This window comes from Enterococcus sp. MSG3290 (assembly GCF_050555565.1).
Classification (GTDB): domain Bacteria; phylum Bacillota; class Bacilli; order Lactobacillales; family Enterococcaceae; genus Enterococcus_B; species Enterococcus_B faecium.
Genome location: NZ_CP187862.1, coordinates 2,112,501 through 2,170,171, shown reverse-complemented (window position 1 = coordinate 2,170,171; position 57,671 = coordinate 2,112,501). Strand labels below are relative to the sequence as shown.

Below are 57,671 nucleotides of genomic sequence, written 5' to 3'. Positions count from 1 at the left end.
AACAACTTTATCAAACCAGGATTAGAGGATCTTGCAGTTTCACGAACAACTTTTACTTGGGGAGTACCAGTCAAGAGTGATCCGAAACATGTGGTGTATGTATGGATCGATGCATTATCCAATTATATTACTGCACTAGGATATGGCTCCGAAGATGAAAGTCTATTCGAAAAATACTGGCCTGCAGATGTTCAGATGGTCGGTAAAGAAATCGTTCGCTTTCATACGATCTATTGGCCAATCATGCTGATGGCCCTTGATTTGCCTCTACCTAAAAAAGTATTTGGGCATGGCTGGCTATTGATGAAAGACGGAAAAATGTCTAAATCAAAAGGAAATGTCGTTTATCCTGAAATGCTTGTGGAACGTTATGGTTTAGATGCACTCCGTTATTATTTGCTTCGTGCTGTTCCGTTTGGGTCAGATGGTGTCTTTACGCCAGAAGATTTTGTTTCCCGTGTCAATTATGATCTGGCAAATGATCTAGGGAACTTATTGAATCGAACGATTGCTATGATCAACAAATATTGTGATGGACTCGTTCCTGACTATGCCTCACTTGTCACTCCATTTGACAGTGAACTGTCTACGACGGCTGCTAACGTTGTCGGACGTTACCATGATGCAATGGAAAAAATGGAATTCAATACAGCATTGGCTGAAATCTGGGTGCTGATTTCTCGTGCAAACAAATACATTGATGAAACAGAACCATGGGTATTAGCAAAAGACGAAGAAAAGAAAGCTGAATTGAATAGTGTCATGATCCATTTAGCTGAATCTTTGCGTATCGCAGCGATATTACTTCAGCCAATCATGACAGAAACGCCAGAGAAGATCTTCAATCAACTAGGATTGGACTCTGAAACAATGAATCTTGAAGGATTACACTTTGGCGAATTTCCTTCAGGAACAAAAGTAGTTGCAAAAGGTACACCAATCTTCCCACGTTTAGATATGGAAGAAGAAGTTGCTTTTATTCAAGAAAAAATGTCTGAAGGTACTCAAACAAACGAAGATACAGTCAAATGGGATCCAGAAGAAACAGAACTTGTTTCAACGAAAGAAAAACAAATCAAATTTGATGTATTTGAAAAAGTAGAACTAAAAGTAGCAGAAGTCATCAACTGTCAAAAAGTAGAAGGGGCAGATAAGTTGCTGCAATTCCGACTAGATGCTGGAGACAGCCAAGACCGTCAAATCTTGTCAGGAATCGCTGAATTTTATCCTGATCCAAGCGAATTGATCGGGAAAAAAGTCGTCATTGTAGCAAATCTGAAACCACGAAAGATGCGTGGACAAATCAGTCAAGGAATGATCCTTTCTGCAGAAGCACCAGATGGCTCTTTACAAGTAATCGAAGCACCAAAATCCATGCCAAATGGCTCAGAAATCGCATAGAAATTCAAAGGGGGTATGACACTAGTTGTGTCATACCCCCTTTTTCCGAAATTTGAGAAGCAATTTTCGTAAATTCCTTCTTATTACTTGAAGCCAATCATATAATACAGAAACAGAGAACTATCCAAAATAAATCCTAGAAAAAGAAGTACGAGCTTCGCTGATTTTTGTTAATTTAGAATAATACTAATAGGAATCGTAAAAACAGAAAAAAAGCATAATGATAAAGGGTCGGGCAGATTTTAATTGATTCATCTGGTACTCTTTTTTATTGTCCTTACATTCATAAAGTTTGAATGCAATGACTTTATTACATCTATATTTATATCTAACAGTAGCGTTGATGTGTTAATTATAAGTTCTATCACTTTATGTTCAATTAGTTTGTGCTCTTATATGTGTGATTGAAAATATAGATAAAAAAACAATCATCGGCTTTGACTTCGATGATTGTTTTCTTTATTTTGTAAAAATCCTATCACTTGATTTTATGGTAACCTTTTATTTTTGTCTTCAAACGGCTTGGTAAGAGAGCAGTAAGCAGTGCAAATGGGATCGAAAAGACATACCAGAAAATCGTACGTCCGATACCATAATGTTGATAGAGCTTTGTCAACATCACGTGTAACAAGATCAACCCTAAAAGCAAGGAGCCAGCTATAAACCAATGATTATCCCAATGCATGACTTCACTAAGTGCCATCACTCCAAAAGGATAGAAATAAAAATAGATCCCGACTAAGGTCATCCGCCAGTTCTTTGTAAATGTTCCGATATTCAATAAAAAGAAAATCGCTGAAAGCAAAATACCGATAGGCGGAAAAAGCCCAACCAAAAAGGAATACAACATCCCCCACAAGATCATCACAGGACCTTTGATCAATGCAACGATTGCGATGAACAAAGTCAGCAATATTAGTTTTTGTGATAACGTTGCAACAGTCATTAATCCAAATAAAATTAATGTGAACCAATGCCAATGGGACTGCTGTTGTTCTTTACGGGAAAAATCGACCCGGTTGGATAAATAATCTGCTAATTTCGGATAAGAACGCTTAAAATCCATAAACTGTTCCTCCTTCGTGGAAAAGGTAGGTTTAGTATACGAAAAATAAAAAAGAAATACATCCGTCTTAAGAGGGAGTTTTTCACTGAAAGTGGAGAAAAAAGAATGGTAAATTAAAATATTCTCAGTTATACTGAAAATTATACCAAATTTCAAAGAAGAAAGAGGATGGGAATGAAAGGCAAACTAAAACGAGAAATCAATCTGTTTGGCGCATTAGCTACCGTTATGGGAACCGTGATCGGTGCAGGCGTCTTCTTCAAAACTGCTGCTGTTACTGCTAGTACTCAGTCTACAAGTTTGACATTGCTAGCTTGGCTTTTGGGTGGTTTCTTAACGATCTGTGCTGGATTGACAGTGGCTGAATTAGCTACAGCAATCCCGGAAACTGGTGGAGCTGTAAAATATATTGAAGCTGCGTATGGAAAATTGCCCAGCTTTTTATTAGGATGGGCGCAAAGCTTGATTTACTTTCCTGCTAATATTGCTGCATTATCGATTATCTTTGCGACACAATTGACGAACTTATTACAATTATCTACCGATTATCTTTTGTTGATTGCAGTGATCACCGCTGTTTCTGTGACAGGGTTGAATTTGTTAGGGACAAAAGTCGGTGCTTCTGTACAATCAGTGACGTTGATTGTTAAATTAATACCAATTGCTGTGATTGTCATATGGGGATTATTGACCCCAGGACAAGGAACTGTCCAGTTATTTCCAATCGAAGCTGGAAAAGATGTTACTTTTGTCGAAGGATTGAGCAGTGCGTTGTTAGCAACGTTGTTTGCTTATGACGGCTGGTTAGGTGTCGGTGCAATGGCAGGGGAAATGAAACGGCCGGAAAAAGATTTGCCTAAAGCAATTATTCTTGGTTTGAGTTTTGTAACAGTCGTTTATCTATTGATCAATTTTGTTTTTTTGAAAACTTTGCCGATTGATCATCTTGCCGGTAATTTGAATGCAGCTTCTGAAGCATCAGACGTCATTTTTGGAGGAATCGGTGGAAAGCTGGTCACTATTGGGATCTTGATCTCGGTATACGGTGCATTGAACGGTTATACACTAACTGGGATCCGCGTGCCTTATGCGATGGCTTTAGAAGACGAGCTACCTTTCAGTAAACAGCTGACAAAGCTTTCAAAGAAGTTTACGGTTCCTTATGTTCCTGCGGTTTTCCAGTTAGCAGTAGCTTGTATTATGATGAGCCTTGGTTCTTTCGACTTTTTAACAGACATGTTGATTTTTGTGATGTGGCTATTCAGTTTACTGATTTTTATCGGTGTCTTTATTTTAAGAAAAAAAGCGCCGGAATTGCCACGTCCATATAAAGTACCACTTTATCCAATCGTTCCGATTATTGCGATTCTCGGTGCTATTTTCATTTTAGGTATGACGATGATGACGCAAACGAAATTAGCATTGATCGGTATAGGTGTTACCTTGATAGGTATCCCAGTCTATTATCAAAAAAAGAAAAAACGCTCAGAAGAGTAAAATATTTCAACAACAGACAGAAAAAGTACGAACTAGGTCCTCTAGATCTTCGTGCTTTTTCTATTTCAATAAAACAAGTTCTTCTATTTTGATTTTTGCTACTTCTGCAAGTGGTGCTTATGTGCTAAAGTAAGAATGAAAAGGAGAGATAAACATGATATTTGATTCTCATACCCATTTAAATGCTGAACAGTTCAATGAAGATATTCCAGAAACGATTCAGCGAGCACAAGAAATGGGGGTAACGAAAATGGCGGTCGTGGGCTTCGATACGCCAACGATTGAAAAGTCTTTGCAATTAAGCCATGACTATCCAAATATATACAGTATTATCGGCTGGCATCCGACAGAGGCTGGCAGTTATACGAAAGAAATCGAAAATAAATTACAAGAACAATTGACTTTACCAAAGGTTGTAGCATTAGGGGAAATTGGCTTGGATTATCATTGGATGGAAGACCCGAAAGAAGTCCAAGATAAAGTATTTCGCAGACAGATTGCTATCGCAAAAGAAATGAACCTACCAATCAGTATTCATACTAGAGAAGCACTTGAAGACACGTATCAAATCCTAAAAGAAGAAGATGTTCGAGATATCGGTGGAATCATGCATAGTTTCAGTGGTGATTATGAATGGGCAAAACGATTTCTTGACTTAGGGATGCATATTTCATTTAGCGGTGTCGTCACTTTCAAAAAAGCATTAGACGTCCAAGAGGCTGCAGCAAATGTACCAATCGAACGATTACTTGTGGAAACAGATGCCCCTTATCTGGCACCAGTTCCTTTTAGAGGAAAGCGGAATGAACCAGGCTATACTCGTTATACAGTAGAAAAGATTGCTGAACTTCGGAATCTTCCGACAGAAGAAGTGGCTGCCCAAACATGGACAAATACGCACCGATTATTTGGTCTAAGCGAACATGGATAAGATGAAGATCCAAGAGATTATAGTCGTTGAAGGAAAAGACGATACAAGAAGGCTGCGGGAAGTAGTTGATGCAGATACGATAGAAACAATAGGGTCTGCAATCAATGAAGAGATTCTGATGCAAATTGAACATGCCCAAGAGACTCGTGGAGTGATCGTTTTTACCGATCCTGATTTTTCAGGAGAAAAAATAAGAAAAATCATTATGGAAGCTGTTCCTCAGGCAAAACATGCTTTTTTGCCGCGCACACAAGCTAAACCAAAGAAAAAGGGAAGCCTTGGTGTCGAGCATGCAAGTGATGCTGCTATTTTAGAAGCATTGAAAAAGGTCGTGACGCCAGACATTTCCCAAACGGCTGTTTCTGAAATCACTAGACAAGACCTTTTAGACTATGGTTTAATAGCTGGGGCACAAGCAAAAGAAAAACGAGAAAAACTAGGTGACGAGTTGCGCATCGGTTACACGAACGGCAAACAATTGGAAAAACGTTTGAAGATGTTTCGTATTACGCCGAAAGAACTCGCCCAAGCAATGAAAATAGTGGAGGAACAACATGAGTGAATATCGTGAAATTGCGACACCCTCTAGAACAAAAGAGATTTTATTGAAACATGGTTTTTCATTTAAAAAAAGTTTAGGACAAAATTTTCTGACTGAACCAAATATTTTAAGGAAAATCGTAGAAACTGCGCAAATAGATGAACATACGAACGTGATCGAAGTTGGACCAGGAATCGGTGCATTGACGGAACAATTAGCCAAGCATGCAAAACAAGTCGTAGCATTTGAGATCGATGATCGTTTGATCCCTGTATTGGCTGATACGATGCAACCCTATGACAATGTGACTATTGTACATCAAGATATTTTAAAGACCGATTTGTCAACAGCTGTTAGAGAAACATTTCATGAGGAGCTTCCGTTAAAAGTCGTAGCGAATTTACCTTACTATATTACGACACCGATCATGATGCATTTTCTTGAATCAGATTTGGTTGTGGATGAACTAGTCGTCATGATGCAAAAAGAAGTAGCTGATCGTATCTCTGCTGAACCAGGAACGAAAGCTTATGGTTCATTATCGATTGCTGTTCAATATTATATGGAAGCCAGTTTAGCATTCATCGTACCAAAAACAGTATTTGTCCCTCAGCCAAATGTAGATTCAGCGATTTTGAAACTGACAAGAAGAGATATACCGGCAGTCGAAGTGACAGACGAAAAAGCATTTTTCCGATTGACAAAAGCGGCATTTCAGCAAAGAAGAAAAACGCTTTGGAATAACTTGCAGCATTCGTATGGCAAAGATGACCAGACAAAAGCATGGTTAGCAAAAAGCTTGGAAACAGCTGGAATCGATCCAAAACGTCGTGGGGAGACTTTGTCATTACAAGAATTCGCCGCATTAAGCAATGCGATGTCAGAAAATATGCAGTAAAAAAAGAGGTTGTGACAGAAGTTGTGAAAAAGCTGTCCTGCATCAAGTAATAAGAACAACCAAACAAAAATAGTTCCTCATGTTTTTCGTTTGTTTGGGCTTATTACCGCAGATGCAAGCTTTTGAACACCGTTTAGTGGAAGGTTGTGAAAAAGCTGTCCTGCATCAAGTAATAAGAACAGCCAAACAAAAATAGTTCCTCATGTTTTTCGTTTGTTTGGGCTTATTACCGCAGATGCAAGCTTTTGAACACCGTTTACCAAGAGGTTGTGAAATCAGCGCTTTGACCTGAGTATTAGAGAAACAAACGGCAAAATAGTTCCTCATATTTTGCCGTTTTTTGAGCTAATACCGAGGGTCAGCTGATTGAACACCGTTTAAGAAAGAGGTTGTGGGCCTGCCGTTTAACTCTAAGTCACAAGGAACAATTTCAAAAAACAGCTTCTCATGTTTTTGAGTTAGTTGGTCTTATTACTTGATGCAAGCTCTTGACCACTATTATGCCGAACAAGGAGACGTGACACAAATGTTGTCGCATCTCCTATTTTTGTCTCTTGATCAAAAAATTCTTATACTTGATACTCACACTCATTTTGTATGGATTTAGAAAAGAATATGTGTCTTGACAGTTATTAGTAAGTGAGTTATACTAAGTCGACATTTATGTGTCAAGACATATTAGGAGAGAGAAAAAATGAGAAAAAATTCAGTTCGAAAACTAACGATTTCTGCTTTATTGATTGGGATGGGGGTCATTATCCCAATGGTCATGCCTAAAATCATGATTCCACCAGCTTCCTTTACTTTGGCGTCTCATGTGCCATTATTTATTGCGATGTTTTTTACACCAGGAGTTGCAGTGGCTGTTGCGCTAGGTACGACATTTGGTTTCTTTTTAACAACGCCGGTTATCATCGCATTGCGAGCATTGTCACATCTTGTGTTTGCGTTGATTGGGGCTTGGTACTTGCAAAAGCATCCGAGTATCGTTTTAAAAAATGGACAGTTTACTTTTGCTAATTGGCGTTTCCAAGGGTTCAATTTTGTGATCGGTGTGATTCATTCTTTAGCAGAAATGCTAGTAGTCAGCATCTTTTACTTTATTGGTAATATGCCTGAAACATATTATTCTCAAGGATATTTTTATACAGTATTCATCTTGATGGGGATTGGTGGGCTTATCCACAGTTTAGTTGATTATAATATTGCTTATTTTATAGCAGGAACACTCAGCAAATATTTTGATATCCCCGTATTTACGGCAGCAAAAAAAGAAAATCGGAAAGAGTCGATTCAAGGGTACGCGAAGAAAACGACATATTAGACATGATCTCTCAAAAAAAAACTCTCATCTAGTAATGGATAATAAATCCTCTAAGATGAGAGTTTTTTGTCCTAAAAAGAGCTGCACCAACATCTTCTGGCACAGCTCTAACAGGGGGCAATTTATGGAAGTTTGATGACTTGTTCTGTTTCTTTATCAAAGAAGTGGCCTTTGCTGATGTTGAAGGCAAGGTCGACTATTTCGCCTGGTTTATGGAAATCTCTTGCATCTACTTTTGAGATGAACTCAGTAGAACCAGTTTTTGTGTAAAGCATCGTTTCAGCTCCAAGTAATTCGGAAACGACAACTTCTGATTTCACTACGGCTTCAGGTGAAGCTTCAAGGGCTACTTGTTCACTGTGGATGTCTTCTGGACGAATACCGAAGATAACTTCTTTTCCTTCATAACCTTTTTCAACTAATACTTTGTTTTTTCCTTCAGGAATACGAAGCTTAAGCCCATGTCCATCTGTGATAACACCATTTTTCAATGTCACATTAAAGAAGTTCATGGCAGGAGATCCAATAAAGCCGGCAACGAACATATTGACGGGTGTATCATAAACTTCTTTCGGTGTACCGATTTGTTGGATAAATCCGTCTTTCATGATAACGATTCGGTCAGCCATAGTCATTGCTTCTGTCTGATCGTGAGTAACATAGATGGTCGTTGTTTCAAGACGCTGGTGAAGTTTGGCAATCTCAGCACGCATGGCTACACGTAATTTAGCATCTAAATTTGATAATGGCTCATCCATTAAGAAGACTTTTGCATCCCGAACGATTGCCCGTCCCAATGCCACACGTTGGCGTTGTCCACCAGATAAAGCAGCTGGTTTTCGTTTCAAGTATTCTGTCAGACCTAAGATCTCTGCTGCATTGTCCACACGTTTTTTGATGTCTGCTTTATCATATTTACGTAATTTCAAGCCAAAAGCCATATTATCAAAAACAGTCATATGAGGATACAATGCGTAGTTTTGGAAAACCATGGCAATATCACGGTCTTTAGGTGCCACGTCATTCATGACTTTTCCGCCGATATTTAGTTCTCCTTCAGAGATATCTTCCAGTCCCGCGATCATTCGCAAAGTAGTTGACTTTCCACAACCGGAAGGACCAACAAAAACGATAAATTCACGGTCTTTGATTGATAGATTAAAATCAGTTACAGAATAATTTTCTGCATTGTCATATTTTTTATATACGTTTTTCAGAGCCATTTCTACCATAATACGTTCCACACTTTCTTTTTTAGTTTTATTAACTATTTAAAGTATAAATAAAAGCGTTAACTAACTTCAATGTCATGTTGAACAAGAATTTTTTCTTTTTTTTGTCAATGTGCTAGTTTTAAGCTTTAATAAATATCCATAAGAAATAAAAACTGATACACTGGAGTAAATAAGTATGTTAACAATATCAAAAGGAGTGTCTCTTATGAAAATCGCTTTGATCGCTCATGACCGAAAAAAACCTATGATGGTGAAATTAGCAACAGCGTATAAAACAATATTGGAAAAACATGAACTTTTTGCTACCGGGACGACTGGGCAGAGGATCACGGAAGCAACCGGCTTGCCGATCCATCGGTTTAAATCCGGACCGTTAGGCGGGGATCAGCAAATTGGAGCCATGATTTCGGAGGATCAGTTAGATTTGGTGATTTTTCTTCGAGACCCGCTGGCTGCACAGCCCCATGAACCAGATGTAACAGCACTTATCCGTTTATCTGATGTCTATGAGATTCCGTTAGCTACGAATATCGGAACAGCTGAGGTGCTACTAAGAGGACTGGAAGCCGGCTTCCTAGATTTTCGAAGAATCGTCCATGAAATAGACAAGCATCCACTTTCATTTTGATGGATAAGCGTATGGAAAAATAACGTTTAATGTTCGCCTATATGTAGCTATAAAAGCTAAACAAACTGATAATATGCGATATAATACGAACGTATTGGATAATATAAACAATAATATTAGTTTTTCGTATTTGCAGTAAATGTGAAAATATGCTATAGTTTCTGTGGGAAAAGATCCCAAAAATAATACAGAGTAGAAAATAAAGCGTTAAGTGCTAAGAGGATGGGATGTTGCCTCTTGGACGAAGGACGTAATGTTCGCGGTTTTATTTTCGCATTCGCTGCATGATACGATGTAGCAGCTCTTAAAGGAGATGCTAAAAATGAAGAAACACCGGTTAGACGCACGTATGATTGCTATTATGGGCTTATTGATTGCATTGATGGTCACTTTGTCCCGACTGGTAGCAATCGAGACCCCATTTATTAAAATCAGTGTCACATTTATTCCACAAGTGATCATGGGCATTCTTTTTGGTCCTTTTTGGTCAGGGATAGGCGCAGTTTTAGCTGATTTAGTAGGAATGGCCCTCTTCTCGAAATCTGCATTCTTTATTGGATTTACATTGAATGCATTTATTGAAGGAGCAATCTACGGATTCTTTTTCTATCGAAAAGAGATCACTTGGAAAAATGCCATTCTGGCTACGCTTAGTGTCACGCTGATCATCAACTTATTTTTGACACCATTATGGCTTGCGTTGATGTACCATGTGCCATTGTTCAGCTGGGTCGTTTGGGCGCCCCGCCTGTTAAAAACAGTAATATGGTTACCGGTTCAATCAATTGCCATTTATTACGTAGGACGTAGTATTCCTTACAAAAAAATTTTAAGAAGTTTAGCGATCCACGCTAAATAAAAAACAAGCAGTCTTCCCATCCCAGAAGACTGCTTGTTTTTATTGTGCTGTGAATTGTGCTTGATAGAGCCGTCGGTAATAACCATCTTTTTGAAGCAGCTCATCATGGGTGCCCATTTCGACAATAGCTCCCTGATCCATCACTAATATCTGGTCCGCATTTTTGATTGTGGACAGGCGATGGGCAATCACAAAACTGGTTTTTCCTTCCATCATTGCTAAGAAGGCTTGTTGGATTTTTTTCTCTGTCAATGTATCGACTGAGCTGGTAGCTTCATCTAAGATCAACATAGGGGGATTACTGATCATCGTTCGAGCAATCGTCAACAGTTGGCGTTGTCCATCTGATATCTTTAACCCTTGACCGCCAATCTTAGTATCTAATTTTTCCGGCAAACGTTCTACAAATTCATACATATAAGAGGCTTTTAGGGCATCATTGATTTCTGCGTCACTTGCTTCCGGATTCCCAAAACGAAGATTTTCTCGCAATGTACTGTCAAATAGCCAAGTATCTTGTAACACCATTCCAAAACTTTTACGTAATGTATCACGTTGGATAGAGCGGATGTCATGGTCATCGACTGTAATTGTTCCTTTTGTTGTGTCATAAAAACGCATCAGCAAATTAACAAGTGTGGATTTTCCGGCCCCTGTTTTTCCTACTATAGCAATGGTTTGACCTGGATAAGCAGTAAAATTGAAATCTTCGATCAAACGCTGCTTGGGGTCATAAGAAAAAGAAACATGATCAAAAGAGACTTTTCCTTTGATATTTTTGGGTTCCAAGGCATAGGCATCTGGCAAATCAGGCTTTTCTTCTGGCTGATCGATCAAATCAAATGCTCGTTCTAGACCAGAAAAAGCGGTTTGCAGTTGTGTCGTGATTCCAGAAAGTTCGATAAATGGTTTAGAAAACTGACTTGAGTAGATCGTAAAGCTGGAAATCACACCAACAGTGATTGACGAACCACTCTTCAATGCCAATAGGCCGCCAACTAAACCAATCGATAAATAAGCAAGGTGATCTACAAAACGAGAAGACGGGTTTGTCAAGGAAGAAGAAAATTGTGCCCGTTGTCCTTTTTCATATAGATCAGCATTTAGCAGTTCAAATTGCTGTTGACTAGCTTCTTCTTGCTGAAAAGCTTTCACGATTTTCTGGTTACCGATTCGTTCGGTCACAAAGCCCGAGATATCCCCAATAATCCTTTGCTGTCTATCGAAATTTGTTTGTGAAGCACGAGCAACGATCCAACTCACAAGGAAAATAATTGGTGTAGAACAAAGAACGACCAATGTCAGAAGTGGACTTAGACGCATCATAAAAATAAACGAAAGAATGATGATTGCCACTCCAGAAAATAATTGATTGAAGGCCGCAGAAATTGCAATGGAAATATTGTCCATATCATTTGTAAATCGACTGACGATATTTCCGTGGGAGTTTTGATCATAATAACGAAGTGGCAATCGATTCAGATGAGCAAATGCATCTTTTCTTAATTTTGCAACGGATAAGTAAGCTAACCGATTGCTTAACACTTGGATGAGCCATTGACTGACTACGTTGATTAAAACGATACCACCGAATAGAATAAGTAAATGGAACAGTCGATTGAAGCGGACCTGTCCTTCTCCAATCATTTGATCGATACTTTGACCAATTTGTAACGTCATCACAACTGTTGCAATCCCATTGATGATTCCTAGTATCACAGCTAGCCAAATGTCTTTTGCATAGGCAGTAAGGTAAGGAATGAATCGGCGGAGCGTCTGCAAGGATAATTTTTTTACTTTCATAACTATTCTTCCTCCTGTGATGCGACGATTTCCTGATATTCTGCTGATTGAGCAAGTAATTCTTCATGGGTACCCTGAGCAGCAATCTTACCTTGATCCATCACTAAGATATGATGTGCTTCTTGAATAGAGCGGACACGTTGGGAGATAATAATCACTGTACTGCCAAGATAAGTCTGTAGCGCCTTACGCAAATCCAAGTCTGTTTGATAATCCAACGCACTTAAAGAGTCATCTAAAATCAGTAATGCTGGCTTGGCAATCAAAGCTCTTGCAATCGTCAGTCGCTGTTTTTGTCCGCCAGAGAAATTTTTCCCATTTTCCATGACTTTTGTATCTAAACCATTTGGAAGCTGACGGACAAATTCTTCTGCCTGAGCGATTTTCAGAGCTTCCCAACATTCTTTTTCTGTGGCGTCTTTCTTACCCCATTGAAGGTTTTCACGAATAGTCCCGGTAAATAGTACAGAAGTTTGGGGAACAAGAGCAATTTGCTGACGGAGATGATCCAGCTGCCAAGAACGAACATCCATTCCGTCCATTATAACTGTACCGGAACTGACATCATAGAAACGCGGAATCAATTGTGTCAAAGTCGTTTTCCCGCTTCCGGTTGGACCAATGATTCCAAGGACTGTATTTCGCTTCAGCTGAAATGTAATATTTTGGAGAGAAAGACCAGAATCAGGAGTATAACGGAAGTCAACATGGTCAAAAGCGATAATTGCTTCAGAAGAAAAATCGGGAGTAGTACTGACCTCAGCTTCAAGAATCGAATTTTCTGTGTCTAGCACCTCTTTCACCCGATTTCCTGAAGCTTCGGCACGTGTGAAGATCACGACGAGGTTTGAAACAACGATCAGTGCCAAAAGCATTTGATTCATATAATTGATCAAAGCAAGAACTTGTCCTTGTTGCAAGCTACCAATATTTACTTTGATCCCGCCAACTGTCAGCAAACAGATGATCCCGACATTCATGATCAAGGTTGTAGCAGGTGATAATAGGGCAGAGATATTGGAAACACGTAAATAATTGTTCGCTAGATCATTTGTGCTTTTATCGAACTTCTCTGTTTCTTTTTTTGTCTGCGCAAATGCGCGGATGACACGAACACCGCTAAGATTCTGACTAACGTGTTCATTGAGCTGATCTAGTTTTTCTTGCACTTTTTGGTAGAGAGGAACGGTTTTTTTGATGATAAAAAATAAAATGATTGAGAAAATAGGCAATAATGCTAAGAAAAACAGACCTACTTCCCAGTCGATCACAAAAGCCATGACCACTGACCCGATACTTAAAAACGGTGCTCTGATCAATAAACGAATGACCATTGCTAAAGCTAGCTGAAGCTGATTGATGTCGTTTGTCATTCGGGTGATCAAGGTATCTGTTCCAAAATGATTCAACTCGTTGTGAGAGAAAGTATTGATTTTTTTGATTAGCTGATTACGTAACTCTGTACCAAATCCTTGTGAAGCTACTGAAGCATAGTATTGGCAAATGATAGCACAAATCAGACCAATCACAGACATAGCGACCATCCATAAGCCCATTTCAATGATTTTTCCTCGGTCATTCATTTTTAGTCCATTATCGATCAAGGAAGCCATCATTAAAGGCAGGACAAGTTCGAAGACAGCTTCAAGAAATTTGAAGAACGGGCCCAAAATGATTTGCTTACGATAGTCTTTTGCATAACGTAATAACTGAATCATATGATTCCTCCTATTATTTATTTGTCCACAATTGAAAAAACAAGTACTACCACATTGTAGCTTAGGAAATTTAGAATGAAAAGAGAACAAGCCTTTTCATAAATGAAAGTTTTATTATGAAGAAGCTTTAGAAATTGAATAGACTATTTTTTTTTAAAAAAAAGAAAATGAGAAAACATGCCAGTCTCTTCATTCATAGGAACGTCTATTTTACTTAATTTTTCTATAAATGAATTCTGCATAAAAAATATATCAAGTAAATGTTTATAGATGAAACTCTATTTACTTCTTTTTTAATTTGTTCTTGCAATCTTTTTTGCTACGTAATTTTTGTAAAAAAGTGGGTTGAGAGAAATCTAATTGATTTTCAAAGAAGGAGTATGAAAATGAGAAAAATATTTATTCGTTTATTGTGGGTACTATCTTAGAGGAATAAATAATAGTGGAGAAAACTATGGTTTGGCGCAGATTCTATCAGGTTTGATGGAACGAAGACAACCTCCCGACATCAAGTCAAAAGCTACTTGAGATTTTGATCTGAAAATAAAAAAAGAAAACAAGGTAGGAACATCAATGTTTCTACCTTGTTTTCGTAATCAATGGGAAAAAACTAAGAGTGGTGTACGTAATCAATAAAAAGGATGGTGACAACAGTACCTCTTTACTCTCTGAAAGCATCATAACTCGTTTTTCCTCATTATGCCAATAAATTGTTGTTATACCACATATAAGGATTTGTAATAGCTAAAAACAGACAGGAAAGTTGAAATCTGTGAATCTTATTTTGTATGGAAGGATTTATAGAACGCAAAAATCAAGATAAAGATGAATAAAAATCCTGTTTCGGCTATATATTGCGTATCTACGCCAATAAAACGAGTTTGTTCTGTCATAGCCATATAAAGCAAAGGCAAAAATACAACTACAGCGAGATAAGATCCGATGATTTCTCGAAAAGTTTTCCAGGAAGTATGTTTCCTGTTTTTATATTTATCCGATTTCATTGAATAGTCATAGCCTCCTTATTCTTTCATATGTTGAAATTCCAGTATAAAAACTGGAAGGAACTGTACGTTTTTTAGAATAAAAATTATAAGGGATAAGTAGGCTGCTGTCTATAATAAGATATATTTTTCAATTCTTTATTAAAGATTTTATTGACAAAATGAATCCGTTTTCTATGATGGAGGAGGGGTGAATAAGTTGTTGAAGAAGGAAATTTTATGTTACTTAGAGAACCAGACAGCCTTTTTCGATTTAGAACATATGAACGAGGTCTTTACAGCACAAAGGTTAGCTGATCATTTTGGGGTAAAAAGAAACACAGTCAGTCATTATTTGAACCAGTTAAATGATGAGCAACTACTAGTCAAAATCAATTCTCGACCAGTGATTTATTTCCACAAAGAAGCTTTTGAAAAACAATTTTTTAAGTTACGCACGAATTTTTATTTTTCTATCGATGATCTCAAAGAGGAACAGCCTTTTTTCGCGCAACCAAAAGACTTATTCTCTTTTATGATCGGATACGACGCCAGTTTGAAAGAAAGTATCGAACAAATCAAAACAGCTCTTTACTATCCAGATGGCGGATTACCACTTTTGATTACAGGCGAAAGTGGCACAGGTAAAAGTTATTTAGTTAATTTGGTCTATCAGTATTGTCTGCTTCATGATCTGCTAGAAGATTCTGCACCATTCATCACTTTTAATTGTGCACAATATGCAGATAATCCTGAACTTTTGACTAGCAATTTGTTTGGACATGTTAAGGGAGCGTACACTGGTGCAGAAGAAAATAAAAAAGGGGCTTTTGAAGCAGCAGATGGTGGGATCTTGTTTTTAGACGAGGTACATCGCTTAACACCAGAAGGTCAGGAAAAACTGTTCACCTATCTTGATCAAGGTGTGATTTATCGTATGGGAGAACCTAATTTGTCACGCCGGATCAAAACACGTCTCTTTTTTGCTACGACTGAAGAGATTACTAGTCATTTCTTAACAACTTTCATTCGAAGAATACCTATCCGAATCGAACTACCTGCACTTAATCAGCGTAGTCGTAATGAACGGCTAGAACTGATTTACTCTTTTTTTCTCGAAGAACAAAGAAAAATGGGGAGCCCTTTGTCAGTCAGTGGACCAGCTTTGTCACTTTTAACAAGTCAGAAATTATCCGGAAACATAGGAGAGCTGAAAAATATCGTCAAAGTTTCAGCAGCAAAAGCATATGCTGAACAGCGTGAACAGCCTGAAATCCATGTCACGATCCATCATTTGCAAAAAGAACTACTTGCGCAGCCTATTACTAAAAATACAGCACAGCAAGGAATCTATATTACGCAAGACCAGACCTTAGAGCAATTAATGGAGAAGCAACAGCCCGAACAGCAGCGAATCGTTAAAAGTTTTGAGCAAATCCTAATTGATTTCAAGAAAAATAACTGTCTGCTATATTCTTGCGAAGGAAAATTAAAGCAAGAAATGATTCAATTATTTGATTTTTTGCTGTTTGAGACCAGTAGACAAGAAAAACACGAGCTGCTGGTTTATTGGACACAATCTATCCGAGAGACCTTTCGACAAATGGAAACTGCCTATCAAATCAAATTCGATGGAAACAGTGTCTATGCCTTGAGTTACTATCTCTATCAGCGAAGCACTATCAAATGGTTACCGGAAGAACATGATATTATCCAACTAATCAAAGAATTAGAACAACAAGTTTCTCAGTCTTATCCATCTAGTTATCACTATGTCCAACGAATTCTGGAATTAAGTAAGATCAAATTAGATATTGAAGACACAAGTATGGATCGGATTTTACTGACGATCTATCTAAAAAAAGCGAAATGGTCAAAAGAAAAACGACTGCCAAAAGCGATGATTGCTGCTCACGGTTATGCAACTGCTAGCAGTATGGCAAATGTAGTAAATCGTTTATTACAAGAGGATCTATTTGAATCATTTGATATGCCACTAGATGTCACACCACAGCAGATTGCTTCAGAAATCCTTGATTATTGCGAAAACAGCGATGTTTCAAATGGATTGATCATATTAGTAGACATGGGATCTCTGAAAGAAATCCATCAGTTTTTTAAAAAACAGTTATCCGTACCGCTTTTGATTTTGAATAATGTGACGACACCTTTAGCAATCACAGTAGGGGAATGCCTGCAAAAAAATGTATCATTAGAAGAGATAGCAGAAGAGACTGTTCGACAGATCCAGCCAGAATGGCGACTGCTCTATCCAGAGGAAAACAAACCCAAAGCACTCATTACTACTTGCTTCACTGGAATCGGTACGGCGGTCCACTTAAGTGAACTGCTAGAAAAAAGCTTACCTACGGCTTGTCAGTTGAAAATCATCCCATATGAATATCAGCAATTAAAAGATAAGAAAAACAGTGACCCATTATTTTCCATATACGAAGTCGTAGGAATGATTGGCACCACAGATCCTGATATCACCAATATCGAATATCTTTCATTAGAAGACCTCATCTCGGGGGAAAAGATGTCTGTACTAGCTGAATGGTTGGACACTACTATGAATGCTTCAGAGAAGGAAATATTCAATCAGCGCATCATTCGTAATTTTTCATTGGAAAAAGTACTGGATTCCGTGACTATTCTAGATACAGAGAAGGTGATGGGAGAAATCGATCATTTTATGAGAGAATTAGAGGTGCAGTTGAATCGAAGCATCAGCAATCCCAAAAAATTAGCGTTGTATGTCCATGTGAGCTGTCTCATTGAACGATTGATCCGACAAATGCCAATCGAAACCTATCAAGGATTAGAGAAATGGAAGCAGTGTCAAAAAGAAGGGTTATCTGCTATTAAATCTGCGTTTAGTGTCATTGAAGAGCATTATAGTGTCATGATCCCCAATTCTGAGATTGCCTATATCTATGATATTTTGAGTGAAGATACAGAGTTTCTCTCGATAGAAGAAGAATTTTGAACATAAGCAAGTTGTTGCCACTAATTTTGGCATGCAACTTGCTTTTTTAGTATGTGTAAGTGAAAAGAGGAGATGAAAAAGTGGATAGAGAAATTATCTTAGCTTCCCATGGAAAATTTGCTTCAGGGATATTAGATTCATTAGAGCTGATCTATGGGAAAAATCATTCTATTACTGTATTGGATTGCTATACTGATGAGAATTTTGATTTAGCGGAAACAGTAAGGCAGCTTTTTATGAGGTACAAAGATAAAGAAATCATTGTTCTGACGGATCTTTTTGGCGGAAGTGTCAACAACGAATTCTTACAATATATCAATCGGGATCATGTCTATCTCGTTGCCGGATTGAATTTGCCACTATTGATTGAGCTAGTATCTCGGTTGGACGCTGAAGTAGAGACAACTGTTTTGATCCAGCAGGTGCTAACTGATTCAAAAAAAATGATCCAGTTTTGTAACGAGCGGCTCAATCAGAAAATAGAAGAAGACGAATTTTAGGAGGAAGAAAAATGATTGTATTGACAAGAGTCGACCATCGGTTATTACACGGACAAGTAGCTTTTTCATGGACACAAACAATAGGCGCAGACTGTATTTTGATTGCTAATGATGATGTACCTACGAATGAGATACGAAAGACAACGATCAAATTAGCCAAGCCACAAGGAGTCAAACTAGTGATCAAATCAATTGATGACTCGATTGCCGCGTTGAAAAGCGGGGTGACAGATAAATATAAGTTATTCATCGTAGTGGAATCGATCGAGGATGCATATAAGCTGGCAGAAGCGTATCCAGAAATCAAAACCATCAACTTAGGAGGGATCAAGGCAAAACCTGGTACTCGCAGCATCGGAAAAGCGGTAAATATTTTACCAGAAGAGGAGGAACGCTTGAAACGATTAATTGACAAACAAATAGAAGTAGAAATCCGTCAAGTACCAGCAGATAAAAAAGTGGATGTAAGAGAAGTTTTGTAAGAAAGGAAGAACCTCAATGATTGTACAAGCAGTCTTATTAGGAATTGTTGCATTTGTCGCACAATCAGAATATGCACTAGGGACATCGTTGCTTTCTCGTCCGATTGTGACGGGGCTGTTTACAGGAATCGTGTTAGGTGATGTAAAAACTGGGATCATTATGGGCGCAACTTTAGAGTTAGCATTTATCGGATCGTTCTCAGTAGGTGCTTCGATTCCACCTGATGTTGTGACCGGTGGGATTTTAGGGACGGCTTTTGCTATTACAGCTGGAGCCGGTACAGAAACCGCGCTTTTACTAGGTTTGCCGATTGCTACGTTGACATTGATATTGAAAAATATTTACTTAGGGCTTTTGATTCCAATTATGAACCATAAAGCAGACAATTATGCAGAAGAAGGAAATTATAAAGGAGTCGAGCATATGCACTTGCTTGCCGGTATCGGTCTTTCCTTGATGCTTGGTGTTGTGGTAATGGTTTCTTATATGGTGGGAAGCAATACGATCGGAAATCTATTAAATATGATTCCTGACTTCGTTCAAAAGGGGTTGTCAGTAGCTACAGGGTTGATTCCAGCTCTTGGTTTTGCGATGCTTGCTCGTTTGCTGATCAACAAACAAGTTGCACCATATTTTTTCTTAGGTTTTGCTATAGCTTCTTACTTAGAGATTCCTGTGACCGGAGTAGCTATTTTTGGTGCGATTTTAGCAGTTGTGGTAGTCAATATTATGAATGTCCGTCAACTACCACTTCAAACAACTGCAGGGGAGGTAGAAGAAGATGAAGAATTCTGAGATCAAAAACAGCAAAATAACGAAAAAAGAGCTAAATCACGTATTTTGGCGTTCTTTTCAAATGGAGTTTTCTTGGAATTATGAACGTCAGATGAATATGGCTTATGTTTATGCAATGATTCCGATTTTGAAAAAGTTATATCAGTCGAAAGAAGAAATGGCAGCAGCTTTGAAACGGCATCTAGAGTTTTTTAACACGACCCCACATATCGTTACACTGATTTTAGGAATCACGGCTGCAATGGAGGAAGAAAATAAGGATGATCCTGAATTTGATGTGACTGCGATCGATAGTATCAAAACATCTTTGATGGGACCTCTTGCAGGGTTAGGAGATTCTTTCTTTTGGGGAACTTTGCGATTGATTGCCACAGGTGTGGGTACCTCTTTAGCCATGCAAGGAAATATTTTAGGCCCTATCTTGTTCATTTTGATTTTCAATATTCCGCACATTCTGTTTCGCTATCTAGCAACAGGTTGGGGATATCGCTTAGGAACGGGTTTTTTGAAAAAGATCCAGGCAAACGGTATGATGGAAAGTTTGACATTAGGCGCGTCTATTATTGGACTGATGGTCGTTGGAGCAATGACTGCCACGATGATCACCATCAATATTCCTTTAAAAATCGGTTCAGGAGAAAATGCTGTGACTGTTCAAAGTATTTTTGATGATATCGTTCCAAATATCTTATGTCTTGGAGCATTTGGCATAGTGTTTTATCTATTGAAGAAAGAAGTGAAACCATTAACGATCTTGATCGGACTAGCTTTCTTTGGAATTTTTGGTTCGTGGATAGGGATTTTTTAAAAAAGGAGCAGAGAAAATGTTTACGATGCAAGATTATATCTATGAAGAAAAGGAAGTACTAAGTACGATCTTGAAAAAGAATGATTTTTCGACAAGAGAACATATGAAAAAAACAGTGAATTTACTGATCTTAGCAACGGGTTCATCTTATAACGCTTGTTTAGCAGCGAAGCCAGCATTGGAATCTTATGGTGATCTTACTGTCGATATTCAAGAACCTTTTTATTTTTTCCATTATGGAAAACTTTCTCCTTCAATCGATACTGTGATTGCTGTGTCACAAAGCGGGAAAAGTGCTTCTACTGTTGAAGCAGTAAAAATGATACAAAAACAAGGGTTACCTGTTGTTGCTATCACAAATGACGTGCAAAGTCCACTTGCTTTAGAAGCTGCACAAATTATTGATTTAGGTGCCGGGGTAGAATCAGTAGGCTTCGTTACAAAAGGCTATTCTGCGACTGTTTTACAGTTACTACTCTTAGGGATAGGAATTGGAATAAGTAAAAATAAAATCAGCAAAAAAATAGAACAAGACTACATGCAACAGTTGCGCAAAATAATCAACCATTTACCAGCGATTATTCAAAAAACGGAAGAATTTTTTGATGGATATCAAAGTTTATTTCGTTTAGCACAGCGTTTCGTCACCATTGGATATGGTCCAAACTGGGGAACAGCTAAAGAAGCAGAGACGAAATTGACTGAAACAATCCGCGTTCCGTCACAAGGATTTGAGTTAGAAGCTTATATGCACGGCCCATACCTGGAGGCAGATGCTTCGCATTTGCTATTCTTTATTGAAGGGGAAAGTGTAAATAAGGAACGTTCGCAAAAGTTGCAAAGATATATGAGTCGGTACGTTGGAGAGACTCTCACCATTACCACAAAAAAAGCAAGAAACGAGAAAACACTTGGATTAGCAATAGAATGTGATGAATATCTGTCTGTATTAGCGCTTGTCGTTCCGTTTCAACTATTCGCTTATAAAACCGCAGTAGCTAAAGGTATTGACTTGAACAAAAAGATTTTTGAAGACTTTGATACAGTCTTGAAAAGTAAATTATAAGAGGTGGAAATCATGCTGAAATTCAATGAAGAAGAACAAATCAAAGCAATAAAAGGCGCACTAGCTTTACGTCCGCAAGTAGAAGAAATCATCGATAAACTTTATGCGGAAAAATTTGACGCTGTCTATTATCTAGGAATCGGTGGAACGTATGCTTCCTCGATGCAAGCTGTCACTTATATGAATGGGAAAAGCAACTTGCCTGTCTTTGTACAGCATGCTGCAGAATATTACACTACTGGAAACAAAAGATTAACAAAAGATTCTATCGTTATTTTGTCCTCTGTTACCGGTACAACTCAAGAAGTAGTGAAAGCAGTAGAACAAATCAAGAAAGTAGGAGCGACACTGATTGGATTTATCGATAAAGCGAACAGTAAGTTGTCTCAGCTATGCGATTTTGTGGTCACTTATCCAGCTCCTGGAACAGAACAAATCAAATTTTTTATGGCAGCAGATCGATTGATGTATTTGAATGGAGAATTCGAAGCTTATTCAGAATACTATGAACAGCTCGAACGTTATTTACCAACAGGGTTAGTGGAAGCAGAGAAAAAAGCAGATGCATTTGGCTTATCATTTGCAGAAAAACATCGACGTGATAGTATGCATTATTTTATTGGAGCAGGGAATCAATGGGGAGCTGTTTATTCATATGCCATGTGTTACTGGGAAGAACAAAGCTGGCTTCCATCGAAATCTATCCATGCTGCCGAGTTTCTTCACGGGACGTTAGAGATCGTAGAAGAAACAACCCCAGTCACATTATTTTTAGGCGAAGATGAACAGAGAGTGTTATCTGAACGTGTGGCTAAACTTTTGCCAAAAATTTGCAGCAATTATACATTGATAGACACAAAAGACTATCCAGTAGAAGGTATCAGTGAAAAATATCGCGGACGTGTTTTGTCTTTCTTATTGATGCATGTAGTGACACAACGCATCGATGCTCATGTGGAGCAGTTGAACTGCCATCCATTAGAGATACGCCGCTACTATCGTCAGTTTGATTATTAGGATAGACTGGATAAAAAGAATATAAAAAATAAAGAGAGCAGCGATAACTGCTCCCTTTATTTTTTTAAAATATTGGCATCAATTACGTTATAAAACACATTTTTTGCATTATCTACAGTTCAACTTATAATCTGTTTAATGGGACATGTGGGTGCCAACCATTTTTTGTTATGCAATAGTACTATTTAGTTGTTGCATGGATCCGTAGTAAAAGTCCAAGTACAACGAGTTGCGCCAGTTTACATAGCGTTTTGTATCCAGAATGTTGACTAAAACAAAAGTTCCTATGTCAACCGTCAACAGAGACAATCTGTCCGTTGCAGGACCTGACAGATTTAGAAATGTTCAATCTGTCTCTTATGTATTTTAAATCAATACTCACTAGGAGAAGTTTCCTAACCTCCTAATAGTAATGCTGGTAGTAACATTGTCAAAACTGCTTCCTCTTAGGAACAAGCAAAGCATAACGAGTGTAAAAATAAAATGTAGACTATTGTAACATATCATTGATTATTTCAAGTAAAAACGATAAAAGAAGTAAACAAACACTTAAAAACAATGGAAATTAGTCCCAACTTTAAGAAATGTATACTATAATGGAAATTATCAATTATTTATTTGGAGGAATATCCATGAAACAAAAAATCGCAGTTCTTGGTCCTGGATCTTGGGGCACTGCTTTAGCACAAACATTGGCAGAAAACGGGCATGATGTCCGTATTTGGGGAAATGTACCTGAACAGATTGATGAAATCAATAAGTATCATACAAATCAGCATTTTTTACCTGATTTGACGATCCCAGAATCGATTATCGGATATAAAGAATTGGCAGAAGCAGTGGATAACGCAGATGCTATTTTATTTGTTGTTCCAACAAAAGCGATTCGTTCAGTCGCACAGGAACTTATTGGTAAAATGAATACTAAGCCAATCATTATACATGCAAGTAAAGGACTAGAACAAGATACGCATAAACGAATCTCAGAAGTTTTGGCTGAAGAAATTCCAGAAGAAAAAAGACAGGCAATTGTTGTATTATCTGGTCCTAGCCATGCTGAGGAAGTGGCAGTACATGATATCACAACAATTACAGCTGCAAGTATTGATCAAAAAGCAGCAGCCTATGTACAAAAACTGTTCATGAATGATTATTTCAGGATTTATACAAATAATGATGTGATTGGCGTAGAAACTGGTGCAGCACTGAAAAATATCATTGCAATTGGTGCCGGCGCTATCCATGGATTAGGATTCGGAGATGATGCAAAAGCAGCAATCATGACTCGAGGATTGGCAGAAATCAGCCGTCTTGGTGTCGCGATGGGTGCCAATCCTCTGACATTTATCGGTTTGAGTGGTGTGGGGGACTTGATCGTTACTTGTACAAGTGTTCATTCTCGCAATTGGCGTGCCGGTAACTTGTTAGGACAGGGACATAAGCTGGAAGAAGTTCTAGAAAACATGGGAATGGTCGTTGAGGGTGTGGCAACGACAAAAGCAGCAGTAGAGCTAGCTCAACAGCTAGGTGTTGAGATGCCAATTACTCAAACAATCTATAATGTTTTGTATAATGGAGAAGATATCAAAAAAGCAGCAAAAGAAATCATGTTACGTGACGGAAAAATGGAGAATGAATTTTCTCTTCGTTAAATAGATGATCAATAGTTAATCGTCGTTTAGGAGGAACAGCAAGTGAAGGTCAAAAAAGCAGTCATTCCTGCCGCTGGGCTAGGAACACGTTTTTTGCCGGCAACAAAAGCCATGGCAAAAGAAATGCTTCCAATCGTGGATAAACCAACGATCCAGTTTATTGTGGAAGAAGCATTGGATTCGGGAATCGAAGACATCTTGATCGTAACGGGAAAAGAAAAAAGACCCATTGAAGATCACTTTGATGCAAATATCGAATTGGAAAACAATTTGCGGGAAAAGGAAAAAACAGAATTACTCGCTTTAGTTGAAGAAACGACTCAAGTCAATCTTCACTTCATCCGTCAATCTCATCCAAGAGGACTGGGGGATGCCGTGCTTCAAGCAAAAGCATTTATAGGAAATGAACCGTTTGTCGTCATGCTGGGGGATGATTTGATGAAAGATGATATCCCATTGACTCAACAATTGATGATGGATTATGAAGAAACACAAGCTTCCGCTGTTGCCGTCATGCGTGTACCAGAAAATGAAACATCTAAATACGGAATTATTGATCCTAAAACAGATAGCGAAAAGGGTCGTTGCAGAGTAAAAGGGTTTGTAGAAAAACCTGAAATGGGAAAAGCACCAAGTAATTTAGCCATTATCGGACGTTATCTACTGACTCCTAAAATATTTGAGATATTAGAAACTCAAGAACCAGGAGCAGGAAACGAGATACAGCTAACGGATGCACTTCAGACTCTTAACCAGACAGAGGCGGTCTATGCGAGAGAGTTTAAAGGAAAAAGATACGACGTAGGCGATAAGTTAGGATATATGAAGACAAATATTGAATATGGACTTCAACATTCGGAAATTGGGACTTCATTAAGTGCATATATTATCCAGTTGAGTAAAAAGCTAAGAACAGAAAGTTAACTGGAAATAAGTGGCCTGCTGAGAATGAAAGGCTATTTGTTATTAAAGCGGCAGCTTGTGCGTCATTTGCGCAACTGTCGTTTTAGTTTTTTGACTCTAGATCAGTTGAGTCGTGGAAAACGAAAGATAGAAAAAGACTTTCGTGAATAGATTCAGAAAATATTCTGCTAATGGTTTAATTTTTTTTTAAGTTGTATAAAAGAAAATGATTACATAAGAGAAATGAAAGCCAAGCCAGAAGATTCATAGTAGAATAAAAAGGCGAATTTTTTAATTATAAAAAAAGGTGTGTGTTCACTATGGGAAAATTAGTCGCTGTTGCACAGTCGCTGCTTGATATACTCAAGTGGCTGATGGAAGGAAGCAATTGGATATTTGTGTTGCCACTATTGCTTATTAGTCTATTTATCATGTTTCGCATGGTCAGAAAAAAAGAAACGTTTCTGATTTTTATCTGGTATGCAGCATCCGTTGGGGTTGCTACCTTGATGGTTGAATTGGCGTTAGGTAGTTGGGAAGCTTGCGTATTTGCTTTATTTTTTGCTGTACTGTATCTAATCATTTATATCCCATATATGAAAAGAAAGTCTCGGATAGGCAGAAAAGGTAGACATACAACTACTTTTTCTAGTACAGATTCTCTCGAACAAAGTAGAAGAACGAGAAGAAGACGGTAATATTTAGTAGGTATACGCAAAAAAAGATAAAATAATGGATAAACTATTGAGATGAGAGATTTATTTAATTGGTGGAAAAAAGCTTTTTTCACTTATATAAAAGAATCTTTTTTAAAGGAATGCTTGTTGTATCGGGATAAGCCATTCCTTTTTTTATGTTATTTATATATATATAAATCATACCAATGTTTTTTTGTATTTTCGTGCTTGCACTTGGATAAGAGATTACTTACAATAAATTCAGATAGAAACAGCTGAATAAAAAAAGGCTCCCTGACCCTTAGTTGGCGCTAAGAATCAGGGAATGACCAGTCACACACATACACCCTGACCGATCATTTTGCCATAGTCAATGCAGTGCATCGACCTAATTTATTGTACCTAATCTAGGGTGAAAATTCTACCCCTATGTAGATATTTTCCATGGTCTGCACGTTGTTTTATTTGCTATGTCAAGGTATTGGGCGTATTCGTTCAATGCCTTTTTTGTGTTTGAAACAGCAAAGACCACATGTGTTACTGTCTAACTACTGTTTTTTTATGTACTTCCTTAGATTAGGCAGCTGTTTCTATTCATGTCAAGTATAGCTAGGCGGGAGAGATAAATGAGTTTATGTTATTTTGACTATTATCACCAATTGGAAGAGAAATTAAGGATAGAAGAGCCGCTGATGCTTCAAGCTGGCACTTGGATCGCGAAACAAATTAATCAAGGTGGTAGATTGCAGATATATGCTAGCCGCACACTAAGTGGTGTAGCATTTGAATTTTGGGATCAAACCCCGGATCTTGTACCAAGTATATTGATTGAAAATCCAGCCGGAGGTGTCTATGAAACGCTAGAAGGTGCAGGACAGGCAATTATTGATCAGCTTTCTGTCAAATCAGAAGACATTTTTCTTCTTCTTTCGAATGAAGGAAGAAACCCGGCAATCATCGAACTAGCTCAGTGGATCAAAGAAAATGGTCATCCATTAATCATTGTTACTGGATTTGATTTGTCACGAAGTATCAAATCGCAACATAGCAGTGGTTTGCGATTATTTGAATTTGCTGATTTGGTTTTGGACAACCACGCCAATTTACATGATGCAGTCTTGACTTTGCCAAATCTAGATCCAGCGATCTGCGGAACAGCCTCTCTTGCAACGATCTTTTTGCTGCAGCAAGTTTTGTATTTTACAGCAAAACAGCTAGTCCAGGACACAAGTGGAAAATAGTTATCCACATGTTGACAAAGTTCCTTAAAAAAATAATGTTCCACATAAAAATGGAGCGTTTGAAAAAAAGAAAACGATTATTAATGAGGATTAACAACGACTACTTTTTTTGTTTTAGTTATTTTAAGATGGATCATCTTTGATTTTAAGCTTGTTTTGTTTAAAGTTTGTTATTTTTATAAGTTGTTTCACAGTTATGAGAAATGAGTTATAAGAATATGTAGTGTCAGAAAAATAAAAAGTAGTGGAAAAAGAGACAAGAAAGAATCCATATGGATTCTTTCTTGTCTCTTAATACACGTTGATGAAAGAGTCTTCCCCAAAACTCTTTACAAAGTAATTATAGTACATTTGTTATCATTATTGCAATGAAGTTTACCTGATATAACAAAATTGTCCAACAGGATACCTTTTTCTAATAGAAATAAAATACACAAAAATTGAAGGATAGATAATGGATATTTATAAGTGTTTATTATTTTTTTTGCAATGAAATTCAATTTTTCAATGATTGTAAAATGAAAAAAACAGGACGAGATTTTCTCTAATCTAAAAATAAAAAAAGAATTTTAAGGAAAAACAGAGAAATAAAATACTTAATATAAATGGAAAGAGAAAAAAATAATCATACATAGGAGAAAAAAAGCAAAATAGAAAAAAGTGATTTTCTAATAAATTATTCATGTGGAAATGTCATTTTTACTGTATAATTCATTTGATTATCCATTTTTTATTCATCAAAATTACTGAAAAAAGAAAGGAAGAAATAAATTTGAAGAAAACAAATTCTTCAGGAAAACCGAAACGCGACTTCACTAAATTATCGACACCCCATACGTATGTCATTATTTTTGGTGTAGTCATCTTTGCATGGATACTGACTTTTGTCGTTCCAGCAGGAAAGTTCAGCACGCAAGATATTGAATACAAAGATGCAAATGGCGAAACAAGTACTCGTACTGTTTTACGTCAAGATTCCTTCCGTTATGCTTACGAGCTGGATAAGTCGTATGTGTTTGATCAATTAGAAGAACTGCAAGATCATCCAGCAGAACGTGAAAAACTGGATGTTCCGGAAAAAGGATTGGAAAAAGTCATTGCTGACGGAGAAAAAAATCTTACGCAGGAAAAACTAGATGAAATTTCCTTGACAGATGATGTGCTTTACGATCAGTACGGCGAAAATATCTATGATACTTCTAAAAAATTGCATAAAACAGCCAAAATATGGGGAACAGATGATTTTGGCGGCTTTGGTTTCTTAAATTTTGTTTTTGAAGGACTAGTATCTGGAGATAAGTATGGATCTGCTGTAGGGATCGCTGCATTGATCCTTGTTGTTGGAGGTGCTTTTGGTATTATTATGCGTACCGGAGCGATCGACGCAGGTATCTATGCGTTTATCAGTAAAACTAAGGGACTGGAGCGTTTAGCTTTACCGCTATTATTCTTTGCTTTTTCATTCGGTGGCGCTACATTCGGGATGGCAGAAGAGGTAATTCCATTCTCAATGGTGATGGTTCCATTTGTCATTGCGTTAGGATATGACTCGATCGTAGCAGTAACCGTGACTTATGTCGCATCTCAAGTCGGAAATGCGACCTCTTGGATGAGCCCGTTTAGCGTAGCGGTGGCTCAAGGGATTGCTGGAATCCCCGTGTTGTCTGGTGCGACATTCCGATTGATTATGTGGGTAGTTGTTACTGCATTAGCCGCTGGTTATATGATGATATATGCAGAAAAAATCCGTAAAAAACCAGAAAGTTCGTTGACTTACAAATCAGATGATTATTTCCGTTCTCATATCAAAAAGACATCTGATGAAAATAAAAAATTCATGCTTGGGCATAAATTGATCTTATTAGAGATGTTAGTTGTCCTTGTCTGGATCGTTTGGGGCGTGACTCAAAAAGGCTATTACATTCCAGAAATCGCTTCTCAATTCTTTGTGATGGGATTAGTTGCTGGAATCATTGCTGTTCTTTTCAAATTAGATGGAATGAAAGTCAATGACATCGCTTCTTCTTTCCAATCTGGTGCAGCTGATTTAGCTGGTACAGCAATCGTAGTAGGTATGGCCAAAGGGATTCTTCTTGTCTTGGGAGGATCTGATGCATCTGTTCCTTCAGCTTTGAATACGATTTTGCATGGGATCGGGACGGCGTTGACCGGTGTTCCAGCTGTCATTGGTGCTTGGGCGATGTACATCTTCCAAAGTTTGTTCAACTTGGTTGTTACATCAAATTCAGGACAAGCAGCTTTGACTATGCCAATCATGGCTCCACTGGCAGATTTAGTAGGTGTATCCAGACAAGTAGCAGTTCTTGCTTATCAGCTTGGTTCAGGTTTTATGGACGCTTTTACACCCGTATCAGCCAGCTTGATTGGTGTGCTAGGTGTTGCACGGATCGAATGGGCAAAATGGGCAAGATTCCAAATCAAGATGCAAGGATTCCTGTTTGTTTTAGGAACTATTTTCATCATGATTGCCATTGCAATAGGTCTGCAGTAGTACTGGAGACCTGTAAATAAAAAAGTAATCCAAACAGTAGATAAGGACTCCAAGAACCGTCATTTTACGGTAAAATCAAAGGAGTAAAGATTCTATCGTTTGGATTATTTTTTAAGATCCTATCATCAGTTATACTTAAAGAAAGAGGAAAAATGTATGAAAATCATTCGACAAATTGAAGTGTTTGCACCAGATTACTTAGGAAAAATGGATGTACTGATTGCCGGTGGGAAGATTTTGGCTGTAGAAGAACAGCTAGAAGGCGGCTACGAAGGAGTGGAAGTAGAAGAACTTTCAGGTGAGGGAAAAGTACTAACCCCGGGTTTCATTGACTGTCATTTCCATATTTTAGGTGGAGGAGGAGAAGGCGGTTATCAAAATCGAACGCCAGAAGTCACATTGAGCCAATTGACTACAGCTGGTGTAACGACAGTTGTCGGTTGTTTGGGAACAGACGGAGAAGGTAGAGATATGACTGCGTTGATCAGCAAAGCGAAAGGTCTGGAAGCAGAAGGAATCTCCACTTATGTATACGAAGGTTCGTACCGATTGCCGGTAAAAACAGTAACAGATTCTATCATCAAAGACTTTTTGACAATTGATAAAATTATCGGAATCGGAGAAATCGCAGTATCCGATCACCGTTCTTCTCAGCCAAGTTTTGAAGAGTTCGCTCGTGCAGTAGCAGATGCTCGTGTAGGAGGCATGTTATCCGGAAAAGCTGGGATCATCAATGTCCACTTAGGCGGAGGAAAAAGAAAGCTAGAGCTATTGACACGAATCGTAGAAGAAACAGAAATTCCGATCACACAATTTTTGCCTACTCATGCAAATCGCACACCAGAATTATTTGAAGCTTGCGTGGCATTTGCCAAACGTGGTGGCACGATTGACTTCACTGCTAGCGAAGATCCTGATTTTTGGGAGAAGACAGATGGTGAAGTTCGCTTCAGCAAAGCACTGAAACGATTGATCGAGGAAGATGTTTCTTTAGATAATTTCACGATGACCTCAGATGGACAAGGAAGCTTGCCTTATTTTGATGAAAACAATCATTTCCTAGGGTTAGGAGTAGGAAGTGCCAAGGCATTGCTAGTAGGGATCAAAGAAGCTGTGCAAAAAGAAAGTATCCCTTTGGAAATCGCCTTACGAGCTATAACCAGTAATCCAGCACGTATATTGAAATTGGATAAAAAAGGAAAAATCGAAATTGGTGCTGATGCAGATCTGTGTATCTTGGATAAAGAAACGCTTGATATTGATACAGTTATCGCTAAAGGAGAAATAATGGTCCAAGAAAAAGAAGTCAAAGTATGGGGGACTTTCGAAAAAAGTTTTTAATCAACAGCTCTAACTATCTTTTTTAGAAAACGAGCGTTCTGTTTGTCTGTATCTGTTGTTGATGTTACCCTGAAGGTAGATCAATAAACAAACTAAGAGGAGGAAGCACAATGGCAGATTTAAAAGGACGTTCTAAAGATATGAAAGATAAAGTAGTCGGTGAAGGAAAAGAAGCATACGGCAAAGCAACAGACGACAAGAGCAAAGAAACAGAAGGGAAAGCACAATCACTAGGTGCTGACATCAAAGAAAAAGCTCGAAATTTAGGCGACGAAGTCAAAGACAAGTTTTCTCGAAAAGACGAAAAAAAATAAAAACCACTTATTACTAATTGAATCAAGCAAATAAAAAATCCGAACCATATCTGTCTCGCAGATATGGTTCGGATTTTTTATTTGATCATTATCCTGTTTTTTAAACTTCGATTTTTTGAAATTTTTTATTTTTTAGTTCAAAGACTTCATCACAGCTTTTTGCTACTTCAATCTCATGAGTCACGATGATAATACAGCGATTTTGTTCATGGACGATTTCTTGGAAAAGTTTGACGATATCTTGTGAAGTTGTTTCATCTAGATTTCCAGTAGGCTCATCCGCTACGATTAGTTGATGTTCACAGCAGATAGCACGAACGATAGCGACTCGCTGCTGCTGACCTCCCGAAAGTTTGGTCACCTGTTTTTTTGCTAATATTTCATCAATTCCTACACGAGCCAGTCGATCTAAAGCAACTTGTCGATAATTCTCTTGCTTGGTCTTAGTGATTTCCATTGCTGCTATGACGTTGTCTAGAGCCGATAAATAAGGAAGCAAGTTGTAAGCTTGGAAAATAATCGAGACATCATTTTTACGATAACTTCTTAACCCGATTTTGTTCAGTGAACGATCTTGATAGTATACCTTTCCTTCTTTTGGTGCATCTAGTCCAGAAATAAGCGAAAGAAAAGTCGTTTTTCCAGAACCACTTGCTCCTAAAATAGCGTACATTTTTCCAGCTTCGAAATTCAGTTCTACATCTTTATAAAGCGCATCTTGCGGATCTTGATACCAAAATCCCAATTGTTCTGTCCGTAACATCAAATTCCTCCTTTAGTTTAATAGGATTTTTCTTGGGTTTAATCTTAATATCCCTATAGAAGCTAAAAAGACAGAAAACAGACTGATTCCAAATGCTACTCCGGCTAATAGTCCCAATTGTGCAGGTTTGACATTGATTTCCAATTCGCTGACTTGATCAGAAACAGCAAATGGATTATTCGTGGTTCCTTGTTGACCATCGCGTTGACCGCCTTGTTCTTGTCTGTTACCTGGCATTTGTCCACCGCCAGGAGCTTGCTGGTTTTGTGTCGTGGTTTCTGTCTGTTGGTCAAGTAGCTGCTGTCCCACGGCATTCGCGACGACGTTTCCGCTAAGCGAAGCAACTCCTAATGCAAGAATCATACAAATAGCCACTTCGGTAAACAATTGGAGAATGATTTTACTTCTGGATTCTCCTAAAGATAGCAAGACGCCTAACTCATGCCGACGCTCCCGAATGGTAATCATAATGATCAGAGTAAGTATGATAATACCGGCTACAGCCACTAGTAAAACAACATTTTTAGAAAAACTTGCCACGTTGTTTAAAGGTTCCAACATTGACTGATACATGGAATCATTTGATTGTAAGCTAAATGTATCTGTGTCGATCAGCTTCTCAGCTTCTTTGAGAAACTCATCCATTTTATCTGGATCAGATAGAGTGTAAATAGCAGAATCTATCGTGTTATCGTCAGATGTCCCATTTAGTTCATTTGCAAAAGTGTAAGAAGTGTAAAGTGTATTCGACGGATTCATGAAGTTGAATTTCATACCCATACTGCCGCTTGTTTCGCTGGATTCATAAATTCCTTTGATCGTCATTTCATAAGTGGTATCTTCATCTTCAGTACTCGTGATTGTGAAAGTATCTCCGACTGCCAGGTCATTTGTTTCTGCTAGAGTAGAATCAATGACTACATTGTTTGTGCCTTTGTCGCTGTCATCTATTCCTTCACCATCCGTGATTTTTGCTGTTCCATCAGAAAAATTACTATTTTGTGCAGTTGCTGACACACCACTGATTTGAAAGTCTGCTTGAGTCATTTGCGGATTCCCGCCCATTCCTCCAGCAGGTTCACCGCCTGCATCAGTAGTTTCTGAACTGTCTTCACTTGAATCAGAACTAGTGATGGCAGTTATTCCATCTTTTGCCATAGCTGAGGCGGAACTTTCAAAGGAATAACTCTTTACATTATCTAATTCAGCTATTTTTTCCGCGTCCGTTAAGGAAACTGGTGTAAGAGAAAAACTGCCTGGATCTGGACGTTCTTCAGTGGTAGAACCGCTTGAAGAAGTTTGTTCCTGTTTTTTAAATGAAGCTTCTCGATTGGCACTTAAAGTCACTGTTGCTCCAACTTCTTTTTGTGCTTGATTCGCTGCTTCTTCTGCAGCGCTTCGAATCGTGAGGCCAGCTAGCACAAAAATAAGAATGGCTGTGAACACGGCAAACAATAACAATGAACGTCCCCATTTTACTTTTGTACTTTTCCATGCACGTTTCATAAAATTCATATTTTGCATCCCTCCTAGTAGATGCATTTGATAATAGACAACCTATCTTAAAGCTAGCTTAAATCTTATGCTGTTTGCACACCATCAACATGAGGTTCTGTATATATAAAAAGTCACTATAGTTATTGCAAAAAATGTGGTAAAATGAAAAAAGTATGTTTCAAACCGACGAAGAAGAAATGAAAGAGGAATAGCAAAAGAAATCCTAGATGCTACAGAGGGATTTTTACGTGCATAGTTGTTCTAACAATTGCTGATACTAGCGATTTAGTTTATTTGTTGTATAATAATGGGGAACAGCTGAATACTTATATAAGTATTCTGGCTATAGCGTTTCGCAAAAGATCCATTTTGTTAATGAAGTATATCCAAAATAAAATGCCCATCCAACTGTCAGAACGCGGATGTGCTGGTAATTTTCCTGCTGATTCTCCATAAGTTGAGAAATAGTGATTTTGCATATGCTTCATTGGAATGGCTCATATATTTAGATAAAGAAGAAAATCGACATCTTTAAACTTGGATGTCATAAGAAGAGGTGAAGTTTGTGAGTACCATTAAAATTATCCCATTAGGCGGCGTTCGTGAAAATGGAAAAAACATGTATGTCGCAGAAGTGGGCGAGGATATTTTTATTTTAGATTGTGGGCTAAAATATCCTGAAAATGAGTTGTTGGGGATCGACGTCGTAATCCCTGATTTTACGTATTTAGAAGAAAACATTGATCGTGTAGCTGGTGTCTTTTTAACACATGGACATGCAGATGCGATCGGGGCACTTCCTTACTTGTTGTCAAAAATTTCTGTACCAGTATTCGGGACAGAGTTGACGATCGAGTTAGCAAAATTGAATGTCAGTCGTAATGAAGCAGCCAAAGGATTTAAGGATTTCCATGTGGTAGATGAGCATACAGAAATAGACTTTGGTGAAACAGTAGTGAGCTTTTTCCGTACCACTCATACGATACCAGATTCAGTGGGGATCAATCTGAAAACAAAAGAAGGTAGTATCGTTTATACGGGAGATTTTAAATTTGACCAAACGGCTATCCCAATGTATCAAACAGATTATGCACGATTGGCGGAAATCGGCAAAGAAGGAGTCTTAGCCTTACTAAGTGAATCGGCAAATGCAGAAAATCCTCAGCCTGTAGCTTCTGAAGCCCAAATAGCAGATGAAGTATTTGATACGATCAAATATTGGGAAGGGCGTATCATCGTCGCTTGTGTAGCAAGTAATTTGCAACGAGTGCAACAAGTATTGGATGCAGCAGAAAAAGCACAACGAAAAGTTGTCTTGACTGGTCAAGATTTCGAACGAATTATTCGCACAGCGATGCGTTTAGAAAAACTTCAATTACCAAGTGAAGATCTGCTTGTTACGTTGAAAGACATGAAAAACTATGATCCAGAAGAACTGATCATTTTAGAAACTGGCCGAATGGGTGAACCCATCAAGTCTCTGCAAAAAATGGCAAACGGTACACACCGTAATGTCAAGATTGAAGAAGGAGATTTGGTTTATATCACTACTACGCCAAGCATCGCGATGGAAACCATCGTGGCGAAAACGGAAGATATCATTTATCGAGCTGGTGGAACAGTGAAGTTGATCTCTGAGAATATGCGCGTTTCTGGCCATGCCAATCCTAATGACTTGCAATTAATGATCAATTTGATGAAACCAACATATTTTGTGCCAGTTCAAGGAGAGTATCGTGAATTAGCTGCTCATGCAGATTTGGCTCATGCAGTAGGGATGCCATACAAAAATATCTATATTACTGGACGCGGAGACGTGCTGGAATATAAGAACAAGCGTATGAGTGTTGCAGGAACTACAAGTGCAGAAAATGTAATGATTGATGGATTAGGCATAGGTGATATCGGAAACATTGTTTTACGTGATCGAAAAATCTTGTCAGAAGACGGGATTTTCGTAGCGGTTGTCACTATCAGTCGGCGAGAAAAGAAAATCATTTCAAAACCTCAAATTACTTCACGGGGATTCGTTTACGTAAAAGCTAGCCGTGATCTGATGAAAGAAAGCAGCAATATGATTGAAACAATCGTTGAGAAACATTTAGAAAGCAATGATTTTGAGTGGAGCAAATTAAAGCAAGACATCCGAGATCAATTAGGCCGTTACTTATTTGAACAAACAAAACGCCGCCCAGTGATCTTGCCAGTCATTATGGAAGCTACTCAACGTCGAAATAAAAAATAAACAAAAAGAGTAAGATGAACCTCTCTATAGAGTGCTCGTCTTGCTCTTTTTTTGCGAAAAACAAATAATTTTTGAATACAGCATCCCTCGCTTTATAATAAACGATAGAATAAAGGGAGTGAATCAATGATGAGTCAAACAAAAGTCGAACGTTATTTAGAAGAACAAAAGATCAGCTATCAACCACTTGATTTTAGTCATGTGGTAGAAGAATCTTTCACAGAAGAACTACAAAAAAGAGGGATTGATCCAGCTTTGATATGTAAAACTCTCGTAGTGAAAGGAAACAAAACTGGGGTGATCATCGCATTGATTCCTTTGAACGATCACTTAGATTACAAAAAAACGAGACAAGTGACGAAAGATCGTAAAGTTGGTTTTCCTGGAATGGATTTTGTATTAATGCATACAGGATATCCCCACGGAGCAAACACCCCTATTGGAATAAAACTCGCACATCCTGATTATTGTTTTTTAGCAGACAGTTCTTTAAAAGAAAAAGAAGAAGTAATTGTGTCAAGCGGTGAAATCGGGAGAAGCCTTCGGATAAAAGTAGCCGATTTAGAAAAGATCGTCCATCCTATTTACGCTGATTTAATTAGTTAAGGGACGAGAAGAGAAGCTAAGCAGAGCAGAGACCTCAAACTTGAGATTATATCTGCTTGGTACTTGGTGCATCCTGTATTATCTGTTACAATTGCTTTGTACATACTGTACTATCAATCCAATGAAAATATATTTAGCAGCTATATTTTTTCATTGATGTGCAAGTGATGAAATCGTTTTTAATAAAAAAGATACAGAGAAAACGCGAGGTGTAAAATATGAAAATTACGTATCATGGACATTCCTGTTTAACAATTGAAATGGAAAATGGCCAACGCGTGATGATTGACCCGTTTATTACAGGAAATCCATTGACAGACTTAACTGCAGAAGAAGTAAAGACAGATTGGTTGCTGATTACTCATGGTCATAGTGACCACATAGGAGATATGATTCCTATTGCAAAAGAAAATCAAGCCACAATTATCAGTATTGTTGAGATTGCTGATTATGCGAACAGCAGAGGAGTAGATTCATTCGGTATGAATATCGGTGGAAAACATGCGTTTCCATTCGGCGTGGTAAAATTCGTACATGCACAGCATAGTTCAAGCTATGAAGTAGACGGTATCGTTCAGTATATGGGCGAGCCTAGCGGAATTATTATTCAAGCAGAAGGAAAAACGATTTATCATGCAGGGGATACTGCTTATTTCAGTGATCTAGGATTGCTTGCAGAAGAATTCGATATTGATGTCGCTTTCTTGCCGATTGGCGATAACTATACGATGGGGCCAGAAGATGCAGCAAAGGCTGCGCAAACAATTCGTGCCAAGAAAGTAGTTCCAATCCATTACAATACTTTCCCTGTCATTGAACAAGATCCCGAATCTTTTGTAGAGTTACTGGAAGATAGTGAAGGAAAAATAATGAGCGTCTCGGAAACGCTGGAAGTGTAGGCAGAAAATGGCGACAAAACATGATTTGATTTTAGAATATATTGAAAGTTTACCTGTTGGCAATCGAATTTCTGTAAGAAGCATCGCAAAAGAATTGAATGTCAGTGAAGGAACAGCGTACCGTGCAATCAAAGATGCAGAAAATGTCGGACTAGTTTCAACAATTCAACGAGTAGGGACCATCCGTATCGAACGCAAATTAAAAAAACATATTGAACGTTTGACATTTGGCGAGGTCGTCAGGATCATTGAAGGGGACGTTTTAGGCGGGGCGGCAGGATTAGACAAGGTCTTGAATAAATTCGTCATCGGCGCGATGACTAAACATGCCATGGAACGCTATATTACGCCAGGATCACTAATGATCGTCGGCAACCGGGCGGAAGTCCAAAAATTAGCATTGGAAGATGGCGCCGCAGTATTGATCACAGGAGGATTCAATACGACTGCTGAGATTGCAAAGCTAGCTGATGATCTTGAAATGCCGATCTTACGCACCTCTTATGATACATTTACAGTCGCAACCATGATCAACCGAGCATTAAGCGACCAATTGATCAAAAAAGATATCATGCTTGTCAGTGATATCTATATGCCAGCTGAAAAGACTCATTATTTGCAGCAGACAGATACGATTTCTGATTATCAGCGTTTGTCAGAAGAAACGCAGCATTCGCGTTTTCCAGTCGTCAACCGCCATCATCGTTTGATGGGGATTGTTACGGCAAAAGATGTTTTAGGGAAATCGCCAAACCAGATCATCGATCGGGTGATGACGAAAGAACCAATCAGTGTAAAGAAAACAATGAGTATTGCCTCTGTTAGCCATCAAATGATCTGGGATGGGCTAGAAGTCATGCCGGTCGTTTCCGATGACTTGACATTGGAAGGCTTGATTACCCGGCAAGATGTAATGAAAGCGATGCAGCTTGTCCAGCGACAACCGCAGATTGCAGATACGATTTCGGATCAGATATCTGGAAATATCCATACGATTGATACTGACCGTGAAGGAAATCGTTTGGAAAACCCTAAGTTCAAATTCGTAGTAGCACCACAAATGGTCAATGGCGTTGGAACAATTTCTTTTGGCGTACTTAGCGAAATCATTTCTGATGTCGCACAAAAAACAATGGTGATGAACCAAAAACGAAATATCTTGATTGAACAAGTGAACCTACATTATTTGCGGCTGATCCAATTGGAAAGCGAATTAGACATTCGTCCACGTGTATTGGAAATCGGCAGACGTTCCGCTAAACTGGATATCGAAGTGTTTATTGAAAACACCATCGTTTCCAAAGCAATCGTTGTTTGTCAAGTAATGGAACGTTCTTAGAAAGCAGGAGTGAAATGACAGTACAGCAAGAAATAGTAGATACAATAAAAAAATACGATAAAATCATTATCCACAGGCATTTGCGCCCTGATCCTGATGCATTAGGATCACAAGTAGGATTAGCCGAACTATTACGGGGAAGTTTCCCAGAAAAAGAAATACGTCAAGTAGGTGAAACAATTGAAGGGCTTCGCTTTTTAGCAGAAATGCAAGAAGTTGAAGATGTCTTCTACCAAGGAGCGCTAGTCATCGTGACTGATACAGCTAATTCACCCAGAATCAGTGATCAAAGATATCAGTTGGCAGAAAAACTGATCAAAATCGACCATCATCCCAATGATGACCCTTATGGAGATCTTGTGTGGGTAAATACAAAAGCAAGTAGCTGTAGTGAGATGATTGCAGAATTTGCTTTGATGTTTCCTGAATCTTTAAAGATGAACGTTAAGGCTGCACGGTTACTTTATGCAGGAATCGTCGGAGATACAGGGCGCTTTTTGTATCCCTCCACGACGTCCCGTACATTAGAGATTGCTTCGATATTGAGAAATTATCCATTTGATGCAAGTGCTTTGAACAGAGAGATTGAACAAATGCCGATGAAAGTCGCTAAACTTTCTGGTTATCTTTATCAAAATATCCAGGTGGATGAAAATGGTGCAGGAAGAATTATCCTTCCGCAAGAAATTCTTGATAAATATGGAATCGATGATTCAGAGACAGCTTCGATCGTTTCACTTCCTGGAGTGATTGACGAAGTGCTGGCTTGGGGGATTTTTGTTCAGCAGCCTTCAGGGTATTACCGCGTACGCTTACGTTCTAAGGGGCCGATCATCAATGAATTGGCTAAACGCCATCATGGAGGAGGCCATCCATTAGCAAGTGGTGCGAATGCAAAAGATTTAGCAGAAGTAGAGGAAATCTATAAAGAGATCCAAGATATATGCCAATCGTATAAGAGCAGAAAAACAGAATGATACTTCGTTCGAAAACGTGCCTTTTGTAGTAAAAATCACAAATGTATCTTTTCAAGATCTTCTTTTTCCGTTACAATAGTGCTCACTAAAGATTTTAAAGGAGAAAGAAGATGACATTACCAAATTGCCCAGAATGTGGCTCAGAGTACACATATGAAGATCGAGGCTTGTTGATTTGCCCAGAATGCGGGAACGAATGGAACAAAGAAGAACAAGAAACTGTCATAGAAGACGGATTAGTGGTATTAGATGCAAATGGAAACCGTCTGTTAGAGGGCGATAGCGTGACAGTGATTAAAGACTTGAAAGTAAAAGGTGCGTCAGGTGCCATTAAACAAGGAACAAAAGTCAAGAACATCCGTTTAGTAGAAGGCGATCATAATATCGATTGCAAGGTAGAAGGATTTGGACCGATGAAACTGAAATCGGAATTTGTGAAAAAGAATTAAAGAATATTCAAGGTCTTTTCACATTCTTTTCCTACTACTAATGATAAAATAAAGTAAACGAAAAGGAGTGAAACGACAATGTATGGTTATGGAATGTATGGTTTTTTAGATCCGACATTTCTTTTGGTCATTCTTGGATTAGTTATTTCCGGAATTGCGTCAGCGTACGTCAATAGTACTTTCCGAAAATACGATCAAGTGAGAAGCAAAAACAATGTGACTGGTACACAAGCAGCACAATATATATTACAAAGTCAACAGATAAATAATGTCGGTGTTCAACAAATTGCCGGAGATCTCACAGATAACTACAATTCAGGTAATAAGATGTTGAGTTTGTCTCAAGCAACTGCACAATCTACTTCAGTTGCTGCGATAGGTGTAGCAGCTCATGAATGCGGACATGCGGTGCAAGATGCTTCGGGTTATGTCCCATTGAAGATTCGTGCAGCACTTGTTCCAGCAGCTAACTTTGGTTCGATGATTTCGTTCCCATTGATTATGGTAGGTGTATTGCTTAGCTGGAACTCTACGTTAATCAATATCGGGATTTTCGCTTTTTCTTTAGCGTTACTGTTCCAATTGGTGACATTACCAGTCGAATTTAACGCGTCTCGGCGAGCAATCCAAATTTTGAGTGAAGGCGGACTACTGACGGAAGAAGAAGTACCGATGGCAAGACACGTATTATTTGCAGCAGCACTGACTTATGTTGCAGCAGCGCTTTCGACATTCCTGCAGCTGTTGCGCTTGATCTTATTGTTCGGCGGCAACCGAAGAGATTAAAATAAAGAAGTTGTGAAATCAGTGCTTTGATCTGAGCTAATACCGAGAGTTAGCTGATTGAATACCGTTTATTTGGAATAAGAGGATGTGACAAGAATTTTGTCACATCCTCTTTGTTTTGTTCTCATAACCTTTTTTCATATACAGTTCATGAACCGCTTTTATTAACTCGCCAAATAACACTGTATTGTGCGTTGTATCCAGATAGAAAGTCTCCGTTTCATCTGAAATTTTCTCATGCTGATCTGTAATGATCAAATCAGCATGTTCTGAATATGCGGTAATTTTAACAGCATCTTTGCGAAATAACTCCTGCAAATGGCTTTGAAGATGATAATTTCCTGTAAACTGTTTGGTTATCTGTAAATGGATGAGTAACTGCTCTTTCGTTTCTGTTTGTAGTAAGTGTTGGATCAATTGACTAAGGTATTGACTGATTTGGTTTCTTTCCCCATTTTTTGAAAAAATTGTATCGATTTTTTCTCTTAATTTCTTTTCCTGTATAAAAGAACTAGAATGATTGGACGTGGCTTCTGGAAAGCAAAGTGTAGAAAAACTACTGCTGGATTCACCCAACAGTTCGAAAAAAACAACTGCCAACACAAGAAAATAAAAATAAATTGGTATTTTATTTTCTAAATGGTTGAGAGGAAACTGTTGAGTTAAGTAAGTCATCAATTGACCGACTTGTCGACAAATAAGGTTTTTGCTTGTGGAAAATAAGAAACCAATCTCCTGTTTTTGTCGAAAAGAGATTTGATTTGGAAAAAAACAATAGAAAAAATAATTAAAGTAGGCTCTCTCTGTTTCTGTCTCTTCACAAGGGCGACTCACTGAAAAAGAAGTAAAGTATTCTGAATAATCATGTGTATGCTGCAATAAGTCCATCAATTCAGTGATTTCAGAAGAAGTTTTTGGAAAATATGCCTGTTGTTTGTTTCGTAATATGAATAAAGTTAACAGCAAGTAGATATTTTTTTCTTGTTTTGAAATTTTTTCTATTTGCTCATCTGTACTGTTCATTTTTAGTGCATTTAATTCAAGTGAGGAAAATGGCCAATCGTTACCTCCAAATGTATCTGAAAGAAAAAAGTAAAGATAGAGACGGATAGATAACTCATTTCCTTCAAGAGTACAGCAATTTTTTACAGATAGGATCCGTAAATGGAATTTTTTTAAGGAATGATTGAGCTGTTTTGTCAGTTTTTCGAGATAGGAGGGCGATATATAAAGTTGTTCAAGTAAATATTTTTTTGGTACAGCAGTTTGTGGATAATTGATTAGTAACATCAAATAGTTAAAACGATTGGATTCTTTTAGGTAGCATAATTTTAACTTAGAAAAAACAGCTAACTTTTTAGTTTGATCGGTTTCTTTGGTTTGGATCTCTCCTTTATGATTAGAATAAATAAATTCATCAATCAATAAAAATTGCTTGAGTGATACATTTATTTTTCGGATCAGTTCTTTGATTGTCCGTTTTGGAATATGTAAGTCATTGGATAATTCTTGTAAAGAACAATTATTTTTTTGAATGACCATTTGTAGAACAAGTAACTCTTTTTTTCTTGCTTCAATTAGCATAAATACCTCCTTTTTATTCTGTTTTTGTATATAGTTAGACAAAAACTGTGAGTGGAAAGTCATTTCAGTCTGTGTTATTCTCACAGAGTGTCGCCTTCTTTTTTATATAACGTTATTTAATTTTTTTGTTACCTTGTTTATTCTATTGTTTATTTCCTAGGGTATTTTGTCAAGATATTCTTGTTTTTAAGGCGAAAAAATTGATTTTTAATGGATATAACTAAATATGTTTTGATAATTATCAATAATATTTTTAGAATTATTTATGTTATTTATTTATGGGTAGATGAAAAGAGACGGAGGTAAGAATGATGGGGAGAGTAACAAATTATAGTAAAGAATATTTGCTGTTCAAAAGTATGGTATACGTGGAAGAATATGGAATGAAGTCAATTACTGCAAGAGAGTTAGCAGAGTTCTGCGGTTGTTCTACATACCCGATTTATACACATTTCAAATCAATCAGCGGGTTAAAAGAGAAGATATTAGAAGAAATCACTGTTTATTTTGAAAACTACTTAGCTGAATGCAGTTCCGATGATGTTTTAAGCATTGTCTACTTATTGAAAGATTTTTTTTCTATCCATGAAAGTATTCGTGAAATCATTGCAAAATCTGATTTAGACATGGATTCGCTATTTAAGCGGCCATTTTTCTCATATGTCAAAGGTCACACGAAGATCAAAGAAGAAAAGTCGCTTGAATTGGTATGGCTTAATGCATTGGGAAGTTTGCGCTCAGATGATTCTTCTCAAGATTTTCTTGAAATGATGAACGCTGTTTGGGATAAAAACGAGGTGACGGATGAATACTTGGAAAATATCTTAAAGGAACAGTCACCTTAGGCAGCAACATGAAAAAGTAGATCAGCCACCTTTATTTTTCGTAAAAAAGATTGTAAAATGTCTAACGAAACATTGGAATGAAGGAGGAAGCGACAACGTTACCACAGCAATTTATCAAAAAATATCGTCTTCTTTTAGGTGAAGAAGCATCCGATTTTTTTTCTGCGCTTGAACAAGGAAGCGTGAAAAAAGGATTTCGGTGGAATCCACTAAAACCGGCAGGATTGGACATGGTCCAAACTTACCATAGCGAAGAATTACAACCCGCTCCCTACAGCAATGAGGGATTTCTTGGCACTGTCAATGGAAAGTCTTTCCTCCATCAAGCTGGGTATGAATATAGCCAAGAACCAAGTGCAATGATCGTTGGAACAGCTGCTGCAGCAAAACCCGGTGAAAAAGTTTTGGATTTGTGTGCGGCTCCCGGTGGTAAATCAACCCAATTAGCTGCTCAAATGAAGGGGAAAGGGTTATTAGTGACGAATGAGATCTTTCCGAAACGTGCGAAGATTTTATCAGAAAATATAGAACGATGGGGAGTTTCGAACGCAATAGTGACAAATCATGCACCCGCAGAACTTGTCCCTCATTTTTCGGGCTTTTTTGATCGGATCGTGGTTGATGCTCCTTGTTCAGGAGAAGGAATGTTCCGAAAAGATCCAAATGCAATAAAAGAGTGGACAGAAGAATCTCCGCTATACTGTCAAAAACGTCAGCAAGAGATTTTGTCTTCAGCAATAAAAATGCTAAAAAATAAAGGACAACTGATTTATTCGACTTGTACGTTTGCACCAGAAGAAAATGAAGAGATCATTAGCTGGCTTGTAGAAAATTATCCAGTAACGATTGAGGAGATTCCTTTGACTCAATCCGTTAGTTCAGGACGTTCTGAATGGGGAAGCGTAGCTGGTTTGGAAAAAACAATACGTATATGGCCTCATAAAGATCAGGGTGAAGGACATTTTGTTGCAAAGCTGACTTTTCATGGACAAAATCAGATGCATAAAGAAAAGAAGACACGAAAAAAAAGTAAAGTGCAAATGACAAAAGAGCAGGAAAAACTCTGGACGGAGTTTTCAAATAATTTTCATTATGAAGCTACTGGAAGACTTTTAGTGTTCAACGACCATCTTTGGGAAGTTCCTGAGTTAGCCCCTTCTCTCGATGGTTTAAAAGTCGTACGTACAGGTTTGCATTTAGGAGATTTCAAAAAGAATCGATTTGAACCTAGCTATGCATTAGCGCTTGCTACAAAAAAGATAGAGAATATACCTTGCTTGCCGATCACTCAAAAGGAATGGCAATCTTACACAGCAGGAGAAACATTTCAACGTGATGGGAATCAAGGATGGGTTTTGCTAGTATTAGATAAGATACCTGTCGGATTTGGGAAACAAGTAAAAGGAACAGTAAAGAACTTTTTCCCTAAAGGATTGAGATTTCACTGAGTGGATTAGTTCGTTTATTTTTTTGTCTATGCTATGATGGAGATAGATAAAAAGGAGCTGATACTTATGAAAACATCAACAAAAGTAACAATCGGATTAAGCGTAGCAGCCGCTGCCAGTGTAGCGACAGCAGTCGTTGTATCGGGAAAAGTAATGGAAAAGATTCATCATATGACTACTCGGACGAAAGTAAAAAAATTCGTCTATGACAAATTTGATGGAAATGAAAAATTACTAGAAATCGTAGATGGTCTTTCAGATAGTGACTTGGATTCTTTGATGGGAATGTTAGCAAAAATCAAATCAGGAAAAAAGAAAATCTCTGTTTATGGTGATTCGATCAAAGATTCAACCGAAGATGTAAAAGACCGGCTAATGCATTTTGTTGAAAAAATGATGTAAGAGAAACTAGCTTTTGAACACTATTCATTCGAAATAAGGGGTTGTGACAAAATTATTGTCACAACCCCTTTAATCTATCTTTAATTATGTTCATGAATCAATAAAAGATAGCAAAACAGTAAATCGTTGGCTTTTTTTAGATTGAAACCAGACTGTTCTTGAAATTTTTCGATTCGATATTTTAGAGTATTACGATGAAGAAACAGTGTTTTTGCAGCAGAGCTGACATTGCCTAATTCATTCCATAATTCTTGAATGATCACTTCCATTTCATTTTGTTTGATCAGTTCTATGTAACTTTTGATCAACTTACTATCTTTTACAGTATCTTTTGTATAGTAATGTAAAGCCACATCTTGCATAGAAAAAGTACGGCTGTGAGTATAAAGATTGTTTTGCTCTGTTAAAAAAATTTTTCTTTCTTCAGCAAACAAAGGGACGAGGTCGGTGCCAGGTGAATGGAAAGAACCAACGAATACAGACGTTGTCGTATCAAAATCAGCATCTAAAGATAGAAAAATACCGTTGATTTCAGTAGCATCAAGATAATCACGGTTTATTTGTTCGACTAAGAGCGCATCTGTGTCTGTATAAAAAAAGAAATCAGCAGAATAGCGAAATAATTCCAAAATAGTATCTTGCCATTCTTTTTTTAAGAATTCTCCTTTTGATTCGACGTGAAGCTGGATCAAACGAAAGCTTTTTTCTTGAACACAAGAAGCATCTTTAAAAAGATAGTGATACCATGGGTGTTTTTTTTGATCGTTGATTACAGGGAATAACGCTTTCAAAAGGCTGGTTTCTTGTTGAGATAATGAATCTTGTTTGATCCAGATAAAAGCATCATCGATTGCAAAAGAAAGGATATCCGCTTCTGATGCTGGAGAGTTTTTTTTCTGTGCTTGTGGGTAAAGAGCAAGTAATTTATCCATTTTCATCTTGTTCACCTCTTGTATTTATTTTACCATAGAAAAAAAAGTTAGTTACAGCCTTTTTATCATATGCTAAAGTAAAACAAGAAAAAACAAAGGCAGGGAAGGGTAATTGGTAAATACAAATCTTGATGCAGTAGAAAAAGAAAAATGGATGCGCCTTGCATTGGCAGAAGCAAAGAAAGCAGAAATGCTTCATGAAGTTCCGATTGGAGCAGTGGTTGTATTGGATGGAAAAGTGATTGGAAGAGGATATAACCTTAGAGAAACCACGCAAGATGCTACTACACATGCAGAAATGCTTGCAATCAAGGAAGCCTGTGAAAAAGTGGGAAGCTGGCGCTTGGAAGATGCTGCACTTTTTGTTACCTTAGAGCCTTGTCCTATGTGCAGCGGCGCGATGATTTTGTCTCGTGTAGCAGAAGTTTATTTCGGCGCGTATGATCCAAAAGGCGGAACAGCCGGTACCTTGATGAATCTTTTGGAGGACGAGCGGTTTAACCACCAAGCATATGTAGAAGGTGGCATTTTAGAAGACGAATGTGGGATGATTTTGACTGACTTTTTCCGAAAGCTCCGCCAGCGAAAAAAGAAATTAAAAAAAGACTGGTCAACGAATGAAAAATAAGGTATACTATTCTTTGCCGAAAGGCTAGGACAATGGTGGGCTTGTGAAGCGTGTCAGGTCTGGAAGGAAGCAGCACTAAGCAGGTTCCGCCATGTGTCTGATTATAATGAAACGACAACAGACTTTCGGGTCTGTTTTTTTTATTTTTATAGTACTGTAAAAATGAATGTTCCTGATTTTTTAGCCAGACTGATTTATCGAATATTGTACTTATACAATTTGCTTCAAGGCAGGAAAAACTCTGAAATAGAGCTTGTTTCAATGGAAGAAAAAGCTGCCTATGGTATGATAAAGATAAAGAGAGGCGAGAGGGTACATGGAAAAAATAGTGATTTTACATACGAATGATCTGCATTCTCATTTAGAAAATTGGCCAAGGATCAGAAGGTTTTTGGATCAACGTAAACGAGAAAACGAAAAGAAAGAAAAAACGACAACGATTGCAGTAGATCTAGGTGATTTTGTGGATCGTTGGCATCCATTGTCAGAAGCAACGAATGGACAGGAAAATATCTTGCTGATGAATGAAGTTGGTTATGATGCAGCGACGATAGGAAACAATGAAGGCGTAGGAAATTCCAAAGAAGAGCTGAATCATTTATACGATCATGCTGAGTTTGATATCATCCTGGATAACTTATTCGATAAAAATACGCTCCAGCCACCGGCATGGACGAAACCATATAAAATCATTACAACGAAACACCAGACGAAAATCGGACTAATTGCATTTACTGCTCCATTTCCGCTTACTTATAATCCGAATGGCTGGGACATACGGAATCCTTATGATATTTTGCCAGAATTAGTCGAAGATTTACGTTCACAAGTGGATGTTTTAGTTTTGATGAGTCATCTCGGGATTCAGGATGATTTCCAAATTGCAAAAGAAATACCAGCAATTGATGTTATTTTAGGATCGCACACCCATCATTTATTCAGAGAAGGTCACGTAATCAATGATGTCCAAATAGCAGCCGCTGGAAAGTACGGACAGTATGTCGGTGAAGTCCATTTAACCATCGATGAAGAGAAAAAAATCCTTAAGCATTCAGCCAAAGCCATCCCTACCGAAACAATGACAGCTTTTACAGAAGATGAACAAGAAATAAATAGTTATCTAGAACGTGGGCATGAATTATTAAAAGAAAAAGAAGTAGCAGATTTGCCATTTTCTCTGAGTCTAGATATCTTCAATGAGCATTCGTTTATCCAAGTCGCCCTTGAGGCGGTGAAAGAACGAGGAAAGACGGAAGCAGCAATATTAAACAGTGGTCTGTTTTTAACTGAAATTCCAAAAGGGCGGGTCAATCAGGATCAGCTTCACACTGCGTTGCCGCATCCGATGCACTTGTTAAATGTCACATTGGGTGGAAATGATCTGATCCGCTTAGTTTTAGAAATAGAAAAAAATCGTAACTTTTTACGTAACTATCCTATGAAGGGAATGGGATTTCGCGGTAAGATTTTTGGGCAGATGGTCTATAATGGAATCACATATGATTCTATTAACCATCAAGTCTTTTGGAAGAACAAGCCAATCGATCTGAATAAAAATTATACTTTTACTACCGTAGATCATTTGATGTTTGTTCCATTTTTTCCAACGATTGAGATTGCTGGAAAAAATGAATTTTTGTTCCCTGAATTTATCCGAAGTGTGGTAGGAGATTACTTGAAAGCTCACTACCCAATCAAATAAAAACAAGGTATAATAAAAAAGATAGGTGGTGAACGCATGTCTGCAAAACAAAATGAACAGCAGAACGTTGAGCATAAAACAGAAATTGCTAAGAAAAAATCATCAGCTGAACAGGAAACAACAGTCACCGAAGAACTGACAGCTGCTTTGGAAGAAATCGTTGAGGAGCCTAAAGCAGAAAAAGTCAAAGGCGAGCTAGTGACACTGTTAGATGACAGTAATTTTTTGATAGGTGAAAGACATTATCGGCTTGTGTCCGATTATCGTGAAGGATTTAATGCAGAAAAGCTTGGAGAACGTTACAGTGATGTACTAGCCCGATATGATTATATCGTAGGAGATTGGGGTTATGAACAACTACGCCTAAAAGGATTTTTCCAAGCGGATAATCGACGGGCGCATCCAGATCAGCGAATCGATTCCTTGGAAGACTATCTTTACGAATATTGCAATTTTGGTTGTGCGTATTTTGTCATCGAGAGAATCGGCGGTAAAAAAGAAAAGACAACTCAGCGCCGAAAAAAGAAAAAAAACCATAATCGTGCGTATATCGATGAGAAAAAAGGACCAGTCGCATCTAATCGCAAAAAACCGGTTATTAAAAATCGAAAAACAGAGTCAGCAAAAACCTCTGAAAAAGTAAAAAAACAAGAACAACCTAAACAAGTAGAAAAAACAAAAACAGCATTTACGATAAGAAAAAGGGAAGAGTAGTGGATGAATGGACTATAAAGGATATTTAATTGATTTAGACGGAACGATTTATCGTGGGACACAACCCATACCGGCCGGTAAACGATTTGTGGAAGAATTGCAAAAAAGAAAATTACCTTTCTTGTTTGTTACCAATAACACGACTAAGTCACCAGAAACAGTAGCTAATCGTCTAGCAGATGAGTTTGACATTCATGTAGCTCCAGAGACAGTCTACACAGCTACTTTGGCAACAATCGATTTTATGAAAGCAGATGGAAAAGGGAAAAAAGTCTATGTTATCGGAGAAGCAGGATTGATTGACTTGATTTTAGCTGCCGGATTTACATGGGAAGAAGAGGCTCCTGACTATGTAGTGGTAGGCTTAGATAATTATCTGACCTATGAAAAAGTAGTTAAAGCAACACTTGCTATTCAAAAAGGTGCTACTTTCATTGGAACGAACCCAGATAAGAATATACCTACTGAACGCGGCCTTCTTCCTGGAGCAGGGTCAGTCATCTCTTTTGTAGAGACAGCAACCCAAACGCCGCCGATCTACATCGGAAAACCAGAAGCCATCATTATGGATAAAGCCGTTGAAGTATTAGGGCTGCAAAAAGAAGAAGTAATCATGGTTGGAGATAACTATGAAACAGATATCCAAGCTGGGATACGCAATAATATAGATACTTTGCTCGTTTTATCAGGTTTTACAAAAGAAGAAGATGTACCTGGGTTGCCTATCCCAGCTACCTATGTGAAACAATCACTGGATGAATGGAGCTTCTAATATGAAAAATTCGAGATGGCAGTGGATGGAATATGCTGGATTGTTCAGCCTATTTCTGACACTGATCAGTCTGGCAGTTGGTGTGACGATCAACTTTCGACCACTATACGTATTTGATATCGGACATTTGCAAATTTTGGATTATACTTCTTTAGATCAAGAGACGTTACTGAAAAATTTTGATCACCTAATGAATTATCTCAATAATCCCTTCAAAACCATCCTCAGCTTGCCAGATTTCCCAGTTTCTGCTAGCGGAGCCCATCACTTTTATGAAGTGAAAATTTTGTTTTTAGTGGATTATGCTGTGTTTTTCATCACTTTGATCCCGAGTATTTTGTTTATCAAATATTTGCAAAAGAATGATCGGCTTTGGCGGTTGATTCGTCCGTTTCAAATCGGCATGTTACTGCCAGTTGTTTTCGGTTTTTTCATGATGATAGGATTTGATCGCTTTTTTATCCTTTTTCATGAAACGTTTTTCAACAACGATGACTGGTTATTCGATCCCGTTACTGATCCAATCATCAATGTACTTCCAGAAGAATTTTTCATGCATAGCTTTATCTTATTTTTTGTATTATTAGAATTATTTTTTGCTGTTTTTCTTTTCTTAGGAAAAAATAGCTTGAAACAAACAAAAAAGAAAGAACTCGTCTAAATAGACGTTTTCTTTCTTTTTTTGTTGAATTATTGAGTAAGGCGACTTCTTTTTTCTGGTTCTTTGTGTGCTAATCGACTGGCAGCAGCAGCGGCGATCGCTCCGACGATATCATCTAAGAAGGTATGGACATGAACGCCATCGTGGCTGTTTAGTTCTTTTAAAATACCAGGTTTCACCTTGTCGATATAACCATAATTCGTAAAGCCGATCGTACCGTAAACATTCACGATTGACAAGGCTAGGATCTCATCGATACCGTAAAGGCCTTCGTCATCTTCGATAATATGTTGCAACGGACTCATCAATTTTTTCTTTTCTGCTAATATATCTAATTGGATTCCAGTGATAATGGCGTTATGTACTTCACGCTTTGTTAGCACGCTGTTGACACTTTCAGTACAATCCGCCAAAGTCAAATCAGAAATATAGTCTTTTTGTAAAAACATGACAAGTTGTGCGATATCTTCTACAGTTACGCCACGTTCCTTCAATAGTTCTCTTGCCTTTTCTTCTAAAGTCTCAGTTTTGACGACCATATTATTGCTCCCCCTTTATTTTTTCTTTCTCTATTTCATGTTAACGGAACATGAAAAAAATGCAAGAAACTGCTTTCGGGTTTAACTTGAAATGCAAAGAGATATAAAAAATCAACTAGGACGAAGATTTTTATCGTATAAGCTTGTGCTGTGACCAGGCTGAGTTCGTTCCTTTGGATTAATATAGTGTAAAGCGTTGTTCACTGCAGTAGGTGCTTCACCGAGCCCAGTAGCAATCAGTTTCACTTTTCCTTCATAGGTACAGATGTCACCAGCTGCATAAACGCCTGGAATAGAAGTAGACATATCTGATTTTACAGTAATGGCATTTCTGGTACTATCAAGTCCCCAAGAAGAAAGATGTTCTAAATTAGAAGAGAATCCATAATTGACGATCAGAGAATCAATCATCAAATCAATCGTCTCGTCACTTTTCACTTTTTTTAACCGGATATCTGTCAGTTCCCCATTATTGCCTGATAATCCATCGATGAGATAGGGAGTAAGCAAGTTGACAGATGAAGATTTCAAGCGTGATACACTATGTTCGTGCGCACGAAATTCCGGGCGACGATGAATCAAGTAAACTTCGCTTGCAATAGGCTCTAACATCAACGCCCAATCGATAGCAGAATCACCACCTCCAGCAATAGCGACTTTTTTTCCAGCATACTTCATCAAATCATTCACGAAATAATCCAATCCGTGGTTTTCAAATGATTCAGCATTATCTAAATTCAATTTTCTTGGCTGGAATGAACCATTTCCTAAAGCTAAAATGACTGCTTTGGAATAATGGATGCCTTTATTTGTAGTAATCTCGATAACTTCGTCTTCACGAGTAAGCGAGAGAACTTCTTCTTTTAAATGGAATGTATGGTTAAAAGTAGTTAATTGTTTTTCTAATTGATCGATTAATTCACTTGCTTTTATTGCTGGATACCCAGGAATATCGTAAATATATTTTTCGGGATACAAAGTTGCTAATTGACCACCAAGTTGAGGTAGACTGTCAATGATTTTTGTTTTAGCTTGGCGCATTCCTGCGTAAAAAGCGGCAAACATCCCTACAGGACCTGCACCGATGATTGTAATGTCATAGATTTCCATAAAAATTCCTCCCTTTTCACACTATAGCAGAATTTAATTGAGAATGCTTCTCAAAAATGTTTGAATTCGAAATCGAAACGGTAAGTTATAGAATGTATCTAGTGATGAAAAATAAAAGAAAACAAATCTAGTATTTTTACGAGAGGTTAGGTATTATGTTATTATTATTATGAAGTATGCAAATATTAGGAGGAAACAATATGGCATTCCCACAACTAGATTTAAAAAGTGAAAAAGGACCAAAAGCTGTTATCAAAACAAACCGTGGTGACATTACTGTTCAATTATTCCCTGAACTAGCACCGAAGACGGTTCAAAATTTCATTGAACTTTCCAAAAAAGGTTATTATGATGGCGTGATTTTTCACCGCGTTATTCCTGATTTCATGATCCAAGGCGGCGATCCAACTGGAACAGGAATGGGTGGCGAAAGTATTTATGGCGAAAGTTTTGAAGATGAATTCAGTCGTGAACTGTTCAACCTTCGCGGAGCTTTATCTATGGCAAATTCAGGTCCAAACACAAACGGAAGCCAATTCTTTATTGTAAATAACACAAATGTGCCAGCTAATATGCTTGGACAACTAGAAGGTGCTGGATTCCCATCAGAAATCATTGAAGCGTATAAAGGTGGCGGAACTCCTTGGCTAGATTTCCGACATACAGTCTTTGGACATGTACTAGAAGGGATGGACACAGTAGATGAAATCGCAAATGTACAACGTGGTCCACAAGACCGACCTGTACATGATGTAGTGATTGAAACAATTGAAATTTCAGAATAGTTTGGTATGGTACGGAGTAATTATGAAAAAGGACGAAACCTAGTAAGGTCTCGTCCTTTTATTTTGAATAAATGATTTAATCGATTGTCTCTAAAGCATACTTGATTCGATTAAGTCCTTCCAGTAAAGTTTCTTCTGGACAAGCAATATTCAAGCGCATATGCCCATGACCGGAAGGACCAAACGTGATGCCAGGATTTAATACAACTTTTCCTTTCCGAACAAGAGTGTTCTCCAATTCTTGGTCATCTGAAATATAGGCGGTAAAATCTAACCACATTAAGTAAGTTCCTTCAGGATTCATTATTCTCACTTTCGGAAGATACTGTTCAAAAAACTGATTAACTGTTTGAACATTTTTTTCTAGATAAGGAATCAGTTGGCTTAACCATTCTCCACCCGTCTCATAAGCCGCTTGGGTTCCAATCAGTCCAAAAGTGTTGATTTCGTGCTGTTGGTTCATCACTAAATGTTTTTCAAAATCAGCTTTCATCTCTGGATTTTTGATAAATACCATTGAATTTTTGATTGCAGCTAGATTGAAAGTCTTGGTTGCGGAAGTAAAAGCAACTAGTAGATCATCTAAATTAGGATCAATCGTTAGCATGGAAGTAAATGTATGATCGAATAAAGTTAAATCTTGATGGATCTCGTCACTAAACAGAATCACTTGATGTTTTAAACACAATTCGCTTAACTGTTTCAATTCTTCTTTGCTCCAAACACGCCCTCCAGGATTGTGAGGATTGCATAAAATCATTGCTTTTACATTGTTTTCTTCGATTTTTTTCTCCATGTCAGACAAGTCCATGATGAAATGATTATTTTTTTCTAGCAAAGAGCTTCGAACGATGTGACGTTGATTTGTTTCTATAATAGAGGAAAATGGAGGATAAACTGGGTCATGAATCAAAATAGAATCGCCTGGTTTTGTAAAAGTTTGTACTGCTGCAGCTAAACTAGTTAACACACCACTTGTAAAAACGATATTTTCTTTCGTCAACTCCACAGCATGGTGTTGGCGTTCCCAATGAATGATAGCCTGATATAGTTTATCAGACAGAGTGGCATAACCAAAGATTCCATGTTTGATGTATTCACTAAACGCTTTAGCTACCCCACCGGGAGACAAGAAGTCCATATCTGCTACCCACAAAGGAAGTAAGTCATCCATTTGATATGTCTCAGCAATTGCGTCCCATTTTACACTTTCTGTATCTTTTCTTGAAATCTGTTTATCAAATTCGATCATCTTAAGACCTCCAGTCATTTTCGTCGCTTCTTTTTTTGAGCTATTTACAGTATAATGATAAATGCGAAGAGAGGGAAGTAGATGACTTATAAAATTGGACAAATAATTGAAGGAAAAGTGACAGGAATACAGCCTTATGGCGCATTCGTTTCTCTTGATAACGAGACGCAAGGACTTATTCATGTTTCGGAAGTACAATCCGGTTATACGAAAAATATCCATTCATTGTTAAAAGTCGGACAGCCAGTAACAGTTCAGATCATCGACATTGATGAATATTCCAAAAAAATCAGTTTATCTTTAAGAACGTTAGAAAAAACAAATCCAGCTGTTCCATATCGCAGAAAAAGGTATTTCACGAATAAAAATCGTAAGATCGGATTTACCACTATTGCGGAGCAGTTACCTATTTGGATAGAAGAAGCATTATCTGAACTAGAACGGAAAGAAAATAAGAAATAAAAAGTGTATTTTTTCTGAAAATGTGCTAGAATTTTTATGTAAGCCATAGAACAAGTTGATCGAGGTGGAAATTTTGGCAAGCAAAAGAGTTGCTGGTACAATTATGTTGCATTTGGAGGATGGTACTAAAAAATTTTTGGTCCATTCAATTGATGACAAGTTGGAATTTGCGTTAGCGGAACTTTCTGAAGGAAAGACTGGTTTAGCGAATATACTTAATTTCTTAAAAGAAATAGTTCATATCGATGTTAGCAAGATTAGTTTGATGGAATTGACAAATACACATATTAAAGAGGAAAATGTTCCGTTGTTTGTCTTTGAAACTGAACAAAAGAATCAAAGAGAAGAATTAGGCGAAGGATATATTTGGGAAGAACCAGGTCAAATGCGCTCTGTTCTTGGAACTTACGAAGTAGAGGGAGTGCCTTTCTTCTAAAATACAGATTAAGCGAACAAAGAAGTTTGAATTTTTTTCAAACTTCTTTTTTTATTGTTTGGTCCAAAAAATACAATGAAATGTTCTGCTAAAGATAGTTTTTTAGTGCATTTTATTTTCAAAATTATGTAGAAAACGGTTGTATAACGAATAATAATAATTGATCGAAAAATCATTTCACAAAGTAATGCTTAATTTATAGTTGACCAAGGAAGAAATACATGATAAATTTAACAGCGTTGATTCTGAAGTGGATGTTATATCACATTTCTAAAAAATTTAAAAAATAGTTATTGACATGTTACTAACGACATGATAAGATAACTGAGTCGTTAAAAAAGAACCACTTGCGAAGCTTGATTTTATCGAAAAAACTTCAAAAAAGTTCTTGACAAATAACAAACGATAAGTTATGATAAATGAGTTGCTGAAAGATTTCGAAAAACGAAATCGAAAAAAACTTTTAAAAAAGAGTTGACAATTACTTGTCTCTCTGATATGATATAAAAGTTGCTACGGCAGCCAAAAACGAATCGGGAAACACTCCTGATGAAGTAGACCTTTGAAAACTGAACAAAGTAAGACAAACCAAATGTGTAGGGCGTCTTGATTCAATTCAAGACAACAAACATTTTTAACAAGCAAGCAATATGCTAGCAAACAAATTGAGCTTAACAATCGCAAGATTGTTCGAACTTTTTATGAGAGTTTGATCCTGGCTCAGGACGAACGCTGGCGGCGTGCCTAATACATGCAAGTCGAACGCTTCTTTTTCCATCGGAGCTTGCTCCATCGGAAAAAGAGGAGTGGCGAACGGGTGAGTAACACGTGGGTAACCTGCCCATCAGAAGGGGATAACACTTGGAAACAGGTGCTAATACCGTATAACAATCGAAACCGCATGGTTTTGATTTGAAAGGCGCTTTCGGGTGTCGCTGATGGATGGACCCGCGGTGCATTAGCTAGTTGGTGAGGTAACGGCTCACCAAGGCCACGATGCATAGCCGACCTGAGAGGGTGATCGGCCACATTGGGACTGAGACACGGCCCAAACTCCTACGGGAGGCAGCAGTAGGGAATCTTCGGCAATGGACGAAAGTCTGACCGAGCAACGCCGCGTGAGTGAAGAAGGTTTTCGGATCGTAAAACTCTGTTGTTAGAGAAGAACAAGGATGAGAGTAACTGTTCATCCCTTGACGGTATCTAACCAGAAAGCCACGGCTAACTACGTGCCAGCAGCCGCGGTAATACGTAGGTGGCAAGCGTTGTCCGGATTTATTGGGCGTAAAGCGAGCGCAGGCGGTTTCTTAAGTCTGATGTGAAAGCCCCCGGCTCAACCGGGGAGGGTCATTGGAAACTGGGAGACTTGAGTGCAGAAGAGGAGAGTGGAATTCCATGTGTAGCGGTGAAATGCGTAGATATATGGAGGAACACCAGTGGCGAAGGCGGCTCTCTGGTCTGTAACTGACGCTGAGGCTCGAAAGCGTGGGGAGCAAACAGGATTAGATACCCTGGTAGTCCACGCCGTAAACGATGAGTGCTAAGTGTTGGAGGGTTTCCGCCCTTCAGTGCTGCAGCTAACGCATTAAGCACTCCGCCTGGGGAGTACGACCGCAAGGTTGAAACTCAAAGGAATTGACGGGGGCCCGCACAAGCGGTGGAGCATGTGGTTTAATTCGAAGCAACGCGAAGAACCTTACCAGGTCTTGACATCCTTTGACCACTCTAGAGATAGAGCTTCCCCTTCGGGGGCAAAGTGACAGGTGGTGCATGGTTGTCGTCAGCTCGTGTCGTGAGATGTTGGGTTAAGTCCCGCAACGAGCGCAACCCTTATTGTTAGTTGCCATCATTCAGTTGGGCACTCTAGCAAGACTGCCGGTGACAAACCGGAGGAAGGTGGGGATGACGTCAAATCATCATGCCCCTTATGACCTGGGCTACACACGTGCTACAATGGGAAGTACAACGAGTTGCGAAGTCGCGAGGCTAAGCTAATCTCTTAAAGCTTCTCTCAGTTCGGATTGCAGGCTGCAACTCGCCTGCATGAAGCCGGAATCGCTAGTAATCGCGGATCAGCACGCCGCGGTGAATACGTTCCCGGGCCTTGTACACACCGCCCGTCACACCACGAGAGTTTGTAACACCCGAAGTCGGTGAGGTAACCTTTTGGAGCCAGCCGCCTAAGGTGGGATAGATGATTGGGGTGAAGTCGTAACAAGGTAGCCGTATCGGAAGGTGCGGCTGGATCACCTCCTTTCTAAGGAATATTACGGAGACTACACAATTTGTTTTTACTTTGTTCAGTTTTGAGAGGTTTACTCTCAAACACTTTTGTTCATTGAAAACTGGATATTTGAAGTAAATGTAAGTAATACAAACCGAGAACACCGCGTTGAATTTGAAAGCTGAACAAATTGTTTAGCCTGAAGCAAAATAGGCGGACGGCCATAAAATCTTTGATTTTATGAGACGATCGATCTTTTTGCCGTACAGGCTGATTTGTGAGCTGGATAGAGTTTTTTAATAAGTTCAATTGCTTATTTTCTTGATCTAACTTCTATCGCTAGAAGAAGGATCAAAACCCAACCGTAAGGTTGATAAGGTTAAGTGAATAAGGGCGCACGGTGGATGCCTTGGCACTAGGAGCCGATGAAGG

At 38.1% G+C, this 57,671-nt stretch carries 52 protein-coding genes, 2 rRNA genes, 1 other RNA gene and 1 riboswitch (2 of these 56 cut by a window edge); of the genes, 43 read left to right on the top strand and 12 right to left on the bottom strand.

Annotation, left to right across the window (positions count from 1 at the left end; genetic code table 11):
• Positions 1-1,401, top strand: partial view of a methionine--tRNA ligase gene (gene metG / locus IGL31_RS10445; RefSeq protein WP_002289325.1) — the 3' portion only. It extends 609 nt beyond the left edge of the window; the window shows 1,401 of its 2,010 coding nt (coding positions 610-2,010); its start codon lies beyond the left edge, outside the window; its stop codon occupies positions 1,399-1,401.
• A 478-nt stretch (positions 1,402-1,879) separates the two neighbouring features.
• Here the strand turns inward: metG and IGL31_RS10440 are convergent, their stop codons facing one another.
• A complete protein-coding gene (locus tag IGL31_RS10440) occupies positions 1,880-2,467 on the bottom strand; it encodes a hypothetical protein (RefSeq protein WP_002293998.1) in 588 nt (195 codons plus the stop codon).
• Positions 2,468-2,641: 174 nt separating this feature from the next.
• On the opposite strand from IGL31_RS10440, the gene IGL31_RS10435 reads away from it, so the two are divergent.
• The 5 genes from IGL31_RS10435 to IGL31_RS10415 all read left to right on the top strand — a co-directional run bounded on the left by IGL31_RS10435 (position 2,642) and on the right by IGL31_RS10415 (position 7,658).
• Positions 2,642-3,964, top strand: a complete 1,323-nt coding sequence (locus tag IGL31_RS10435; protein WP_002294000.1) for an APC family permease — start codon at positions 2,642-2,644, stop codon at positions 3,962-3,964.
• 154 nt (positions 3,965-4,118) lie between these two features.
• Positions 4,119-4,895, top strand: coding sequence for a TatD family hydrolase (locus IGL31_RS10430; protein ID WP_002324188.1), 777 nt, complete (start codon positions 4,119-4,121; stop codon positions 4,893-4,895).
• Positions 4,888-5,457 (top strand): ribonuclease M5, encoded by a 570-nt coding sequence (gene rnmV, locus IGL31_RS10425; RefSeq protein WP_002305490.1) that lies wholly within the window; start codon positions 4,888-4,890, stop codon positions 5,455-5,457. Before IGL31_RS10430 ends, rnmV begins: the two co-directional genes overlap by 8 nt.
• Positions 5,450-6,334, top strand: coding sequence for a 16S rRNA (adenine(1518)-N(6)/adenine(1519)-N(6))-dimethyltransferase RsmA (rsmA, locus tag IGL31_RS10420; RefSeq protein WP_002294004.1), 885 nt, complete (start codon positions 5,450-5,452; stop codon positions 6,332-6,334). The genes rnmV and rsmA overlap by 8 nt, the downstream gene beginning before the upstream one ends.
• 694 nt (positions 6,335-7,028) lie before the next feature.
• A complete protein-coding gene (locus IGL31_RS10415; RefSeq protein WP_002294011.1) occupies positions 7,029-7,658 on the top strand; it encodes a hypothetical protein in 630 nt (209 codons plus the stop codon).
• Between the two features lie 122 nt (positions 7,659-7,780).
• On the opposite strand, the gene IGL31_RS10410 is transcribed toward IGL31_RS10415, so the two are convergent.
• Positions 7,781-8,890: an ABC transporter ATP-binding protein gene (locus IGL31_RS10410; RefSeq protein WP_002289507.1), complete on the bottom strand. Its 1,110-nt coding sequence runs from the start codon at positions 8,888-8,890 to the stop codon at positions 7,781-7,783.
• A gap of 208 nt (positions 8,891-9,098) precedes the next feature.
• On the opposite strand from IGL31_RS10410, the gene mgsA reads away from it, so the two are divergent.
• On the top strand, positions 9,099-9,521 hold the full coding sequence (gene mgsA, locus IGL31_RS10405; RefSeq protein WP_002289508.1) for a methylglyoxal synthase: 423 nt from the start codon (positions 9,099-9,101) through the stop codon (positions 9,519-9,521).
• A gap of 186 nt (positions 9,522-9,707) precedes the next feature.
• Positions 9,708-9,806, top strand: a riboswitch (THF riboswitch).
• Positions 9,807-9,843: 37 nt separating this feature from the next.
• On the top strand, positions 9,844-10,380 hold the full coding sequence (locus tag IGL31_RS10400; RefSeq protein ID WP_086300283.1) for a folate family ECF transporter S component: 537 nt from the start codon (positions 9,844-9,846) through the stop codon (positions 10,378-10,380).
• Positions 10,381-10,419: 39 nt separating this feature from the next.
• On the opposite strand, the gene IGL31_RS10395 is transcribed toward IGL31_RS10400, so the two are convergent.
• From IGL31_RS10395 to IGL31_RS10385, 3 genes are all read right to left on the bottom strand, one after another.
• Positions 10,420-12,183: an ABC transporter ATP-binding protein gene (locus tag IGL31_RS10395; RefSeq protein WP_002289511.1), complete on the bottom strand. Its 1,764-nt coding sequence runs from the start codon at positions 12,181-12,183 to the stop codon at positions 10,420-10,422.
• Between the two features lie 2 nt (positions 12,184-12,185).
• Positions 12,186-13,901, bottom strand: coding sequence for an ABC transporter ATP-binding protein (locus tag IGL31_RS10390; RefSeq protein WP_002294013.1), 1,716 nt, complete (start codon positions 13,899-13,901; stop codon positions 12,186-12,188).
• Between the two features lie 779 nt (positions 13,902-14,680).
• Positions 14,681-14,905, bottom strand: a complete 225-nt coding sequence (locus tag IGL31_RS10385; protein ID WP_002294014.1) for a hypothetical protein — start codon at positions 14,903-14,905, stop codon at positions 14,681-14,683.
• A 190-nt stretch (positions 14,906-15,095) separates the two neighbouring features.
• On the opposite strand from IGL31_RS10385, the gene IGL31_RS10380 reads away from it, so the two are divergent.
• From IGL31_RS10380 to IGL31_RS10315, 14 genes are all read left to right on the top strand, one after another.
• The gene (locus IGL31_RS10380) at positions 15,096-17,873 is read left to right on the top strand and encodes a sigma 54-interacting transcriptional regulator (protein ID WP_179189396.1); all 2,778 of its coding nucleotides are present in this window, start codon (positions 15,096-15,098) and stop codon (positions 17,871-17,873) included.
• Positions 17,874-17,953: 80 nt separating this feature from the next.
• The gene (locus IGL31_RS10375) at positions 17,954-18,373 is read left to right on the top strand and encodes a PTS sugar transporter subunit IIA (protein WP_002294017.1); all 420 of its coding nucleotides are present in this window, start codon (positions 17,954-17,956) and stop codon (positions 18,371-18,373) included.
• A gap of 11 nt (positions 18,374-18,384) precedes the next feature.
• The gene (locus tag IGL31_RS10370) at positions 18,385-18,855 is read left to right on the top strand and encodes a PTS sugar transporter subunit IIB (protein ID WP_002287114.1); all 471 of its coding nucleotides are present in this window, start codon (positions 18,385-18,387) and stop codon (positions 18,853-18,855) included.
• A 16-nt stretch (positions 18,856-18,871) separates the two neighbouring features.
• Entirely contained in the window at positions 18,872-19,651 is a 780-nt protein-coding gene (locus tag IGL31_RS10365) for a PTS mannose/fructose/sorbose/N-acetylgalactosamine transporter subunit IIC (protein WP_002287115.1), read from the top strand.
• Positions 19,638-20,459 carry a PTS system mannose/fructose/sorbose family transporter subunit IID gene (locus IGL31_RS10360; protein WP_002287116.1) on the top strand — a complete coding sequence of 274 codons (822 nt, stop codon included), beginning with the start codon at positions 19,638-19,640 and terminating at the stop codon, positions 20,457-20,459. The genes IGL31_RS10365 and IGL31_RS10360 overlap by 14 nt, the downstream gene beginning before the upstream one ends.
• A 16-nt stretch (positions 20,460-20,475) precedes the next feature.
• Positions 20,476-21,525: an SIS domain-containing protein gene (locus tag IGL31_RS10355; RefSeq protein WP_002324182.1), complete on the top strand. Its 1,050-nt coding sequence runs from the start codon at positions 20,476-20,478 to the stop codon at positions 21,523-21,525.
• Between the two features lie 12 nt (positions 21,526-21,537).
• Positions 21,538-22,542: an SIS domain-containing protein gene (locus IGL31_RS10350; protein ID WP_002287119.1), complete on the top strand. Its 1,005-nt coding sequence runs from the start codon at positions 21,538-21,540 to the stop codon at positions 22,540-22,542.
• 632 nt (positions 22,543-23,174) lie between these two features.
• Entirely contained in the window at positions 23,175-24,194 is a 1,020-nt protein-coding gene (locus tag IGL31_RS10345; protein WP_002287121.1) for an NAD(P)H-dependent glycerol-3-phosphate dehydrogenase, read from the top strand.
• 42 nt (positions 24,195-24,236) lie between these two features.
• Positions 24,237-25,118, top strand: a complete 882-nt coding sequence (gene galU, locus IGL31_RS10340) for a UTP--glucose-1-phosphate uridylyltransferase GalU (protein WP_002287122.1) — start codon at positions 24,237-24,239, stop codon at positions 25,116-25,118.
• Positions 25,119-25,417: 299 nt separating this feature from the next.
• Positions 25,418-25,795, top strand: coding sequence for a hypothetical protein (locus tag IGL31_RS10335; protein WP_002294021.1), 378 nt, complete (start codon positions 25,418-25,420; stop codon positions 25,793-25,795).
• Positions 25,796-26,400: 605 nt separating this feature from the next.
• On the top strand, positions 26,401-27,015 hold the full coding sequence (locus tag IGL31_RS10330) for an SIS domain-containing protein (RefSeq protein WP_002287124.1): 615 nt from the start codon (positions 26,401-26,403) through the stop codon (positions 27,013-27,015).
• Between the two features lie 772 nt (positions 27,016-27,787).
• On the top strand, positions 27,788-29,527 hold the full coding sequence (yfcC, locus tag IGL31_RS10325; RefSeq protein WP_002294022.1) for a putative basic amino acid antiporter YfcC: 1,740 nt from the start codon (positions 27,788-27,790) through the stop codon (positions 29,525-29,527).
• A gap of 156 nt (positions 29,528-29,683) precedes the next feature.
• Positions 29,684-30,868 (top strand): beta-aspartyl-peptidase, encoded by a 1,185-nt coding sequence (gene iadA / locus IGL31_RS10320; protein ID WP_002287126.1) that lies wholly within the window; start codon positions 29,684-29,686, stop codon positions 30,866-30,868.
• 110 nt (positions 30,869-30,978) lie between these two features.
• Positions 30,979-31,182 (top strand): CsbD family protein, encoded by a 204-nt coding sequence (locus IGL31_RS10315; protein ID WP_002287127.1) that lies wholly within the window; start codon positions 30,979-30,981, stop codon positions 31,180-31,182.
• A gap of 100 nt (positions 31,183-31,282) precedes the next feature.
• On the opposite strand, the gene IGL31_RS10310 is transcribed toward IGL31_RS10315, so the two are convergent.
• Both IGL31_RS10310 and IGL31_RS10305 read right to left on the bottom strand, forming a co-directional pair.
• The gene (locus IGL31_RS10310) at positions 31,283-31,945 is read right to left on the bottom strand and encodes an ABC transporter ATP-binding protein (RefSeq protein WP_086300285.1); all 663 of its coding nucleotides are present in this window, start codon (positions 31,943-31,945) and stop codon (positions 31,283-31,285) included.
• 12 nt (positions 31,946-31,957) lie between these two features.
• On the bottom strand, positions 31,958-33,460 hold the full coding sequence (locus IGL31_RS10305; protein ID WP_002287129.1) for an ABC transporter permease: 1,503 nt from the start codon (positions 33,458-33,460) through the stop codon (positions 31,958-31,960).
• A 547-nt stretch (positions 33,461-34,007) separates the two neighbouring features.
• Between IGL31_RS10305 and IGL31_RS10300 the strand changes: the two genes are divergently transcribed.
• The 7 genes from IGL31_RS10300 (at position 34,008) to IGL31_RS10270 (ending at position 40,743) form a co-directional block, all read left to right on the top strand.
• Positions 34,008-35,687 (top strand): ribonuclease J, encoded by a 1,680-nt coding sequence (locus IGL31_RS10300; protein ID WP_002287130.1) that lies wholly within the window; start codon positions 34,008-34,010, stop codon positions 35,685-35,687.
• A gap of 126 nt (positions 35,688-35,813) precedes the next feature.
• Entirely contained in the window at positions 35,814-36,293 is a 480-nt protein-coding gene (locus IGL31_RS10295; RefSeq protein WP_002287132.1) for an aminoacyl-tRNA deacylase, read from the top strand.
• Positions 36,294-36,511: 218 nt separating this feature from the next.
• Positions 36,512-37,192, top strand: a complete 681-nt coding sequence (locus IGL31_RS10290) for a metal-dependent hydrolase (protein WP_002287133.1) — start codon at positions 36,512-36,514, stop codon at positions 37,190-37,192.
• 7 nt (positions 37,193-37,199) lie between these two features.
• Positions 37,200-38,531 (top strand): DRTGG domain-containing protein, encoded by a 1,332-nt coding sequence (locus tag IGL31_RS10285; protein ID WP_002287134.1) that lies wholly within the window; start codon positions 37,200-37,202, stop codon positions 38,529-38,531.
• A gap of 14 nt (positions 38,532-38,545) precedes the next feature.
• Positions 38,546-39,508 (top strand): DHH family phosphoesterase, encoded by a 963-nt coding sequence (locus IGL31_RS10280; protein ID WP_086300286.1) that lies wholly within the window; start codon positions 38,546-38,548, stop codon positions 39,506-39,508.
• A gap of 110 nt (positions 39,509-39,618) precedes the next feature.
• Entirely contained in the window at positions 39,619-39,957 is a 339-nt protein-coding gene (locus IGL31_RS10275; RefSeq protein WP_002287137.1) for a zinc ribbon domain-containing protein YjdM, read from the top strand.
• Between the two features lie 78 nt (positions 39,958-40,035).
• On the top strand, positions 40,036-40,743 hold the full coding sequence (locus tag IGL31_RS10270; RefSeq protein ID WP_002287139.1) for a zinc metallopeptidase: 708 nt from the start codon (positions 40,036-40,038) through the stop codon (positions 40,741-40,743).
• Between the two features lie 102 nt (positions 40,744-40,845).
• Here the strand turns inward: IGL31_RS10270 and IGL31_RS10265 are convergent, their stop codons facing one another.
• Positions 40,846-42,327 (bottom strand): helix-turn-helix domain-containing protein, encoded by a 1,482-nt coding sequence (locus IGL31_RS10265; RefSeq protein WP_086300287.1) that lies wholly within the window; start codon positions 42,325-42,327, stop codon positions 40,846-40,848.
• A 308-nt stretch (positions 42,328-42,635) separates the two neighbouring features.
• Here IGL31_RS10265 and IGL31_RS10260 point away from each other — a divergent pair, with 308 nt between their 5' ends.
• The 3 genes from IGL31_RS10260 to IGL31_RS10250 all read left to right on the top strand — a co-directional run bounded on the left by IGL31_RS10260 (position 42,636) and on the right by IGL31_RS10250 (position 45,022).
• Complete coding sequence (locus IGL31_RS10260; protein ID WP_002287143.1) at positions 42,636-43,172, top strand: TetR/AcrR family transcriptional regulator; 537 nt, start codon at positions 42,636-42,638, stop codon at positions 43,170-43,172.
• Positions 43,173-43,249: 77 nt separating this feature from the next.
• Positions 43,250-44,620, top strand: coding sequence for an RsmF rRNA methyltransferase first C-terminal domain-containing protein (locus IGL31_RS10255; protein WP_086300288.1), 1,371 nt, complete (start codon positions 43,250-43,252; stop codon positions 44,618-44,620).
• Positions 44,621-44,686: 66 nt separating this feature from the next.
• A complete protein-coding gene (locus tag IGL31_RS10250) occupies positions 44,687-45,022 on the top strand; it encodes a hypothetical protein (RefSeq protein WP_002287147.1) in 336 nt (111 codons plus the stop codon).
• 80 nt (positions 45,023-45,102) lie between these two features.
• On the opposite strand, the gene IGL31_RS10245 is transcribed toward IGL31_RS10250, so the two are convergent.
• A complete protein-coding gene (locus IGL31_RS10245) occupies positions 45,103-45,960 on the bottom strand; it encodes a helix-turn-helix domain-containing protein (RefSeq protein ID WP_002300638.1) in 858 nt (285 codons plus the stop codon).
• 106 nt (positions 45,961-46,066) lie between these two features.
• Here IGL31_RS10245 and tadA point away from each other — a divergent pair, with 106 nt between their 5' ends.
• From tadA to IGL31_RS10215, 6 genes are all read left to right on the top strand, one after another.
• Positions 46,067-46,582 (top strand): tRNA adenosine(34) deaminase TadA, encoded by a 516-nt coding sequence (gene tadA, locus IGL31_RS10240; protein WP_002287154.1) that lies wholly within the window; start codon positions 46,067-46,069, stop codon positions 46,580-46,582.
• Between the two features lie 21 nt (positions 46,583-46,603).
• Positions 46,604-46,690: signal recognition particle sRNA small type (gene ffs, locus IGL31_RS10235), an RNA gene on the top strand.
• 208 nt (positions 46,691-46,898) lie between these two features.
• Positions 46,899-48,284 (top strand): bifunctional metallophosphatase/5'-nucleotidase, encoded by a 1,386-nt coding sequence (locus IGL31_RS10230; protein WP_002307275.1) that lies wholly within the window; start codon positions 46,899-46,901, stop codon positions 48,282-48,284.
• 36 nt (positions 48,285-48,320) lie between these two features.
• Positions 48,321-48,998: a YutD family protein gene (locus tag IGL31_RS10225; RefSeq protein ID WP_002287156.1), complete on the top strand. Its 678-nt coding sequence runs from the start codon at positions 48,321-48,323 to the stop codon at positions 48,996-48,998.
• 7 nt (positions 48,999-49,005) lie between these two features.
• Entirely contained in the window at positions 49,006-49,770 is a 765-nt protein-coding gene (locus tag IGL31_RS10220; protein ID WP_002287159.1) for a TIGR01457 family HAD-type hydrolase, read from the top strand.
• Position 49,771: 1 nt separating this feature from the next.
• Positions 49,772-50,431, top strand: coding sequence for a TIGR01906 family membrane protein (locus IGL31_RS10215; protein WP_002287161.1), 660 nt, complete (start codon positions 49,772-49,774; stop codon positions 50,429-50,431).
• Positions 50,432-50,460: 29 nt separating this feature from the next.
• Here the strand turns inward: IGL31_RS10215 and IGL31_RS10210 are convergent, their stop codons facing one another.
• Positions 50,461-50,970, bottom strand: a complete 510-nt coding sequence (locus IGL31_RS10210) for a phosphatidylglycerophosphatase A family protein (protein ID WP_002287163.1) — start codon at positions 50,968-50,970, stop codon at positions 50,461-50,463.
• Positions 50,971-51,081: 111 nt separating this feature from the next.
• Entirely contained in the window at positions 51,082-52,080 is a 999-nt protein-coding gene (locus IGL31_RS10205) for an NAD(P)/FAD-dependent oxidoreductase (protein ID WP_002296073.1), read from the bottom strand.
• A 200-nt stretch (positions 52,081-52,280) separates the two neighbouring features.
• Here IGL31_RS10205 and IGL31_RS10200 point away from each other — a divergent pair, with 200 nt between their 5' ends.
• Entirely contained in the window at positions 52,281-52,865 is a 585-nt protein-coding gene (locus IGL31_RS10200; RefSeq protein ID WP_002287167.1) for a peptidylprolyl isomerase, read from the top strand.
• A gap of 76 nt (positions 52,866-52,941) precedes the next feature.
• Here IGL31_RS10200 and IGL31_RS10195 read toward each other — a convergent pair whose 3' ends face one another.
• Positions 52,942-54,117: a MalY/PatB family protein gene (locus tag IGL31_RS10195; protein ID WP_002296072.1), complete on the bottom strand. Its 1,176-nt coding sequence runs from the start codon at positions 54,115-54,117 to the stop codon at positions 52,942-52,944.
• 81 nt (positions 54,118-54,198) lie between these two features.
• Between IGL31_RS10195 and IGL31_RS10190 the strand changes: the two genes are divergently transcribed.
• The 4 genes from IGL31_RS10190 to IGL31_RS10175 form a co-directional block, all read left to right on the top strand.
• Positions 54,199-54,579 carry a CvfD/Ygs/GSP13 family RNA-binding post-transcriptional regulator gene (locus IGL31_RS10190; RefSeq protein ID WP_002287231.1) on the top strand — a complete coding sequence of 127 codons (381 nt, stop codon included), beginning with the start codon at positions 54,199-54,201 and terminating at the stop codon, positions 54,577-54,579.
• A 73-nt stretch (positions 54,580-54,652) separates the two neighbouring features.
• On the top strand, positions 54,653-55,015 hold the full coding sequence (locus IGL31_RS10185; RefSeq protein ID WP_002287172.1) for a hypothetical protein: 363 nt from the start codon (positions 54,653-54,655) through the stop codon (positions 55,013-55,015).
• A gap of 697 nt (positions 55,016-55,712) precedes the next feature.
• A 16S ribosomal RNA gene (locus tag IGL31_RS10180) occupies positions 55,713-57,272 on the top strand.
• 344 nt (positions 57,273-57,616) lie between these two features.
• Positions 57,617-57,671, top strand: a 23S ribosomal RNA gene (locus IGL31_RS10175) (it continues 2,860 nt past the right edge of the window).
• The 16S and 23S rRNA genes sit together here, the layout of an rRNA operon.

Bases quoted from the DNA above. Each gene is read 5' to 3' on its own strand.
- IGL31_RS10440 (WP_002293998.1), bottom strand. From the start codon at position 2,467: ATGGATTTTAAGCGTTCTTATCCGAAATTAGCAGATTATTTATCCAAC.
- IGL31_RS10435 (WP_002294000.1), top strand. From the start codon at position 2,642: ATGAAAGGCAAACTAAAACGAGAAATCAATCTGTTTGGCGCATTAGCT.
- IGL31_RS10430 (WP_002324188.1), top strand. From the start codon at position 4,119: ATGATATTTGATTCTCATACCCATTTAAATGCTGAACAGTTCAATGAA.
- rnmV (WP_002305490.1), top strand. From the start codon at position 4,888: ATGGATAAGATGAAGATCCAAGAGATTATAGTCGTTGAAGGAAAAGAC.
- rsmA (WP_002294004.1), top strand. From the start codon at position 5,450: ATGAGTGAATATCGTGAAATTGCGACACCCTCTAGAACAAAAGAGATT.
- IGL31_RS10415 (WP_002294011.1), top strand. From the start codon at position 7,029: ATGAGAAAAAATTCAGTTCGAAAACTAACGATTTCTGCTTTATTGATT.
- IGL31_RS10410 (WP_002289507.1), bottom strand. From the start codon at position 8,890: ATGGTAGAAATGGCTCTGAAAAACGTATATAAAAAATATGACAATGCA.
- mgsA (WP_002289508.1), top strand. From the start codon at position 9,099: ATGAAAATCGCTTTGATCGCTCATGACCGAAAAAAACCTATGATGGTG.
- IGL31_RS10400 (WP_086300283.1), top strand. From the start codon at position 9,844: ATGAAGAAACACCGGTTAGACGCACGTATGATTGCTATTATGGGCTTA.
- IGL31_RS10395 (WP_002289511.1), bottom strand. From the start codon at position 12,183: ATGAAAGTAAAAAAATTATCCTTGCAGACGCTCCGCCGATTCATTCCT.
- IGL31_RS10390 (WP_002294013.1), bottom strand. From the start codon at position 13,901: ATGATTCAGTTATTACGTTATGCAAAAGACTATCGTAAGCAAATCATT.
- IGL31_RS10385 (WP_002294014.1), bottom strand. From the start codon at position 14,905: ATGAAATCGGATAAATATAAAAACAGGAAACATACTTCCTGGAAAACT.
- IGL31_RS10370 (WP_002287114.1), top strand. From the start codon at position 18,385: ATGATTGTATTGACAAGAGTCGACCATCGGTTATTACACGGACAAGTA.
- IGL31_RS10365 (WP_002287115.1), top strand. From the start codon at position 18,872: ATGATTGTACAAGCAGTCTTATTAGGAATTGTTGCATTTGTCGCACAA.
- IGL31_RS10360 (WP_002287116.1), top strand. From the start codon at position 19,638: ATGAAGAATTCTGAGATCAAAAACAGCAAAATAACGAAAAAAGAGCTA.
- IGL31_RS10355 (WP_002324182.1), top strand. From the start codon at position 20,476: ATGTTTACGATGCAAGATTATATCTATGAAGAAAAGGAAGTACTAAGT.
- IGL31_RS10350 (WP_002287119.1), top strand. From the start codon at position 21,538: ATGCTGAAATTCAATGAAGAAGAACAAATCAAAGCAATAAAAGGCGCA.
- IGL31_RS10345 (WP_002287121.1), top strand. From the start codon at position 23,175: ATGAAACAAAAAATCGCAGTTCTTGGTCCTGGATCTTGGGGCACTGCT.
- IGL31_RS10335 (WP_002294021.1), top strand. From the start codon at position 25,418: ATGGGAAAATTAGTCGCTGTTGCACAGTCGCTGCTTGATATACTCAAG.
- IGL31_RS10330 (WP_002287124.1), top strand. From the start codon at position 26,401: ATGAGTTTATGTTATTTTGACTATTATCACCAATTGGAAGAGAAATTA.
- iadA (WP_002287126.1), top strand. From the start codon at position 29,684: ATGAAAATCATTCGACAAATTGAAGTGTTTGCACCAGATTACTTAGGA.
- IGL31_RS10315 (WP_002287127.1), top strand. From the start codon at position 30,979: ATGGCAGATTTAAAAGGACGTTCTAAAGATATGAAAGATAAAGTAGTC.
- IGL31_RS10310 (WP_086300285.1), bottom strand. From the start codon at position 31,945: ATGTTACGGACAGAACAATTGGGATTTTGGTATCAAGATCCGCAAGAT.
- IGL31_RS10305 (WP_002287129.1), bottom strand. From the start codon at position 33,460: ATGAATTTTATGAAACGTGCATGGAAAAGTACAAAAGTAAAATGGGGA.
- IGL31_RS10295 (WP_002287132.1), top strand. From the start codon at position 35,814: ATGATGAGTCAAACAAAAGTCGAACGTTATTTAGAAGAACAAAAGATC.
- IGL31_RS10290 (WP_002287133.1), top strand. From the start codon at position 36,512: ATGAAAATTACGTATCATGGACATTCCTGTTTAACAATTGAAATGGAA.
- IGL31_RS10285 (WP_002287134.1), top strand. From the start codon at position 37,200: ATGGCGACAAAACATGATTTGATTTTAGAATATATTGAAAGTTTACCT.
- IGL31_RS10280 (WP_086300286.1), top strand. From the start codon at position 38,546: ATGACAGTACAGCAAGAAATAGTAGATACAATAAAAAAATACGATAAA.
- IGL31_RS10275 (WP_002287137.1), top strand. From the start codon at position 39,619: ATGACATTACCAAATTGCCCAGAATGTGGCTCAGAGTACACATATGAA.
- IGL31_RS10270 (WP_002287139.1), top strand. From the start codon at position 40,036: ATGTATGGTTATGGAATGTATGGTTTTTTAGATCCGACATTTCTTTTG.
- IGL31_RS10265 (WP_086300287.1), bottom strand. From the start codon at position 42,327: ATGCTAATTGAAGCAAGAAAAAAAGAGTTACTTGTTCTACAAATGGTC.
- IGL31_RS10260 (WP_002287143.1), top strand. From the start codon at position 42,636: ATGATGGGGAGAGTAACAAATTATAGTAAAGAATATTTGCTGTTCAAA.
- IGL31_RS10255 (WP_086300288.1), top strand. From the start codon at position 43,250: ATGAAGGAGGAAGCGACAACGTTACCACAGCAATTTATCAAAAAATAT.
- IGL31_RS10250 (WP_002287147.1), top strand. From the start codon at position 44,687: ATGAAAACATCAACAAAAGTAACAATCGGATTAAGCGTAGCAGCCGCT.
- IGL31_RS10245 (WP_002300638.1), bottom strand. From the start codon at position 45,960: ATGAAAATGGATAAATTACTTGCTCTTTACCCACAAGCACAGAAAAAA.
- IGL31_RS10230 (WP_002307275.1), top strand. From the start codon at position 46,899: ATGGAAAAAATAGTGATTTTACATACGAATGATCTGCATTCTCATTTA.
- IGL31_RS10225 (WP_002287156.1), top strand. From the start codon at position 48,321: ATGTCTGCAAAACAAAATGAACAGCAGAACGTTGAGCATAAAACAGAA.
- IGL31_RS10220 (WP_002287159.1), top strand. From the start codon at position 49,006: ATGGACTATAAAGGATATTTAATTGATTTAGACGGAACGATTTATCGT.
- IGL31_RS10215 (WP_002287161.1), top strand. From the start codon at position 49,772: ATGAAAAATTCGAGATGGCAGTGGATGGAATATGCTGGATTGTTCAGC.
- IGL31_RS10210 (WP_002287163.1), bottom strand. From the start codon at position 50,970: ATGGTCGTCAAAACTGAGACTTTAGAAGAAAAGGCAAGAGAACTATTG.
- IGL31_RS10205 (WP_002296073.1), bottom strand. From the start codon at position 52,080: ATGGAAATCTATGACATTACAATCATCGGTGCAGGTCCTGTAGGGATG.
- IGL31_RS10200 (WP_002287167.1), top strand. From the start codon at position 52,281: ATGGCATTCCCACAACTAGATTTAAAAAGTGAAAAAGGACCAAAAGCT.
- IGL31_RS10195 (WP_002296072.1), bottom strand. From the start codon at position 54,117: ATGATCGAATTTGATAAACAGATTTCAAGAAAAGATACAGAAAGTGTA.
- IGL31_RS10190 (WP_002287231.1), top strand. From the start codon at position 54,199: ATGACTTATAAAATTGGACAAATAATTGAAGGAAAAGTGACAGGAATA.